The following is a 57671-nucleotide window of genomic DNA, read 5'->3' as shown; positions in this document are numbered from 1 at the left end:
TTAGAAGAAGTAGGTACTGTACTACAAGTTGGTGATGGTATTGCTCGTGTATATGGTTTATCAAATGCGCAGTACGGTGAGTTAGTACAATTCGATAACGGATTAGAAGCTATCGTATTGAACTTAGAAGAAGACAACGTTGGTGTGGTTTTATTAGGACCATCTACAGGAATCAAAGAAGGTTCTAACGTTAAAAGAACGAACAGAATTGCGTCTTTGAAAGTTGGTGAACAAATGGTTGGCCGTGTGGTGGATACATTAGGTAACCCAATTGATGGTAAAGGACCAATCGGTGGCGAATTATTCGAAATGCCTTTAGAGCGTAAAGCACCTGGAGTTATTTTCCGTCAACCGGTAACGGAACCATTACAAACAGGTATCAAAGCTATCGATGCCATGATTCCAGTTGGACGTGGACAACGTGAATTAGTGATTGGTGACCGTCAAACTGGTAAATCTTCAGTTTGTTTAGATACCATCTTAAATCAAAAAGAATTTTACGATGCTGGTCAACCAGTATTCTGTATATATGTTGCAATCGGACAAAAAGCGTCTACTGTTGCATCAATCGCAAAAACATTAGAAGAAAAAGGTGCAATGGCTTATACAGTTATTGTTGCCGCAAATGCTTCTGACCCAGCGCCAATGCAAGTATATGCTCCTATGGCAGGTGCTGCAATTGGTGAGTACTTCCGTGATTCAGGTCGTCCTGCTTTAATTATCTATGATGATTTATCTAAGCAAGCCGTTGCTTACCGTGAAGTATCTTTATTATTAAGAAGACCTCCAGGACGTGAAGCGTATCCAGGAGACGTTTTCTACTTACACTCTCGTTTATTAGAAAGAGCGTGTAAAGTAATTAACGATGACGAAATTGCTAAAAATATGAATGATTTACCAGATTCTTTAAAAGGAATTGTAAAAGGTGGTGGTTCATTAACAGCGTTACCAATTATCGAAACACAAGCGGGTGACGTTTCTGCATATATTCCAACAAACGTAATTTCGATTACGGATGGACAAATTTTCTTAGATGGAGATTTATTCAACTCTGGGGTTCGTCCTGCAATTAACGTAGGTATTTCTGTATCTCGTGTTGGAGGTAATGCGCAAATTAAATCAATGAAAAAAGTATCTGGTACTTTAAAATTAGACCAAGCACAATTCCGTGAATTAGAAGCTTTCGCGAAATTTGGATCTGACTTAGATGCAGTTACTTTAAATGTAATTGAAAAAGGAAAACGTAACGTAGAAATCTTAAAACAAGGTTTAAATGATCCGTTTGCTGTTGAAAATCAAGTAGCAATTATTTATGCGGGAACAAAAAACTTATTAAGAAATGTTCCTGTAAATAAAGTAAAAGAATTTGAAAAAGATTATTTACAATTCTTAAGCTTAAAACATAAAGACGTTTTAGATGCATTAAAAGCTGGTAAATTTGATGATAACATCACAAATGTATTAGAAGCTGCTGCAAAAGAAATTTCTGCAAAATACTAATTAATTAGGTATAAGGAAAAAGGTCTTGGGTATTCAGTAAAAAGGATACCCAACACCATAAACCCAAAACCCAATACCCAATAAAAATGGCAAATTTAAAAGAAATACGTAATAGAATTGTATCTGTATCGTCAACGATGCAAATCACTTCTGCTATGAAAATGGTTTCGGCTGCTAAATTAAAAAAAGCACAAGATGCTATTACAGCAATGCGACCTTATTCTGAAAAATTAACCGAGTTAATTCAAAGTTTAAGTGCTTCTTTAGAAGGTGATGTTGCGGCTAATTATACTTCTCAAAGAGAAGTGAAAAAAGTATTAGTTGTAGCCATTACTTCTAATAGAGGATTATGTGGCGCATTAAATTCAAATGTATTAAAACAAGTTAAAGTGTTAACTGAAAAATACGGTCACGACAATGTTGGTGTTTTTGCTATTGGAAAAAAAGCTAATGATGGTTTACATAAATCAAATTATGTAGTAGCTAACAGAAGTGATCTTTTTGATGATTTAACTTTTGATAATACTGCAGAAATCGCACAATCATTAACGCATTTGTTTTTAGATGGTGAATATGATAAAGTAGAATTGGTTTACAATCAATTCGTTAATGCAGCTACACAAAATGTTGTGAACGAACAATTTTTACCATTAGCACCAATAAAAGGCGCCGCTGCTATTTCATCTGATTACATTTTTGAACCATCAAAAGAAGAAATTGTATTAGAATTAATACCAAAATCGTTAAAAACTCAATTATACAAAGCGGTTAGAGATTCATTTGCTGCAGAGCACGGTGCGCGTATGACTGCTATGCATAAAGCAACAGATAACGCAACTGATTTAAGAAATCAATTGAAATTAACATATAACAAAGCACGTCAGGCTGCAATTACTGGAGAAATCTTAGAAATTGTTGGTGGTGCGGAAGCATTAAATAATTAATTTTATTTACTGTTATATAACTTCTTAAAGTCCCAATTTATTGGGACTTTTTTTATTTGTAACAATTGCTAAATTATGTTGGCATAAATTTTAAATCCTTTTAATCAATTTAATCCGTGGCAAAAAAAATTATATATTTGTATAAACCGATTTGATATGAAAAACATTTTTACAGCGCTTCTTATAATTTTCAGTTCTCTTTTAGTAGCTCAAAATCTTCAATTAGAAGAGATAATGAAAGGGAACGAATTTATTGGTCATCAACCTTCAAATCAACGCTGGTCTGTAGACGGAAAAACCATTTATTTTGAGTGGAATCCGAATAATGACTTAGGCGATACAACTTATTATTGGCAATCTGGTTTCACAGAACCAAAGTTACTTTCAAATGAAGGCTTCCGTTTTTCGGAAATTCAATATCAAGGGCAAGAAAATTTTGATGTAGTATATTATACAAATCAGGGCGCCTTATTTTCGTATCATAAAAAAACGAAAGAAAATAAGATACTTTTTCAAACGACTTCAAATATCAATTCTGTTCAAAGAAGTACAAATCAAAACATCATTTATTTTCAACAGAATAAAAACATATTTCAAATGAATGTAACGAATTTTCAATTGTTACAACTTACCAATTTTAAATCTGGAACAACTTCTTCAGAAACCAATAAAACTTCTTTTCTGAATGGCCAACAAAAAGAATTGTTTCAGTTTGTAAACCAAGAAAGTGCAAAATCAGAATGGAATAAAAAACGCGTAGCAGAAAATAAACTTAAATTTCCTTCGGAGATTTTATATGGTACTAATGCATTAGAATCAGTAAAAATTAACCCAAATGGAAAATTCGTTACGTATACAATATCGGAATATCCAACTACAAAAGATACAAAAGTTGAAAATTTCATTACGAATGATGGGTACACAAAAAACAAATCGGCACGAGAAAAAGTGTCTGTAAACAATAATAGCAAACATAAAATGTATGTTTATAGTATCGAGAAAGATAGCGTGATGCCAATTTCTTTTTCGAATTTAACAGGGATAAAAATCTTTCCAAACTATTATCAAGAATACGATAATTTAAAATCTTTAGAACCTGTTGAAAAAGCAATTACGATGCAAGCGCCAATATATAATGCATTGGGGAATTTAGCTGTTTTTGAAGCCAGAAGCTTGGATAACAAAGACCGTTGGATTTTACAACTAAACTTAAATGACGCAACGGTTTCCGAATTAGATTACCAACACGATGAAGCTTGGATAGGTGGACCTGGAATTCCAGGCTATAATTTTAGTAATGGAACGTTAGGGTTTTTAGCCGACAACAAAACCATTTATTTTCAATCTGAAGCAACGGGTTTTTCTCATTTGTATACGTACAATTTGGAAACAAAAAAGAAGACACAACTAACTCAAGGTAAATGGGAAGTTCGTGAAGTGGTGCTCTCAAAATGGAGCAATTCATTTTATATTACCACAACTGAAACCCATCCTGGAAATCGTTCGTTTTATAAATTAGATATTTCTTCAAGAAAAAAAACACCTATTCTTATTGGTGATGGCGCTTATGAAGTGGAATTATCACCAGATGAAACCCAATTGGCAATACGATATTCATTTAGCAACAAACCTTGGGAAATATATTTTGCGAATAATAAACCCAATCCAACTTTAAAACAAATTACGTTTTCAACTTCGGATGCTTTCAAAAAATATAATTGGAAAAAGCCGGAAGTTATTTCTTTTAAAGCAACTGATGGAACTGAAGTTTTTGCCAGAGTGTACCAACCAAAAACAGAAAATAAAAATAAAGCGGCTGTCATATTTGTTCACGGAGCTGGCTATTTGCAAAATGCACACAAGTATTGGAGTACGTATCATAGAGAATATATGTTTCATAATCTTTTATCTGATTTAGGCTATACCGTTTTAGATATAGATTACCGTGCAAGTGATGGTTACGGACGCGATTTTAGAACAGGAATTTACCGTCATATGGGTGGTTTAGATTTATCGGATCAATTAGATGGGAAAAAATATTTAGTTGAAAAATTAGGCATTGATGTTAATAAAGTTGGAATTTACGGAGGTTCGTATGGAGGATTTATAACTTTAATGGGTTTATTAACGAAACCTGGCGAATTTAAAGCAGGTGCAGCATTGCGTTCGGTTACGGATTGGGCACATTACAACCAAGGCTACACCGCTAATATTTTAAATTTTCCTGAAACAGATCCAGAAGCTTACAAAAAAAGTTCGCCAATTTATTTTGCTGATAATTTACAAGACAAGTTATTAATGCTTCACGGAATGGTTGATGATAACGTACAATTTCAAGATATTGTTAGAATAACACAGCGTTTTATTGAACTTGGTAAAAAAGATTGGGATTTAGCCGTTTTTCCAGTAGAAGCGCACGGATTTCAGAAAACCTATTCTTGGGTAGATGAATACCGAAGAATTTTGGACTTATTTAATGAAAACTTAGTAGATAAAAAGTAATGGAAATTCGTATTTTAACTCAAAAAGCCGAAATGTTAGCCCATTTGGATATCGTAAAACAATTATATCCTGATTTTACCGTTGAAAAGTATGGCACGCTTTTAGATGAAATGCTTAAAGCCAACTACCAACAAGTTATTGTTACTAAAAACAATAAAACAATTGCGTTAACCGGTATTTGGATTGGAACAAAATTATGGTCTGGGAAATACATAGAAATTGATAGTTTTGTGGTTGATGAAGATTTTAGAGGGCAAAAAATTGGTGATATTTTAATTAAAGAAGTACATAAAATCGCAGAAAAAGAAGGTGCAAATCAGATTGTTTTAGACGCCTTTACAACCAATTTTACCGCTGGAAAATTTTATATCAATCACGGTTTTCAGCCAAAAGGTTTCCATTTTGTTAAAATATTAAATCAATAAATATGAAAATAATTGGACTATTCGCAATAGCGTTTTTGAATTTAGTTTCTTGTTCTTCAAATAAAGCGCATCAAGAAACCAAACACTATTTTGAAAAAATTACGTATCAAAATTGGGTTGGTGGCGTAAAAGGTGCAGGAGGCGGAACTATTTTAACTATTACATTACAAAAACCAGTACCAAAAAACACAGAAATTATAAAAATTCAATTTCAAGAACGTGAAGTAAGAGTTACAAAATTAAATGATTTATCCTATCAAGCGTCAATTAAAACATTTGATAATGAGTCTGAAACGATTCCAACACCTACAATAAAAACAAATTTAAAACCCAATCAAGCAAAGGTTTTCTTAAAAATTAATAGTAAGGAAAGCACCATTATCATTGACGATGTAAAAGAATTACCAATGTTAGCCTATCCTTCTGCAAAACCAATAAATAATTAACTATTTTTGTTATTTAAAATAAAATAAATTGAGCTCAAAAAGAAGCCTTTTAAAACAAACCCTAATTTATGGCATTGCAACGGTTTTACCCCGTGTGATGAGTTTTTTATTGGTAGGTTTGCATACAGATTTAATGCCGAAAATCGCATATGGTGAAATAACAATTTTGTTAGCCTATATGATTTTTTTCAATGTTATTTTATCTTACGGAATGGAAACGGCTTTTTTTAGATTTTATCATAAAGAAGACACAAGCACCAGCGAAATTTCACAACAACATAAAAAAGAAGTCGTTAGTACAGCTACAGTTTCTATTTTTTGGAGCACCATTTTGTTTTTGTGTATTGCCCTTTTATTTCAGAAAACACTTGCTGGTTTTTTAAATATTGATAAAGAATATATAAACTACGCCATTTGGATTTTAGCTTTCGATGCGCTTGTAATCATTCCGTTTTCTAAGCTTCGCGCAGATCAAAGACCTATTAGATATTCTGTACTAAAAATTTCTAATGTTGTAATCTATCTGCTATTAAACGTATTTCTGTTGGCAATTTTGCCTAAGTTAGCACAAGCCAATCCGCAAGGTTTTTGGAGTTCTTTTTATGTGGAAGACTATCAAATTGGGTATGTTTTCTTGTCAAATTTAATGGCGAGCTTGTTTACTTTTGTATTGTTTATGCCGCATTATTTTAAACCCAATTGGTTTTTCAATACCGATTTATGGAAAAAAATGCTTCACTACGGTTGGCCAATACTATTTGCAGGTTTGGCTTTTGGAATCAACGAACATTTAGATAAAATTTTATTGTCAGAATGGTTAGATCCTACAATTGCAAAAGCTGCAGTTGGAGCGTATTCGGCTTGTTATAAAATTGGTTTATTTATGGTTTTGTTTCGTACCGCATATACTTTGGGTATTGAACCGTTTTTCTTCAGTCAAGCTGGAAATGCCAATGCACCTCAAACGTACGCAACCATTACAAAGTATTTTGTCATCTTAGGGTCGTTAATTTTATTAGTTGTAGTTGTTTTTGCAGATGTAATAAAATTCTTTTTAGTACGACAAGAAGAATATTGGGAGGCAATGACAATAGTGCCTTTAATCATAATTGCGAATTTCTTTTTAGGGATTTATACGAGTTTATCTGTTTGGTATAAATTAATTGATAAAACAATAATTGGAGCCTACATTTCAGCAATTGGTGCTCTAATTACGTTAAGTATGAATTATATTTTAATTGTAAAATTCGATATGAGTTACATAGGTTCAGCGATTGCAACAATTTGTGCTTACGGCAGTATGATGGTGATTTCGTATTATTTAGGAAAAGAAAAATACCCAATTCCTTTCGAAATGAAAAAGATCTTAACCTATCTTTTTGCGTCCATAACTTTAGCTTGTATTTCATTCTATGTTCAAGAATTAAGAGAAACGTTTGTTTTTGGAATACTTGCAATCATTGGCTTTAGTTATTATATTTACAAAAATGAAAAAGAAGTAATTTTAAAAATTATAAAACGAAAATAAACAGACTTTAAAGTCTTAAAATAAATAAAACATTGCAATCTTTGCGAAATAACTTTGCGACTTTGCGGTAAAAAAAATAACAATGCAAATAAAAATTATAAATAAATCGCAACATCCATTACCTAACTACGAAACGAATGCTTCAGCTGGAATGGATTTACGAGCGAATTTAACGGAATCAATAACTTTAAAACCCTTAGAAAGAACTTTAGTTAAAACAGGTCTTTTTATAGAATTACCAATTGGTTATGAAGCACAAGTGCGACCAAGAAGTGGTTTGGCTTTAAAAAAAGGAATTACCGTTTTAAATTCACCTGGAACAGTGGATGCTGATTATCGTGGTGAAATTGGCGTGATTTTAGTCAATTTATCCAATGAGTATTTTGTTATTGAAAACGGAGAACGCATCGCACAACTAATCATCGCCAAACACGAACGCGCCGAATGGCAAGAAACCATAGAATTAACCGAAACGTCTCGCGGAGAAGGCGGATTTGGTAGTACGGGTGTGAAGTAAAACTTCAACATTCAAAATTCCAAGTTGAATATTCCAAGTTAAAAAATGTTGAATATTCAATTTTGATTAACGAATTTTGAAAAAGTAAATAGTAACAGAAATAATTATATAAGCCATGAAAAAATTTGATTTACACGAGAGACTAATTGATTTTGCAGTTCAAATCATTAACATTACAGATAATGTAAAAACATCAAAAGCTGGTAATCATTTGTCAGGTCAAATTGTTAGATCAGGAACAGCTCCATCTTTGAACTATAGTGAAGCACAAAGCGCAGAATCAAGAAATGATTTTATTCATAAAATGTCGGTTGTTTTGAAAGAACTAAGAGAAACCCAATCTAATTTAAAGATAATATGTAGAGCAAAATTGTATATAGGACAAGAAATTGAAATAGCTTCAGCAATTAAAGAAAGCGATGAATTAATATCAATTTTTGTAAAAAGTATTGAAACATCAAGAAATAAAAACAAGTAACAATTAATTCAATATTCAAAATTCCAAGTTGAATATTCTATGTTTAAAAATGTTGAATATTCAATTTTGAATAACGAATTTTGAAGTTTTAAAATATATAATATGAAAATAATAGTACCAATGGCTGGTCGTGGTTCACGTCTTCGCCCACACACATTAACCATTCCTAAACCATTAATTCCAATTGCTGGAAAACCAATTGTACACCGTTTAGTAGAAGATATTGCTAAAGTAATTAATCAACCAATTGATGAAGTAGCGTTTATCATTCACGAAAGTTTCGGTGCAACTGTAGAAAAAGATTTACTGGCGATTGCTACAAAAATTGGAGCAAAAGGAACCATTTATTATCAAAATGAAGCTTTAGGAACGGGTCACGCTATTATGTGTGCGAAGGATTCTTTATCTGGACCTGCAGTTATAGCGTACGCAGATACATTAATTCGTGCCGATTTTGAATTAGACGCAACTGCCGATAGCGTAATTTGGGTAAAACAAGTTGATCAACCAGAAGCATTTGGTGTAATTAACTTAAATGAAGCTAATGAAATTATTGAATTAGTAGAAAAACCTAAAGAATTTGTATCTGATTTAGCCGTTATCGGAATTTATTATTTCAAAGATATTGCCGTTCTTAAAAACGAATTACAAGCCGTTTTAGATAACAACATTATTCACGGTGGCGAATACCAAATTAATGATGGCATCAAACAAATGATGGCTAAAGGTTTGAAATTCGTGCCTGGAAAAGTAGACGAATGGATGGATTGCGGAAATAAAGACGTTACCGTGGATACCAACAACAGAATGTTAGGATTTTTACATCAAGACGGCGAAGATTTAGTAGCTAATGATGTGCGTTTAGATAATTCACAAATCATTCCACCTTGTTTTATTGGCGAAGGCGTGCAACTTATTGATTCCATAATTGGACCAAATGTTTCTATCGGAAAAGGGTCACATATTCAAAATAGTAAGATTCAAAATAGTTTAATTCAAACGCATTCACATATTAAAAACGCAAAATTAGATAATGCTATGATTGGAAATCACGTAAATTATAATGGCGAGTTTACGAGCGTAAGTTTAGGCGACTATTCAACAATGGAATAATTTTTGTAATACTTTTTTCTAACAACAAAATATGTATAAAATAATAGCATTCCTTTTCCTTTTTCAAATTTCTTTCGGACAGATAAATCCAGAAGAAGTAGAAACTGCGGAAAATGAATTTGAAACTAATTTTTTTGATGCTTTAAAAGAAAAAGCTATAGAAAATTACGACAAAGCTATTATATCTTTACAAAAATGTTTGCAAAAAGAACCTTTAAACCCAGAAATTCACTACCAATTGGGCGTAAATTATTTAGCGCAAAAAAATTATATAGAAGCAGAAAATGCGTTTCAAAAAGCGGTCGATTTAGAGCCCAAACAACGTTGGTATTGGAATGGTTTGTACGATGTACATTATCAAACCAAAGCGTATGAAAAAGCAATTATCATAGTTGAAAAATTAGTCACTTTCGATGCAAATATGAAAGAAGATTTAGTGTCGTTATATATGAATACCCAGCAATTTGATAAGGCAAAAACAGCAATTGACGACATTGAAAGTAAAGGTACATTATCTAAAACAATTGAAATGTACCAATTGCAACTTCAAAATATGTCGAAAGGCAACAAGCCAAAAATAATCGATTTGGAAGCGGCTATAAAAAGCAACCCTAAATCAGAACAAAATTATATCGATTTAATTTATGCGTATTCTGTAAACAATCAAGAAGACAAAGCATTTCAAACGGCTTTGTTGTTAGAAAAAGAGCTACCAAATTCTGATTTAGCACACGTTAGTTTGGTTAAATTTCATATTCAAGCGAATGACATTTCAAAAGCTACAGATTCTTACAAAAGAGTTGTAAAAAGCAGTAAAATTGATTTTAAAATTAAGCAACGCGTTTTAAACGAGTATTTAATATTTGCCATTAAAAACCCGCAATTACTTGTAGAAATTGACAATAGCATTTCATATTTCGACAATAATGTGGGTATGGATGTAAATAAAGAATTAGGAAAGTTTTTCTATAACAAAAATAATTTCGAATTGGCACAGAAGTACATCGAAAAATCCAATTCAAACGACATTGAAGCGATTGATTTACTTTTGAATATTTATGATTTCAATAAGCAATTTGAAAAAATGGCAAAAAAATCAGAGGAATACATCGATTTATTTCCAACCAAAGCCAATTTGTATTATTACGCTGCAAAAGGAAATAACAACTTGAAAAATTTTAAAAAAGCAAAAGATTTTTTAGAAATGGGAATTGATTACGTTATTGATGATCCAAATTTAGAAGTTGGATTTTGCAAGCAATTTATAATTTGCGCCGATGGATTATCGGATTTAAAAATGAAACAAACCTATCAAAAAAGATTAGATGCAATTTCTAAAAAATAATATGAATAAACTTTTCACATTTCTAATATTAGTAGTCGTTTTAGCTTCGTGCAAAACGAAAAAAACAGTCGTAGAACAAACCGTTTCTAAAGAAGCCGAAGTAGATAATATGGCTAAAGAAATTATTGAAAAACATTATGAAAATAAAGTAGATTTTCAAACAGTTTCCATTCGTTCTGCTGCGGATTATGAAGATCAAAAACAGTCTATTTCCATTGGTGCCGATATCAGAATTAAAAAAGATGAAGTGATTTGGATTAACTTAAAATTCTTCGGAATTCCAATGGCAAAAGCACTTATAACACCAACAAGAGTAAGTTATTACGAAAAGGCTAACGGAACATTTTTTGATGGTGACTATTCTATTTTAGCTAAAATGTTAGGCACCGATTTAGATTTTCAAAAAGTCCAAAATTTGTTGTTAGGTCGTCCTATTGATGATTTAACCAAAGAAGTTTTTATAGCAGAAATTGTAACTAATTTGTATCAATTAAAATCTAAAAAGCAATTAGATATCGAAAAATTATTTCGTTTTGAAACCGCTAATTATTTGTTGAAAGAACAATTTATCAATCAAATTTCAAAAAATAGAAACGTTTTAGTTACTTATCCTTCTTTTACGAATCAAGACAATATATTTATGCCAACTGGCGTTTCTATACTTGCCAACCAACAAAATCAAGTAAAAATAAATGTAGAATATAAAAAAATTACGTTTAATGAATCATTATCGTATCCATATTCTATCCCAGATGGTTATTCTCAAATAAAAATAGATTAATTTTGTAAAAAATATCAAGAATGAACAAATTTCTTTTATCCCTATTCGTACTCTTTTTTTCCTTTTCAGCAATGGCACAAATTGATGAGAAAGAAAAATTAGAACAAAGAAAAGAACAACTTTTAAGAGAATCAGCCGAGTTAAAGATTAAACTTCAGAACGAAAAGAAAAAGGAAAAATCCGTTTTGAAAGAAATTGCCGGACAAGATGCTCAAATTAGAATTTCCGAAAAAATCATTTCTACAATAGCCAAACAAGCACGAATTTTAGACGACAATATTTATTTAACGCAATTAGAAATTAACAAGTTAAATAAAGATTTAAAAATAATGAAGGAAGATTATGCAAAAATGATTGTGAAATCATACAAAAGTCGCTCTGAACAAAGCCGATTTATGTTTGTATTGTCTTCTACAAGTTTTTTGCAAGCCTACAAGCGCGTACAATATATGAAACAATATGCAGGGTACAGAAAACGTCAAGCTGAAGAAATTAAAGTAAAACAAGCCCGATTAGGTGTCGCTGTTGGCGAATTACAAACCAACAAAAAAGAAAAAGAAGTGGTTATTGTTGAAAAAACAAAAATCAAAGCCGAACACGAAAAATTAAAACAAGAAAAAGTAGAAACGGCAAAACTTATACAAAAAGACAAGAAAAAAATTACTGCAGATATCGCTAAAATGGATAAAGAAAGAAAATCCATCGATAAAAAAATCAAGAAAATGATTAACGATGCGATTGCTGCAGAAAACAAAAAGAATGCTGCTAAGAAAAAAGCTGCAGCAACTGCTTCCGGAAATACTACACCTGTGAAAACTGCACCGGTTTCTTCTACAAAAATTGAATTAACACCTGAAGGAAAACTATCTTCAGATAGTTTTAAGGCCAACAAAGGGCAATTGCCTTGGCCTACAGAAAAAGGATATATTTCCACTGGATATGGCGATCAACCACATCCAGATTATAGCAATATTGTCATTCATAACAGTGGAATCGACATCACTACGGATTCTGGTTCATCAGCACGTGCCGTTTTTGCTGGTGAAGTATCAGGTGTGCAAGTATCTCAAACTACAAATACCTATACCGTATTGGTGCGTCACGGAGATTTCTTTACCGCATATAGTAATTTAAGTAGCGTTTCGGTTTCTGTAGGAAATAAAGTTACGGCAAAACAAACGTTGGGTAAAATAAAAACAAATGCCAAAGGAAATTCGGTATTAAAATTTGTTATCAATCAGAATACAACGGTTCTAAATCCAAAAAGTTGGTTAAAACCTAAATAATTTTTAGGAGCAAAACCCTTATTTCCAGAAGACTTTCGGTCCCGCTATCCGCTATATTTTTTCTTTTGTTGCCTGAGGTACTCGAAGGCAACAAAAGAAAAAGATGCCGCTCCTATCGGGGCTAAAACACAACAATTGTTTTCAAAAAACTTTCAGCAAAAATCCGTTCAATCCGTGTACCCATTTAGGTTCCTTTGTTTTTTACCACGGATTACACAGATTTTTAACGCAATCTATTGTGAACTATTTTGAGCGAAGCGTCTTATCGCATTTCAAAGAATCTATGTGCCTATGTGTTTTTTTTACCACGGATTACACAGATTCACACAGATTTTTTAATCCAGTCTATTGTGAGTTATTTTGAGTGTAGCGTCTAATCGATTTCCAAAAATCAATGTGCCTTTGTGTTTAAAATAAACTTTTGTACTACCTTTGCACTATGCCAAAAATAGGAAACATAATTTTGCCCGATTATCCCTTGCTTCTTGCCCCTATGGAAGATGTAAGCGATCCGCCATTTCGCCGTTTGTGCAAAATGCACGGAGCAGATTTAATGTATTCTGAATTTATTTCGTCTGAAGGTTTAATTCGAAATGCTATGAAAAGCAGAATGAAATTAGATATTTTCGATTACGAACGCCCAGTTGGTATTCAAATATTTGGTGGCGACGAAGAAGCAATGGCACTTTCTGCAAAAATTGTAGAAACGGTTCAACCAGATTTGGTAGATATTAATTTTGGATGCCCGGTTAAAAAAGTAGTATGTAAAGGTGCTGGTGCAGGAGTCTTAAAAGACATCGACTTAATGGTACGATTAACCAAAGCCGTTATTAAATCTACACATTTACCTGTTACTGTAAAAACCCGTTTGGGTTGGGATGAAAGTTCAATAAATATTGATGAAGTAGCCGAACGTTTGCAAGATATTGGTGTTCAAGCTTTAACTGTTCACGCCAGAACACGTGCTCAAATGTATAAAGGGCATTCCGATTGGACACATATTGAACGCATCAAAAATAATCCACGAATTTCTATGCCTATTTTCGGAAATGGCGATATCGATTCTCCAGAAAAAGCGTTAGAATATAAAAATAAATTTGGGTTAGATGGTATGATGATTGGTCGAGCGGCCATTGGTTACCCTTGGATTTTTAACGAAATCAAACATTTTTTCAAAACAGGTGAAAAATTAGCCCCGCCAACTGTTGCAGACAGAGTAGAAGCCGCTCAAAATCACTTAATCTGGTCTATGGAATGGAAAGGCGAACGCGTGGGAATCGTAGAAATGCGTCGTCATTATACCAATTACTTCAAAGGCATTCAAGATTTCAAACAATACAAACAGCGCTTAGTTACCACCGACGGGCACAACGAATTATTTGATATTTTTAATCAAATAAAAGAAGTTTATGCAAATTACGACAATGCTTTAATTGTACAATAAACTAATTTCTTAATCTTTTTGATTCAAATTAGTAACGGCTGTATTCCTAAAATCATCGTTTAGTTTGTCACCCTGAAAGGGTCTCAAGAATTATTTTCATTTTGTACATTAATGAAATCTGTGTCAATCTGTGTTTGAGTTTACGTGTTTCTTATTGAAAAAATTGCGAATCTCTACGAAATAATCTAACTTTCCGTTTTCAAAATGAATTCTATGCAAACAATTTCTACAATTAAAATTCTTCATCTTGACACCAATCATCCGTTGCTTTGGGAGCAATTAGAAAAGGCTGGTTTCATTAATGAAGCAGATTATACTTCCACCAAAGAAGAAGTAGAAAGTAAAATAGAAAACTATCACGGCATTGTCATTAGAAGCCGATTTAAAATTGATAAAACCTTTATTGATAAAGCAAAAAACTTACAATTCATTGCACGAGTGGGTGCCGGTTTAGAAAGTATCGATTGCGAATATGCCGAAAGTAAAAACATAAAACTAATTGCAGCTCCAGAAGGAAACGCTTCAGCTGTTGGGGAACACGCTTTAGGAATGCTTTTGTCATTGTTTAATAATTTAAATAATGCCGATAAAGAAGTGAAATCTGGACAATGGAATCGTGAAAGTAATCGCGGAACAGAATTGGACGGCAAAACAGTTGGGATTATTGGTTATGGAAATATGGGAAAATCATTCGCAAAAAAATTGAGAGGTTTTGAAGTTGATGTTTTGTGCTATGATATTTTATCAAATGTTGCCGATTCAAATGCGAAACAAGTTCCCTTACAAGAAATACAACAAAAAGCAGATGTCTTAAGTTTACACATTCCGTGGACACCAGAAACAGATAAAATGGTAAACACATCTTTTATTAATCAATTCTCAAAACCATTTTGGTTTATAAATACCGCAAGAGGGAAAAGTGTAGTTACTTCCGATTTAGTTTCTGCTTTACAATCTGGTAAAATTTTAGGAGCAGGTTTAGACGTTTTAGAATACGAAAAACTATCATTTGAAACCTTATTTGAAGGTAAAAAACCTGAAGCGTTTGAATACTTGTTAAACGCTAATAATGTACTTTTATCACCACATATAGCAGGTTGGACAATTGAAAGTAAAGAAAAACTTGCCCAAGTTATTGTAGATAAAATTTTACGAGTGTATGTAACAAAATAAAAAAACAGGCATCTAATCAAAAACAAAAACTATAAAATTATGAATGAAGTTACAAAACAAGAGGAGTGGAATAACTCTAAGCCAAATATCCCAGTATTTAAAGTAGATCCAGTAATGGTATTAATTTTTGGAATTTTAACTTGCGGATTGTACCTAATATATTGGAATATTAAAGCAGCTGAAGTAATGAATGCAGCAGTAGGTAGAGAAGTCATTTCTTCGCCAGTTGCAATTTTAGCTGGATGTTGTTTTCCGATTAATTTATATTACTATTGGATTGCGGGTAAAGAAGCATTGCCAAAAATATATGAAATAACAGGTCAACCACAAAAAGACGAGTCAGCACTTTTATTAGTTTTGGGTTTTTTCTTCCCAATTGTTTCAGCTATGATTATACAGGGCGATATAAATAAATTATACAATTAAGCCGTTTATAAAAAATAGAATATTAGGGATAATTGGTGTGTTAGTTACACTAATTGTTCCTTTTTTTATACAACAAAATAATTCTGGAAATTTAGATAACGAACAATCTCTTTGTCCGTTTAAAATGTTAACTGGTTTTCCTTGTCCAGGATGTGGTATTACAAAATCTATTGTATATTTCTATGAAGGTGATATTTATAGAAGTTTATTTCATCATTTATTTGGACCCCTATTTGTGTTTTTTTGTCTCTTGGTTTTGCTTAAACTTGTTGCAGAATTATTTTATCAAAAACCATTTTTCGACAAATTATTTTACAGTATGAAGCTTGCTTATTTTATGGGAGCATTGTTAGGAATCTATCACTTAATTAGATTGTTTTTTTACATCAAAGACAATAATTTAGATTCAGTTTTGAAACAATCTATTTGGCGTTAAGCTAAAAAAACAATTTATACTATTTTTATTTGAATTTTAGCCTTTATGTTTTCTTTCTAATTCCGCTTGAAATTCTTCCATAACGGGTTTTACTGTACTTTCTGGAATATCTGAAATTTTTATATACATCAACCCGTCAATTGCATTGTTAAACATTGGGTCAACGTTAAACGCTACAACTTTTGCGTTTTGTTTAATGTATTTTTTAATTAAAACAGGCAATCGTAACGATCCTGGTTCAATTTCATCAATAATTTTATCAAATTTATTTAAGTCGGCTTCAGTTTCATTAAATACGAAATCTTTATCTGCGTCTTTTAATTTTACTTTAAACTCTTTTTTCGGTTTAATATATTGCGCCACATATGGATCGTAATAATTGGATTTCATAAATTCAATCATTAACGATTTCGAAAATTCTGAAAACTGATTACTAATACTCACACCACCAATTAAAAATTTATGTTCAGGATAATGTAAAGTCGTATGCACAATTCCTTTCCAAAGTAAAAACAAGGGCATCGGTTTTTGTTGGTATTGCGAAATAATAAAAGCCCTTCCCATTTCAATAGAATGGCTCATCATATCATTTAATTCGGGTTCAAATTTAAAAAGTTCGTTTAAATAGAAACCTTCTAAACCATATTTAGGAAATATTTTCGAGCCAAATCCCATTCTATATGCTCCGGCAATCATTTGAGCATCGTCATCCCATAAAAACATATGATGATAATACTGGTCATATTTGTCTAAATCAATGGCTTCATTCGTGCCTTCGCCTACTTCTCTAAAAGTAATTTCTCGTAAACGACCAATTTCGTGTAAAATATTTGGAATTTTTTCGGCAGTTACTAAAAATACTTTATAGTTTTTACTTTGCAATAATTGATAATCGCCTTCTTTTAAGTAGTTAATTTCCTCAATAATTTGTTCGTGATTGGCAGGTTTTACAATTTGTTTCGCTGCTTTCGGACTCGTAAATTTAGGAAACGTCAACTTAAAGTTTTCTTCTTCAAATGAATTAGAAAGCATATAGGTTTTCTTTCTTAAAAACTTTCCTAACTCTGGAATACTTTCGTGTTCATTTAGTTCATTAACCGAAATGGGTTTTCCTATTCGAACTTTTATTATACGATGTTTTTGAGTTAATAATTCGCTTGGTAATTTTGCCGTACGTAACGTATCATTTAATTTGGATAAACTATAAAATAACTTGCTGTTTTGTGCGTGAAAATAAATAGGAACAACTGGTACTTTTGCTTTTTTGATAATTTTTAAAGCGCCTTCTTCCCAAGGTTTATCTACTATTAATTTGCCGTCTTTGTAAGTGGAAACTTCTCCCGCAGGAAAAATCCCTAGAGGTTTACCATCGCTCAAATGACGTAAGGTTTCTTTTATTCCAATTACACTCGATTTAGCATCTTTATGATTTTCAAACGGATTAACCGGCATAATATACGGTTTCATCGGTTCAATTCTGTGTAATAAAAAATTGGCAATTATTTTGAAATTAGGTTCGCGTTCAAGCATTAATTTCAGTAATAAAATACCGTCAATTCCACCTAAAGGATGATTAGAAATGGTAATATAAGCGCCGTCTTTTGGTAAACGTTTTAAATCTTCTTCCGGAATTTCAAATTTAATTTGAAACTCATCTAAAATAGCATTCAAAAACTCTAAATCACTTAAATGCTTATTTCGATTATAAATTTTATTAAGTGTAGAAATTTTGAGAACTTTCATGAGCAACCACCCAGAAAAAGTCCCAACAAAACCATACTTATCCGTTTTTATCGCTTTCGCTACTTCTTTTGCAGTAACTAATCCCATTTATTTTTATTTAGAGCAAGTAACAAAGATAGCAATTCTATTCAAATTATTTATATCTTGTTTAAACAATTGCCAACAATTTAATAATTGGCGTTTTTTGATAATTTTTTTACAAATTCCTCATTTAATCCTACATTTTATTGAAAACTTTTTCTACTTTTGAGAATTGGATTTTAAATATATAACAGAAATAAATGCTTTTGTTATATATTTATAAGTTTTATAACATATAACGATTAAATTAGTTAATGAAGATTATCTCATATAATGTAAACGGAATTAGAGCAGCCATAACCAAAGGGTTTATAGAATGGTTACAAAGTGCTAACCCAGATGTAATTTGTTTACAAGAAATCAAAGCTACGGAAGATCAAATTCCAACAGATGAAATAACAGCTGCGGGTTATCCGTATCAATATTATTTTTCAGCCCAAAAAAAAGGGTATAGTGGTGTCGCCATTTTATGTAAAACGGAACCTAAAAATATTGTTTTTGGGACTGGCATTGAAAGTATGGATTTTGAAGGAAGAAATGTCCGTGTAGATTTTGAAAATCTTTCAGTAATGAGCATGTATTTACCATCTGGAACCAATAATGACAGACTTGGATATAAGTTTCAATATATGGATGAAATTCAGGATTATATCGTAAACTTGCGACAAGAAATTCCGCATTTAGTAGTTTGTGGCGATTATAATATTTGTCACGAAGCTATTGATATTCATAATCCAAAAGGAAACGAAAAAACATCTGGTTTTTTACCCGAAGAACGTGCTTGGTTAGACGGTTTTATGAAGACAGGAATGATTGATACGTTTCGTCATCTAAATAAAGAACCGCATAATTATAGTTGGTGGAGTTACAGAGCCAATGCCCGAAATAATAATAAAGGTTGGCGAATTGACTATTGTTTAGCTGCCGAACCTTTAAAAGATAAAATAAAAAGAGCACTAATTTTACCAGAAGCCAAGCATTCAGATCATTGTCCGGTTATGGTAGAAATAGGTTAGATAAATACTATACAACTAAATAAGAAAAAGAAACGTCTAAAGTAAATAATAATAACCGATTCGAACAGAATCAAATATATATAAAAAGATGATAAGAAAAATCACATTAGGACTTGCGATATTAAGTTTGAGTACATCTTGTGTTTCAAAAAAAATCTATCAAGATTTAGAAAACAAGTTTGCCGATTTAAAAAAAGAACGCAACGCGTTAGCAGATGAAAATGAAGGTTTAAAAACCAACAATTCCACTTTGCAAACCGACTTAAACAAATATAAATCGGAAGCAGAAAAATTAAAAGCGGAACGCGATAAATTGGCAGCTGATTACGCCGCTACTAAGAAAAGTTTAGACAATTTAAAATCGTCTTACGATGCTTTAGAAAAAGACAGTAACGAAGCGTTAGATGCGAATATCAAAAAAAATCGTGAATTGTTAGCCGAATTAGAAGCCAAACAAAAAGCAATGGCTGCTGAACAAGATAAATTAAATAAATTGAAAGCCGATTTATTAAAATCATCTACGCGTTTAGCAGAATTAGAAAAAATTATGGCCGACAAAGAAGCGGCTATGAAAAAACTGAAAGAAACCTTATCTAAATCGCTTAAAGCGTTTGAAGGAAAAGGTTTAACCGTTACTGAAAGAGATGGAAAAGTGTATGTTTCTATGGAAAATAAATTACTTTTCGAATCAGGAAGTTGGACTGTTGGATCAGAAGGTAAAAAAGCAGTGGATTTAGTTGGAAAAGTTTTAGGAGATAATCCTGATATTTCGGTACTTATTGAAGGACACACAGATAATGATAAAATTGTTGGTTCTATAGGTGGTGGTGTAGAAAATAACTGGGATTTATCTACCAAACGTGCAACAGCAATTGTAACCATTTTATCGGCTAATGCTAAAGTTAAAAAAGAAAATTTAACAGCAGCTGGTCGTGGTGAATTCGCGCCTTTATTGTCAAACGAAACAGTAGAAGGAAAAGCAAAAAATCGTAGAATCGAATTTATTTTAACACCAAAATTAGACGAATTGTCTAAGTTGTTAAACGAGTTGTAAGATTCAATTTAATACTAAAAGTTGCCTAAGAGGAAATTATTTTTTTAGGCAACTTTCTTATTTCATAAAATATGAACTCACTTCTTCCATTACTTCAGCAATTAGAAAATCATATTTCTAATTTTGAAAAAACAAATATGAAGGTTTCAAATAGTACTGTTGGCTGGCAAATAGACCATTGTTTGTTGGTTATAAATGGCATTATTGGGCAGATAGAAATTTCAGATCCATTGAAATATCAACCCAAATGGACCTTTCCTAAATTTATGGTTTTTACAACAGGTAAAATTCCAAGAGGTAAAGCTAAAGCGCCAAAAGTTGTTATTCCAACTCAGGTAGCTACTCAAGAGGAACTAATCTCGAAATTAGCAGCAGCTAAAAATAATGTTTTAAAACTGGATTCTTTTTCTGAAAATCAGTTTTTTAATCATCCTTATTTTAAGGATTTAAATGTAAAACAAACCAAAAAATTTTTAACGATTCACACCAAACATCATTTAAAAATAATACAGGATATATTGAAATAAATAAAATCTATATCACATTCAGTTTTCTGTTTTTAAAACTTTGTAACTTCGTCATTCAATAAATTTTTATAATGAAATTCACTACGCTACCAAATACCGAATTAAAAGTCAGCAAAGCTTGTTTAGGCACAATGACATTCGGAAATCAGAACACCGAAGCGGAATCCCATTTCCAATTAGATTATGCTGTAGAACGTGGTATTAATTTTATTGATACTGCGGAAATGTATCCCATTGGCGGAAACGAACATATTTTTGGAAGTACTGAACGTTTTATTGGAACTTGGTTAGCCAAAAACAAGCATAAAAGAGACGATTTAGTGATTGCCACTAAAATTGCAGGACCAAATAGAGGTATGGATTACATTCGTAAACCGCTCGATTTTTCTAAGAAAAGCATTACGGAAGCGGTAGAATTAAGCTTAAAAAATTTACAAACGGATTATATTGATTTGTATCAAACGCATTGGCCAGAGCGTATTATGAATATGTTTCAAAAAAGAGGTGTAGAAAAATTAGATACCCATTGGCAAGAAAATATTTTTGAAGTTTTAACTGTTTTTGATGGTTTAATTAAAGAAGGAAAAATAAAACATATTGGTATTTCAAATGAAAACCCTTGGGGCGTGATGAAGTTTTTAATGGAAAGCGAAAAGCACAGTTTACCTCGAATTGCCACCATTCAAAATCCATTTTCGTTATTAAATAGATTATACGAAGTAGGGTTGTCAGAAATTGGTATGCGAGAAAAAGTTGGTTTATTGGCGTATTCACCATTAGGTTTTGGATTTTTATCTGGTAAATATTTAAATGGAATTCCAGAAAATTCACGAATGAAATTGTTTCCAAATTTTGTACGTTATACAAACGAAAATTGTTTTAAAGCCACAAAATTATATCAAGATTTAGCACACAGTTTGGGCTTGACGATAACCGAAATGGCGATTGCCTTCGTCAACCACCAAGAATTTGTAACTTCAACCATAATTGGTGCTACCACAATTGACCAATTAGAAGAGAATATCAATGCTTTTGATGTGATGCTTACTGATTCCGTTTTTGAAGAAATCAATAAAATTCAGGAATTAATTCCAAATCCAGCGCCTTAAATTAAAAAACCCTTCGATAGTTTTACAGTTCCGAAGGGTTTTTTATAATTTCAATATTAGCTACCCAAACAATTGTTCTACTAAATCTTCAATTTTACTAACCAATCGCACATCAATTTTAAAATCTTTTGGATTTATTTTATTGTGTTTGGATACGAAAATGGTCGAAAAACCTAATTTTTCAGCTTCTTGTATGCGTTGTTCTACTTTATTTACGGGACGAATTTCGCCTGTTAAACCTACTTCGCCAGCAAAACAAAAATCTTTATCTATAGTAATGTCTTCATTGGAAGATAATATAGCCGCCACTACAGCCAAATCAATTGCCGGATCGTCCACATTGATACCTCCCGTAATGTTCAAAAACACGTCTTTAGCCCCTAAACGGAATCCTGCACGTTTTTCTAAAACAGCTAAAATCATATTTAATCTTTTCAGATTATAACCGGTTGTGCTACGTTGAGGTGTGCCATAAACGGCAGTAGAAACTAATGCTTGAATTTCTATCATTAACGGGCGCATACCTTCAATTGTAGTTGCAATTGCCGTACCTGATAGATAATTGTCTTTATTAGAAATTAATATTTCCGATGGATTACTAACTTCGCGTAAGCCGTTTCCTAACATTTCGTAAATTCCTAATTCGGCAGTAGAACCAAAACGGTTTTTCAAAGCTCGTAAAATTCTGTACACGTGATTTCGATCCCCTTCAAATTGCAAAACGGTGTCAACCATATGTTCTAAAATTTTCGGACCAGCAATAGTTCCGTCTTTGGTAATATGACCAATTAAAATGACAGGAACGTTGGTTTCTTTAGCGAATTTTATCAATTCGGCGGTACATTCTCTAATCTGAGAAATGCTTCCTGCAGAAGATTCAATATATTCGGTATGTAAAGTTTGAATTGAATCAATAATTACTACTTGAGGTTCAATTTCCTCAATTTGACGAAATATATTTTGTGTTTTGGTTTCGGTTAAAATAAAACAATTATCAGTTTGTCCCGTAATTCTTTCGGCACGCATTTTTATTTGTTTCTGACTTTCTTCTCCAGAAACATAAAGTGTTTTATAAGGTAGTTTTAACGAAATTTGAAGTAAAAGTGTGCTTTTTCCTATTCCTGGTTCGCCACCTAAAAGTGTAAGAGAGCCAGGAACCAATCCGCCACCTAAAACGCGGTTTAATTCGCCATCAGTGGTGTTCATTCGTACTTCTTCTGAAGTTGAAATTTCGTTAATTTTTAAAGATTTCGCTACTTTTTTTGCTTCAGAAGTAGTACTTCGCCAGGCTTGTTTTTCTTCTTTCTGAATAATTTCTTCTACAATTGTATTCCACTCCTTGCAAGACGTACATTGTCCAAGCCATTTAGAATAATTGGTGCCGCAACTTTGGCAAAAGAAGGAAGTTTTTAATTTAGCCATTTGTATTTTATTTTTCGAAATTATTCGTCTTTTTTAGGAGCTTCTGCAGGTGTTTCTGTTGGAGTTTCCACTGGTGCTGTTTCTTTAATTTCTTGTTTTGGTTCTTCTTTTCTTGATTTTAAGTCCTCTGCACGATTTAAGATGTAATTTTTAGTTAAATCACCAATTTCGGATTTTGAATAAGCACTTTGATATTCTTTAGCAGCTCGTTTATAGTCTCCAATTTTTTCAAAATACAATCCTCTATGGTAGGTTCCTAACATTGTTTTTGGGTATTGTTTGTCAGCATACGCCCCTAAATTTTCGAGTTCTGAGTAGGCCTTGTTTTTAATAATTGCGGCTTCAATAGCTTTAAAATCTGAATATCTAGGCTGAACTTTTAATCCGATTTTCTTCTCAATAGCATCATATTTATCAATTAAGTATTGGGTATATCCACTTTCTAATTTTAATATTTTTTCGTTGAATTCTAATTTTGAAATTGGTTGATAGCCATTGAAAATAAAGTAAAATGCACTTGGAATAGCTTCGGCAACTAAAGAATAATGAGAAGTGTTTTGAAAAACATCATATCGGTAGTTTACATTTGGGTTTTTAATTTCTTTTGCAACATCATCTAGTTTTTTTGTGTTTTCTTGAATTTCCTCTAAGTCGGCTTTTGACGTAGCTTGATAATAAAATACTGGTTTTTGTGTTTTTGCTAATCGTTCTGCAATTCGAACTTCCATTTCTGGCGCCATTTCTGGAGAAATAGATATGTAAGCATTAAATATCGGGTCGTCTTTATATAAATAAAAATTTAAAAATCCAGCGGTGGTATCGTGACCTGCAATAATTCTAAAAGGTAGGGTTCTGTATTTTTGTTGAATATAAGGTAATAATTCAAATCCTATAAATTCAAAAAATTTAGCGCCTGATTCTGCAGGTAATCCTTCTTCGCTATAATTACTATCATTAAAACGGGTTTCACCATAATTCTGATTTACCGCAACAATAATAATTTCAGGTAAATCGTCCCAATAGTTTCCATATTTTAAAATTCCTGAAAACGGATCAGCTAAATATTCGCCATCTAATAAAACTAAAATAGGATATTTTTTTTCGGGACTGTTTTCATATGAAGCCGGTAAAATAACTGAGAAGTTTCTTTCTTCGTTAAGCTTTTTAGATTGTATTTTGTCTTGCACTTTTTGTGAAAACAAGGCAACAGAAACCATTAAAAATAGTAGAGTGAATTTAATTTTCATAACTAATTGGTTTAATAAAGGTAGCAATATACTACTTATTTTTTATTATAAAGTGGTAAAAATGCGTAAGATAGCAAACCTAGAATAATGGTTAGTATGGTTTGTGAAGTCCAAGCCAGCCAACCAAATGCCGTTCCAATTTCATTTGATATACCGTATAACGAAAAAATCATGGCAATAGCTAACGGATAAGCACCCAGTCCGCCATTTGTGAATCCAACGGCAAGACTGCCAAAAATGAATCCCATAATTACGATGTCAAAACCAATATTTTCCGTTTCTGGTAAAGCGTAAATTGGAATATAAAACATGAGTAAATAGGAAAACCAAATTAAAAAAGAAAAGAAAATATATTTCCATTTATCTTTCATCATTACAATGCTTAGCATGCCTTCAATTAATCCTGAAAATTTATTTTTTATTTTTTTTATAATTTTCCATTCGGCATAAATCCAAATCAAAAGAAAAACGATTCCTAAGAATAGACCAATAATTCCGAATAAAATTATTTTTTCAAACGCAATTTTTTCTTTGATGAAGTTGTAAAGTTTTTCAAATTGAAGTACAAATGCTAAACCTACAAATAATAAAAATAGTATTAAATCTACAATTCTTTCTGCTACAATGGTTCCAAATCCTTTATCGAAAGGGACGTTTTCATATTTTTTTAATAAGGCAGCTCTGGTAATTTCGCCCGATCTAGGAATGGTTAAATTCATAAAATAAGAAACACAAACCGACATAAAGTCGTTTTTGAAATTTGTTTGGTATCCTAAATGTTGTAAGGAATATTTCCAACGATAGGCTCTTGCCCAATAACCAAAAAGTGAGATTATTAATGAAAGGAAAATATAAAAATAATTGGCTTTTTGAAAGCAAAATTTTATTTTATTTAATTCTTCAACGGACAATGTGGTATATTGGTAATATATAAGTCCGAAACCCAATAACAAGGGAATAAAAACAGAGGCAATTTTGCTAACTTTTGTTCTCAAAACTAGGTTAAAGAATTATCTTTTTCATTAGGAAAAACTAAGCAAGGTTTGAATGTTTTTGCTTCTTCAAAGTCAATAATTCCATATGCAATAATGATAATTATATCACCACGATGTACTTTTCGTGCAGCAGGTCCGTTTAAAGTGATTTCACCTGTATTTCTTGGTCCTTTAATGGCATACGTTTCTAAACGTTCCCCATTATTTACATTTACAATGGCCACTTTTTCACCTTCCACAATATTGGCTGCTTCAAGTAAAGCTTCGTCAATTGTAATACTTCCAATATAATTTAAATCGGCTCCAGTAACAGAAACTCTGTGTATCTTAGATTTTACTACTTGTATTTGCATGCGGCAAAGTTAATTAATTCAAGTAAATTTTATAATTTATTTTAACGAAATATTATCAATTAATCGAATATCTTCAATAAAAACCGCAATAAACCCTCTGTATTTTTTGTTTTTTGTTTTTCTTTTGCAAGATAAAAGTGTTTCTTCTTCGGCAATTTCAAAATATTCTAAAGTAAAATTTTTGTGTTTTTTAAATTCGCGTACTACAAATTCAGTAACTTCTTTGGCCGATTTTAGCATAAATTTATCTTTTGCTTCTAAAAGAATTTGGTAAATTAATTTAGATTCGTTCCGAGCATTATCTGAAAGTCTTTCGTTCCGGCTACTCATTGCTAAACCACTGGGTTCCCGGTAAATTTCACAAGGAATTACATTTACTGGAATTTTATGTTTTACAACTAATTTTTTCACGATTTGTAATTGCTGAAAATCTTTTTCGCCAAAATAAGCGTGAGTTGGTTCTACAATTTCAAATAATTTCTTCACAATCGTTCCTACTCCGTCAAAATGCCCTGGGCGATGTTTGCCTTCCATTTGATGTTCTAATCCGTCATAATCAAATGATCTGGAAATGGTATTGCCTTCATAAATATCTGTTACAGTTGGAGCATAAATAAGGATATTTTTGTTTAATTCTTGAACCAGTGCTATATCTTTTTCTAATGTTCTTGGATATTTTTTTAAATCTTCAGCGTTATTAAACTGTGTAGGGTTTACAAAAATACTTAACACGGTAATTTCATTTTCAGATATAGATTGTTCCAATAATGAAAGGTGACCTCTATGTAAAGCGCCCATTGTAGGCACAAAACCAATTTTTTTTGATTGATTTTGTGCTTTTTTTAATTCAATTTGAAGCGCATTTTGTGTTTGAAAAACAAGCATATTATAATATTATAAAGTGCAAACTTACTATTTTAGTAGTTAAGTCCATAAATTTTTATAATTTTGCATATTAAACAAAAACATAACATTTATTATATGAATGACAAGAGGATATTATATGTATCATCTGAAGTAGTGCCTTATTTAGCTGAAAACGAAGTATCACTACATTCTTATGAGTTGCCGAAAATGATAAATGAAGTAGGAGGGCAGATAAGAATTTTTATGCCAAGATACGGAAATATCAATGAACGCAGACATCAATTACATGAAGTAATTCGTCTTTCTGGGATGAATTTGGTAGTGAATGATATGGATATGCCTTTAATTATTAAAGTTGCTTCGATACCAAAAGAAAGAATTCAAGTTTATTTTATTGACAACGATGAATATTTTAAAAGAAAAGCTACTTTTTCAGATGAAGAAGGTGTATTGTATTCAGATAATGATGAAAGAGCTATTTTCTTTGCAAAAGGTGTTGTCGAAACCGTAAAAAAATTAAATTGGGTACCCGATATTATTCATGTTCACGGTTGGATGGCTTCTTTATTGCCTGTGTATTTAAAACATTATTATAAAGACGAAGGTATTTTTGGAGATACAAAAATTATTACCTCTGTATATGCATCAGATTTTGAAGGAACGCTTGATGCAGAATTGATCACTAAATTAGCATACGATAATTTACCTGAAGAGGCCATTTCTAAGTACAAAGAGCCTATTTTTACTAATTTAATGAAAGCTACAATTGATCATTCTGATGCAATTATTATGGCTTCAGAAAACTTGCCTGCAGATTTAACAAAATATATAGAAACTTCAAAAAAACCTTTTTTACCTTTCACCCCGAAAGAAACGTTTAAAGAAACGTATTTAGATTTTTTAAAAAATAAAGTTCAATAATTATAATGAAAAAGCATATAACCGTTTTATTTTTAGTTTTTTCAATGGTATTTATTTCTTGTGACCAAGATTTTAATACTATTGGATCAGATTTAGTGGGTGATGAACATTTTGATTTCAGTTCGCACGAAGCACAATTAAAAGCATACTCTGTAAAAACCAACGAAGTGCAAACCAATAATTTGCCAATAAATCCGTTAGGCATTTATAACAATCCATATTTTGGAGTTACTAAAGCAAATTTTGTTTCACAAGTATCATTAGCAACACAGCAGCCTAAATTTGGGACCAGTGTACAAATAGAAAATGTTACTTTATATGTGCCTTATTTTAGTAACGTAGAAACAACAAATGCAGATGGTTCAAAAGTATATTCTTTGCAGTCTATTTATGGAACAAACAAAGAAAGTAAAATGAAATTGAGCGTTTACGAAAATGGATATTATTTAAATGCATACAATCCAAGCGATAATTTTCAAACGCAACAACGTTATTTTTCTGACGGCTCTGCAAACGGAACTGTAATTAATTTTGAAAATCTAAAAAGAGGAAATGACGGCAGTGGTAATTCCGTACAAAACGGAACGCGCTTAAATGATAGTCCTAATGCAGCAGAAAACGACCAATTCTTTTTTAACAAAGCAGAAATTATAGTTTATAAAACAAAATTCAATACCACAACAGGTATTTTGGAATATGTAGATGCAAATGATGTAGTATTAGCCAATCAAAATGATGCTTCATTACGAGTAGTTAAGGAACGTTTAGCGCCGGGTATATATCTAACTTTAAATAAAGCTTTTTTTAAGAAAAGAATATTAGAAGCTGGAAGCGCAAACCTAATTAACAACAATGAATTCAAACAATATTTTAAAGGATTGTATTTTAAAATAGAACAACTTCCTGGAGAACAAGGCGCAATGGCCATGTTTAATTTTTCAAATGCTAAATTAAATGTAAATTATAGTTCTGTAGATGAAGGAGCAGTAGTAGGTTCAGCAGCCACATCAAAAAGTTTAGTGTTAAATTTTGGCGCAGGTTCCGGCTCAAATTCAGTTTCATTACAAGATTATTCGTATTCTGGAGCATACGATGCGGGATTGTCTGCTACAAATCAAGTAACAGGGCAGAACTCCAAATTATATTTAAAAGGAGGTAAAGGTTCCGTAGTATACATAGATGTTTTTGGAGATGCCGATGTATTAAAACCAGTTAATGGGCAATTAGTAGCTGGAGCGAATCAAATTCCTGATGAATTGGATCAATTGCGATTAAAAGGATGGTTAATCAATGAAGCGTATTTAGAGTTTTATATTGATAAAACAGCTATGGCAGGCGCAAATCAATTAGAGGCGGAAAGGTTATATTTATTTGATGCTACAAATCAAAAACCTATAGTGGATTATACCTTTGATGCTACAACAAATTCAAACATAAAATACAACAAACTAATTTTTGGTGGAATTATTGAACGCGATAATACCGCAGATAAAAAAGGAATTAAATACAAAATTAGAATCACAGATCACATTGATAATTTATTAAACAGTACGGATACTAATTTGAATAAAAACGTAAGATTAGGTCTTACTGTCACAGAAAATATTAATTTCATTAATAATTATTATTACAAATCGCCATTTGATGTAAACAATACACCAACTGTATCTACAGATGATATCGAATATTTTCCAGTAGCTTCAATTATGGAGCAACAAGGAGTGGTGCTTCATGGTACAAATCCAAGTGCTGCAGACGCATCAAAAAAATTGAAATTAGTTATACATTATACAAAACCAAATTAAACCCTTATATTTATGTGTGGAATCGTAGGTTATATTGGTCATAGAGACGCATATCCAATAATTATTAAAGGATTAAAAAGATTAGAATATCGTGGTTACGATAGTGCTGGTTTAGTTTTATATGACGGAAAAAATTTAAAACTTTGTAAAACTAAAGGGAAAGTTTCCGATTTAGAAGAAAAAGTTGCAAAAGAAATTACTACTGACGGACATATAGGTTTTGGACATACACGTTGGGCGACTCACGGAGTTCCGAATGATGTAAATTCACACCCTCATTTTTCAAATTCTGGGAAATTAGCTATTGTGCACAACGGAATCATTGAAAATTATGAATCGTTAAAAAAAGAATTAATTAAAAGAGGCTATGTTTTTCATTCTGATACGGATACAGAGGTATTAATTAATTTAATTGAAGACGTTCAGAAAACAGATAATTTAAAATTAGGTAAAGCTGTACAAGTAGCATTAAATCAAGTAGTCGGTGCCTATGCAATCGTAGTATTTGATGTAAATAAGCCAGACGAATTGGTTTGTGCTCGTTTAGGTTCTCCATTAGCAATTGGTATTGGTGAAGATGAATATTTTGTAGCTTCAGATGCTTCGCCTTTTATTGAATTTACTTCAAATGCTATTTATTTAGAAGACGAAGAAATGGCAATTATTCGTTTGAAGAAACCTATGAAAGTTCGTAAAATTAAAGACGATTCATTAGTAGATCCTTACGTTCAAGAATTGCAAATAAATTTAGAACAAATTGAAAAAGGCGGCTACGAACATTTCATGTTAAAAGAAATATACGAACAACCAAATGTAATTAAAGATACATACAGAGGAAGATTATTAGCAAACAAAGGCATCATTCAAATGTCGGGAGTGGAAGATAATTTAGAAAAATTTACCAATGCCAAGCGTATTTTAATTATTGCATGCGGAACCTCATGGCATGCCGGTTTGGTTGCCGAATATATAATTGAAGAATTTGCAAGAATACCAGTTGAGGTGGAATATGCTTCAGAATTTAGATATAGAAATCCGATTATAAATAAAGATGATGTGGTAATTGCTATTTCTCAATCAGGAGAAACGGCCGATACTTTAGCAGCAATTAAATTAGCCAAAGAAAACGGGGCTTTTGTTTTTGGAGTTTGTAACGTTGTAGGTTCTTCTATTTCAAGAGAAACTCACGCAGGAGCTTATACACATGCGGGTCCAGAAATTGGAGTAGCTTCTACAAAAGCATTTACTACTCAAATTACAATTCTTACCCTTTTAGCGCTGCGTTTAGCAAAAGCAAAAGGAACTATGAATCATTCGGATTACCAACGTTATTTGTTAGAATTAGAAATGATTCCTGAAAAAGTAAAAGAAGCATTGCAAACAAATGATGTGGCTTTTGAAATTGCTAAAATTTATAAAGATGTACCAAACGCTTTATATTTAGGTAGAGGATTTAATTTCCCTGTGGCTTTAGAAGGCGCTTTAAAATTAAAAGAAATATCATACATTCACGCAGAAGGCTATCCAGCTGCCGAAATGAAACACGGACCAATTGCTTTAATTGACGAACAAATGCCAGTGATAGTTATTGCTCCAAATAAAGGGCATTACGACAAAGTGGTAAGTAATATCCAAGAAATAAAATCAAGAAGTGGAAAAATTATTGCAGTTGTAACTAAAGGGGATACGCAAGTAAGGGCTTTAGCAGATCACGTGATTGAAATCCCAGAAACTTCGGAAGCATTAACACCGTTATTAACTACAATACCGTTGCAATTATTATCCTATTATATTGCAGTATTAAGAGGTTGTAATGTGGATCAGCCAAGAAATTTAGCAAAATCAGTTACAGTAGAATAAATAAAAAAGCGAAATAGTAATTATTTCGCTTTTTTATTAAAGTTTTTTGTTTCAATCTCAGAAACATCAGAATAAAATTTTATTAAAATACAATTATACTAACTGCTTATTTCTTTTTATTAATAATGGTTAAACCTCTATTTCATTGATATTGAGATTGCTTTGTATTAAAAAACTTGTTTTTTTGTTTGTAAGTCATTAAAAATCAATTACATTTGAAAACTATAAATCAAACAATCATGAAAAAACAATTACATTTAAGTTTTTTTGCATTATTTTTCGGAACACTTTTAACTTTTGCACAAACATCACCAGTTTGTGGAGGAACGTTTACTGATCCTGAAGGTGCAACTACAAATTATGCAGATAATAGTGATTATACAGTAACTATTTATCCAAATAATCCAGGAGATTTAGTTACAGTAAGTTTTACTTCTTTCGAAACAGAAGCCAATTACGACGGTCTTTATATTTATGATGGAAACTCTATCAATGCTCCACAAATTTCAAGCGCAAATCCAGCAGGAAATATTCCTGGAGGATTACCAGGTGCTTTCTGGGGAACTAATAGTCCTGGAACTATAACTTCTTCAAGTTCTGATGGTTCATTAACTTTCAGATTTAGAAGCGATAGCACTTATAATCTACCTGGTTGGATTGCTAATGTAGCTTGTGGTCCTGCGACGACTTGTTTACCGCCAACATCGATAATTACATCTACAGTAACTTCAAATACAGTTACATTAGCATGGACTGCAAATAGTTCTGCAACTCAATGGGAAGTAATTGTTCAGCCATCATCTATGGCTTCGCCAACTTCAACTTCGACAGGTGTTTTAACAACTACAAATCCTTTCACATCTTCAGGATTATTACCTGCAACATCCTATAAAGCATATGTAAGAACAATTTGCTCAGCTACAGGTTCTACTAATTGGACTTCATCCTCAATTTTTACCACACCAACATGTTCAGTTCCGACTTTAATTACTATAAATAGTTCTAGTTCAACAAGTGTAGAAGTGTCTTGGACTGCAAATAACGCAGCAACTCAATGGGAAGTAATTGTTCAACCATCATCTATGAATGCGCCAACAGCAACTTCAACAGGTGTTTTGACAAATACAAATTCCTATATAGCTTCAGGGTTAATATCTGGAACATCTTATAAAGCATTTGTAAGAAGAATTTGTTCTACAACAAGTTCAAGTAATTGGGCATTATCATCAATTTTTACAACATCTACATGTTCAGTTCCAACTTCAATTTCCACAAATGGCATAAGCCCAACTAGTGCAATACTAACATGGGCTGTTGGTTCAGCAACCCAATGGGAAGCACTTGTTTTATTGGCTAATGAAGCGGCACCAACAAGTACATCTGTAGGAATAATAGTAAATCAAAACACATATACCGCATCTGGATTAATAATAGGAATTGATTATAAATTTTATATAAGAAGAATTTGCGGTGTTGATTCTAAGAGCAACTGGTCAACAGGTTATGCTTTCACTCCCTATATATCTTTACCCCCATTAGTTACTAATACAACAACATATACAAACCAGCAATTAGTAACAAATGTTTTAGTAAATAATCCTTGTATCACAATTTCAAATGTAACTTCTAGCACGGGTACTAATTTTGGTTCAACTAACGGTATTGGATATTTTACAAACACTAACCCAACTTTTCCATTATCATCTGGAATTGTTCTTTCTACTGGTAATGTAAATAATGTACCTGGACCAAACACATCCATTTTAAGTGATGGTATAACTACTTGGACGGGTGATACACAGCTTGAAAATATAATTTTAGCGGCTACAGGAGCAGCTATGAATTCAAAAAATGCAACAAAACTTGAATTTGATTTTACAAGTTTGAATGCGTTTATGAGTTTTAATTTCTTATTTGCTTCTGATGAATATGGTACATATCAATGTGCTTATGCTGATGCCTTTGCTTTTTTACTAACTGATTTAGTGTCAGGGGTTACCACAAATTTAGCAATTGTACCAGGAACAACTGCGCCAATTTCAGTAGTTACTATAAGAGACGCATTGTATAATAGTAGTTGTACTTCCGTAAATCCTGACTTTTTTGACACTTATTTTTCTGGAGCTACTAATTATTCTTCAGCAACAAATTTTAATGGGCAAACTGCTGAAATGACCGCTTCATCTGCTATTATCCCTAATCATCCTTACCATATTAAATTAGTTGTGGCTGATAGAAGTGATACTGCTTTTGATTCTGCTGTATTTATTAAAGCAGGAAGTTTTACAACTGGTCCGCCTGAATGTACAGACAAAATAAATCTTATTGCTTTTGTTGATGCAAATAACAATGGAATTAAAGATAGTGGTGAAGTTAATTTTACTTATGGTTCATTTGTTTCACAACAGAATAATACAGGACCAATAAGTAATTTCTCTTCTCCTTTTGGAAAACATACTGTTTACTATTCAAATCCAATTAATACTTATGATTTTAGTTATTCATTAAACTCAGAATATGCACCTTATTATTCTTCTGGTACAACGAATTATAATGATGTAAGCATTGCATTAGGTAGTGGAACACAGACCTTATATTTTCCAATAACTCTTGTGTCTGTTTATAATGATCTGGCTGTTTCAATTGTTTCAGTGTCTCCACCAAGACCAGGGTTTAACTACACCAATAAAATTATTTATAGAAATTTAGGTGTAGCAACCACAAGTGGACAAGTTTCATTTACTAAAGACGCTAATGTTGCAATAACTTCTGTATCACAACCAGGAATTGTTAGTAACCCTACAGGATTTACCTATGATTTTGCAAATTTAACGCCATATGAAACTCGTTCTGTAAATGTTACTATGAGTGTTCCAGCAATACCTATTGTGAATATAAATAATATTTTGGCAAATAACGCTACAGTTTCTGCTCCATCTGGAGATATTAATTTAGCTAATAATTCTTTTTCAAATTCTCAAATTGTTGTTGCTTCATATGATCCAAATGATAAAATGGAATCGCATGGAAATGAAATTCAATTTAATCAATTCGCTGCTAGTGACTACCTTTACTACACTATTCGTTTCCAAAACGAAGGAACTGCAAATGCTATAAGTGTAAAGATTGAAGATTTACTAGATTCAAAATTAGATGAAACTAGCATACAAATGATTAGTGCAAGTCATGGTTACGTAATGGAAAGAATTAACAACCAAATCATTTGGAAGTTTGATTACATTAATTTACCTCCAGCGCTTTCAAATGAGGAAATGAGTAAGGGTTATGTGTTCTTTAAAATAAAATTAAAACCTGGTTTTGCAATTGGAGATATAATACCAAACACCGCAAATATTTATTTTGACACAAATCCTGCTATCGTTACCAATACGTTTAATACCCAGTTTGTTTCACTTTTAGGGAATTTAGTGTTTGAAACAAGTAATTTCTTATTGGTTCCAAATCCTGCTTCAAATTTTGTACATGTTTATTTACAAAATAATTCTGAAAGCATTAAAACAATTGTAATTTATGATATTTTAGGAAAAAAAGTTAAAGAAGTAAATGAAGTAAATTCAAAAGAAGTTCAAATAAATACTAGTGATTTATCGAAAGGGCTTTATTTGGTTGAAATCACCTCCGATAGCTTTATAAAACAAATTAAAAAATTAGTAATTAATTAATTTCAAACCCGATTCAAAAAACGAATCGGGTTTTTTTAAAAATTTATTTTGAGCAGAATCAATTTCAATTAAAGTCCTAATTAAAAATATAAAATCAAATACAGGAATAATACAAAAAAGCGAAATAATCAGTATTTCGCTTTTTTTTGAAAAAAAGTCAAAAAATATATTGCATAATTGCATCTAAAAAAACTATCTTTGCACTCTGAAAAAAGCATGTTTTTTTCAATAATAAATAGCTATTAAATAAATACATAAGCAATGTCTAAAGTTACAGGAAAAGTTGCACAAATTATTGGACCAGTTGTAGACGTAGTGTTTGACACTACTAACGGAGAACTTCCAAAAATTTATGATTCGTTAGAAATTACTAAAAAAGACGGTACTAAATTGGTTTTAGAGGTACAATCTCACATTGGAGAAAATACGGTACGTACTATTTCAATGGACTCTTCTGATGGTTTATCAAGAGGTACTGAAGTGGTTGGAACAGGAAATCCAATCAAAATGCCAATTGGACCAGATGTTTATGGTCGTTTATTCAACGTTATTGGTGATGCTATCGATGGTTTAGGTGAATTACCTAAAGACGGAGATAACGGAATGTCTATTCACCGTGCTGCACCAAGATTTGAAGATTTAGCTACTTCTTCTGAAGTTTTATTTACAGGTATTAAAGTAATCGACTTAATTGAGCCTTACGCAAAAGGAGGTAAAATTGGTTTATTCGGTGGTGCTGGAGTTGGTAAAACAGTATTAATTCAGGAGTTAATTAATAATATTGCAAAAGGTCACGGTGGACTTTCAGTATTCGCAGGAGTAGGTGAAAGAACGCGTGAAGGAAATGACTTACTTCGTGAGATGTTAGAGTCAGGAATTATAAAATATGGAGATGAATTTATGCACTCTATGGAAAATGGAGGATGGGATTTATCTAAAGTAGATATGCCAGGAATGAGAGAGTCAAAAGCTACTTTCGTTTTCGGACAAATGAATGAGCCACCTGGTGCTCGTGCTCGTGTAGCATTATCAGGATTATCTATTGCGGAATATTTTCGTGATGGAGCTGGAACTGGACAAGGTAAAGACGTACTTTTCTTCGTAGATAACATTTTCCGTTTTACTCAAGCTGGTTCTGAAGTATCTGCACTTTTAGGACGTATGCCTTCTGCGGTAGGTTACCAACCAACTTTAGCAACAGAGATGGGAGTAATGCAAGAGCGTATTACATCTACAAAAACAGGATCTATTACATCGGTACAAGCGGTTTACGTTCCTGCGGATGACTTAACTGACCCTGCGCCAGCAACAACGTTTGCTCACTTAGATGCTACAACTGTATTGTCTCGTAAAATTGCTGAGTTAGGTATTTATCCAGCGGTAGATCCATTAGATTCTACTTCTCGTATCTTAACTCCAGATGTATTAGGTGATGAGCACTATGATTGCGCACAAAGAGTAAAAGAAATTTTACAACGTTACAAACAATTACAAGATATTATTGCTATTTTAGGTATGGAAGAATTATCTGAAGAAGATAAATTAGTCGTATCTCGTGCTCGTAAAGTACAACGTTTCTTATCTCAACCTTTCCACGTAGCAGAACAGTTTACAGGGATTCCAGGTGTTTTAGTAGATATTAAAGATACTATCAAAGGATTTAATATGATTATGGACGGTGAATTAGATCGTTTACCAGAATCAGCATTTAACCTTAAAGGAAGTATCCAAGAAGCTATCGAAGCTGGAGAAAAAATGTTAGCAGAAGCCTAAATCAAGCGGAGCTTGATAAACTTCAAAAAATAAAATCACAAATCCCAATTTTGGAATTTGGAATTTTAAAATTTGGAATTTTAAACTTAAATTATGATTTTAGAAATAGTATCACCAGAAGCCACTTTATTTTCAGGAGAAGTAACATCCGTTTCTGTTCCAGGAATTAATGGCGAATTTCAAATGTTAAACAATCACGCGGCGGTAGTTTCCATTTTACAAAAAGGAAATGTAAAAATTAGTGCAGCAAGTTTTAATATTGATAAAAATAACGAAGCAAAATTTACAAAAGTAAATGAGCAAACATATTGGTTAGCGATTCAATCTGGTACTATAGAGATGAATAACAATAAAGTAATTGTTTTAGCAGACTAAAACGTTATTTATTAAAATAACAATCCCGATAAGTGTTTTCTTATCGGGATTTTTTTATTTTTACACTATGAAAATCCCAAACGCACTTCAGCAAAAATTAAACCTTCGTAAAGAAACAAATGCTTTACGAAAATTGCCTATGCCTATAAATGGAATCGATTTTTCATCCAACGATTATTTAGGTTTTGCCAAAAACGAAGAAATATTTGATACCACTCATAAATATTTAGTTGATAATAATATAAAAATTAACGGTGCAACAGGTTCCCGATTAATTTCTGGGAATCATAATTTGTATGACATTACTGAAAAATACATTGCAGCTTTTCATCAATCTGAAGCGGCTTTAATTTTTAATTCTGGTTACGATGCTAATGTTGGTTTTTTTAGCGCTGTGCCGCAAAGAAATGATGTTATTTTATATGACGAGTTATGTCACGCTTCCATTCGTGATGGTATTCAAATGAGTAACGCTAAATCTTATAAATTCCAACACAACGATTACGAAGATTTAGAATCGAAAATTGCCAAACTCCAAACTCCAAATTCCGAACTTCATACTATTTACATCGTTACAGAATCCGTTTTTTCTATGGATGGCGATTCGCCTAATATAGAAACATTAGTGCAACTTTCAGAAAAATTTAAGGCACTTTTAGTGGTTGATGAAGCGCACGCGTTGGGAGTATTTGGAGAAAAAGGCGAAGGCGTAATTCAATCGCAACAATTTCAAAATAAAGTATTTGCCAGAATTATGACGTTTGGAAAAGGTTTGGGTTGTCACGGTGCTGCTATTTTAGGAAATGCTGACTTAATTGAATATTTAGTCAATTTTGCCAGAAGTTTTATATACACAACTGGACTTTCGCCTCATTCTGTAGCTACAATTTTAGTAGCGTATCAAAATTTAAATCAGTCGGTTGAACTTCAAAAATTAAAAGAGAATATTACTTTTTTCAATCAGCAAAAGCAGCTTTTAGGGATAAAACCCTTGTTTGTTTATAGTAAATCAGCCATTCATTCAGCTATACTACCTGGAAATGATAAAGTAAAAAATATCGCAACTCAATTACAAGAAAAAGGATTTGAAGTAAAAGCGATTTTGTCGCCAACCGTTCCAGAAGGTCAAGAAAGACTTCGATTTTGTTTACATTCATATACTACAGAATTAGAAATGAAAAATGTCTTGACAGAATTGAATACTTTGGTCTTTAATTTATAAATTACTTATGGAAAATGCTAAGTTTTGTCAAATTGCTAATTATCAATATTCCTCTGAAGCGTATTTGTTCAAAGGAAAATTAGAATCCGAAGGGATTGAGGTTTTTCTGCAAAATGAAAACACAATTAATACAGATCCTTTGTTGAGCAATGCTTTAGGCGGTGTTAAATTATTTGTACAATCAGAAAATGCCATAAAAGCTAAAGAAATTTTAAATTCCATTCCAGAATATTCTCTTGATGATAAAGGCGAATTATTATATTGCCCGAGTTGTGGTTCTCAAAAAATCATAATGGTCACGACAATTAAAGATTTTAAATCTTTTTTTGCTTTCATTTATGCCTTACTTACTTTATCAATGCCGTTATTTTCGAAACAAAAATATAAGTGCGAAAGCTGTAACTTTGAATTTTAGTTTTTAGATACACAGATTTGACGGATTAAACGGATTTTTATGAATAAATTACTACATAAAAGTATAACAGAAAAAGTTTTAAAAGCTTATTATAATGTGTATAATTCATTAGGATATGGTTTTTTAGAACGTGTATATCAAAATGCAATGTATTTTGAATTGCTTGAACTCGGATTAAATGTAGAAGCTCAAAAACAAATTAAAGTTTTTTATAAGAATAGATTAGTTGGTGAATATTTTGCAGATTTAATAGTTGAAGAAAAAGTAATTGTTGAATTAAAATCAGCTCAATTATTAATGTCGGCTCATTCAAGTCAGCTTTATAATTATTTAAAATCTACAGAAATAGAAGTAGGTTTGCTTTTAAATTTTGGTGAAGAAGTAGAATTTGAAAGAATTATTTTAACTAACGATAAAAAACAAAATTTGAAATCCGTTTAATCTGTCAAATCTGTGTATCAAATTTTTAAATATAAAACACAAATCAAAAATATGAAATTATTTATAACTGGAATCGGAACCGATGTAGGCAAAACAATTGCTTCATCAATTATTGTAGAAGCTTTAGAAGCCGATTATTGGAAACCCATACAAGCGGGCGATTTAGATAATTCGGATACAAGTAAAGTAGAAAAATATGTATCAAATACAACTACAACTTTTCATAAAAACGCGTATGCTTTACAGACACCTGCAAGTCCGCATTATGCTGCTGAAATAGATGGAATTACAATTGATTTAAAACAAATTAAGGAGCCATCCTTCAACAAAGCTCAGAATTCAAAACATTTGGTAGTTGAAGGCGCAGGTGGAATTTTAGTCCCATTAAATAGCTCAGATTGTGTTATTGATTTAATTCAACCTGATTACAAAGTAATTGTGGTTTCTCGTCATTATTTAGGAAGTATCAATCACACCCTAATGACCATTGAAATTCTAAAATCTAGAAAGTTAAATGTAGCTGGAATTATTTTTTCTGGTGATGAAAATAAAGCTACAGAAAGCATTATTTTAGAAAAAACAAATGTCCCTATGATAGGAAGAATTGACAACGAACCGTATTTCGATCAAAATGTAATTAAATATTACGCGGATTTGTTTCGAGAAAATCTTCAAAAAATAGAATAGATTATAGAAATAGCCTTTATCTTTGCACTATAATTTTAGAATTTACGAGATTATATATTCTCTATTTTCTATTTTCTCTAAAACAATGACGCTTTCAGAAAAAGATAGTTTATATAACTGGCATCCGTATACACAACATAAAATAAATTCGCATTTTCCTGCCATAGTAAAAGGGAAAGACGAATTTTTATGGGATGAAAACGGGAAGCAATATATCGATGCTATTGCGTCTTGGTGGGTCAATCCGTTTGGGCATAGTAACACGTTTATTGCGGATGCTATTTACAAACAACTTACTACATTAGAACACGTTTTGTTTGGTGGTTTTACGCATAACGTTGTGGTAGAATTAGCTGAGAAATTAGTTGAAATTTTACCTTCTAATCAAAGAAAGTTCTTTTATTCTGATAATGGTTCTACAGCTGTGGAAGTGGCTATAAAAGCTGCATTTCAATATCATTATAATAAAGGAATAAAAAAAAATACCATCATTGCTTTTGAAGATGCTTTTCACGGAGATACTTTCGGAGCTATGGCAGTAAGTGGCATTGGCTTGTTTACAGAAGCGTTTCAAGAGGCATTAATTAATGTAGTTCGAATTCCAGTTCCTACAAAAGGCAATGAAGAAATTTCAAAATTAGCATTAGAAAAGGCAATTTCTGAAAATGAAGTCGCTGCTTTTATTTTCGAACCTTTGGTTTTAGGTGCTGCTGGAATGGTTATGTACGAAGCTGCTGAATTAGACAAGTTGATTTCAGTTTGTAAGAATAATGATGTTTTCACCATTGCAGATGAAGTAATGACAGGTTTTGGAAAAACAGGTAAATTATTTGCCTGTGATTATTTGAAAAATCAACCTGATATGATGTGTTTGAGTAAAGCGCTTACGGGTGGTACAATTCCAATGGCGATTACTACTTTTACACAAGACATTTTTAATGGTTTTATGACCGATAACGTGAATCAAGCATTATTACACGGACATACATTTACGGCAAATCCAACAGGTTGTGCAGCTGCATTAGCGAGTATTTCTTTATTAGAAAAGCCAGAAACATTTGAAAATATCAATAGGATTAACGCTTCGCATCTTGAGTTTGAAAAATATATTTCTAAGCATACTAAAGTAAAATCGACTCGTGTTTTAGGGGTTATTTTTGGTTTAGAAATTCAGGTTTCTGAAAAACAATCGTATTATAGTACTTTACGCAATGAATTTTATAATCATTTTATTGAGAAAGGTATTATTTTGCGACCAGTTGGTAATGTGATTTATATTTTACCATCTTACATTATTTCAGAAGAAAGTTTACATCAAATTTATACCACTATCGAACAAGCTTTAAACGAAATTCAATGCTAAAACAACCCGTTTATATACATTCAATTGCTTCTATATCTGCATTAGGAATTACATCTGCCGAAATTTGGGATAATTATTTGCATAAAAATTCGTTGTTTCAAAAGCTGACAGCCAATAAAAAAGAATATTGGGTTTCTAAATTTTCAGATAAAGAAATTATTTTTTTAAATACTATTATAAATTCAGATTCGAAATACAAACATTTAGATAAATCGGTAATAATGGCGATTTTGGTTGCCAGAAAATGCTTTGAAAACAGTAATTTTTCGAATAAAAATATTGGAATTAATTTTGGGTCTTCTCGTGGCGCTACCACATTATTTGAAAAGTATCATACCGATTTTATAACTAATGGCGTAGTTTCTACTTTTACATCACCAGCTACAACTTTAGGAAATATTTCTAGTTGGGTGTCGCACGATTTACAAACAGATGGTCCGGAAATATCGCATTCAATAACTTGCTCTACAGGTTTACACGCATTGTTAAACGGAATTGCTTGGTTGCAATCAGGAATGTGTAATCAGTTTTTAGTGGGGGCAAGTGAAGCACCTTTAACACCATTTACGTTAAGTCAAATGACGGCCTTAAAAGTGTATTCTAATGAAGATAATGCTTTAGCCAATAGATGTTTGGATTTTGAAAAAACTTCAAACACTATGGTTTTGGGTGAAGCGGCAGCTTGTTTATCGTTATCACTTAATTCAGAAAAAGCAATTGCAAAAATTACAGGAATTGGCTTTGCCACAGAAATTTTATCAAGTAGCACTTCTATTTCAACTGAAGCAGAATGTTTTCAAAAATCGATGAAAATGGCTATTGGAAGCTATGCTTTTGATGATATTGATGCTATCGTTATGCACGCACCAGGAACTATGCAAGGTGATAAAACGGAGTTTGAAGCCATAAAAAAAGTGTTTGGCAAAAAATTACCGTTATTAACTTCAAATAAATGGAAAGTAGGGCATACGTTTGCTACGTCAGGCTTATTGAGTATTGAATTGGCCATATTAATGCTTCAAAACCAACATTTTATTGAAACGCCTTTTTATAAAAATCAAAACACGACTAAGAAATTAAATAGAATATTGGTAAATGCCGTTGGATTTGGCGGAAATGCTGTTTCTGTTTTAATGGAGTTGTAACAAAATAAGTCCAAATGTAAATTTGGACTCTCTTATTTCTTATATTAAATTCAGTATCGAATCTGGGAAAATTCCTATCAGAATTAATAATACTGTAGCTACTATTCCAACTATATAATATTCTGAATGATTGGCGTATTCTTTACCATATGTAGGTTCTTTTGTATACATAGCAATTACTATTTTAAAATAGTAGTACACAGCTATCATTGAATTAATAATAGCAACAATTGCCAATCCAATAAAGCCACTTGAGATTATTTGATTTAGTAAGAAAAACTTAGCAAAAAACCCTGCTAAAATTGGAATTCCAGCCATTGATAATAAAGCAATGGTAATAATAAAAGCCATTAATGGATGTTTTTTACCTAAGCCATTAAAGTTGTCTATGAAATCATTATCTTCATTTTTAGTAACAAATAAAATTACTGAAAATGCTGCTAATCCAGCTATTGCATACGATGCTGCGTAAAATAATAAATTGTTTTCTGCGGCATTTATGTTTAATAAAGTTAAAAGCATAAATCCAGTATGTGAAATACCTGAATAAGCAATAACTCTTTTTATTTTTTTCTGACGAAGTGCCATTACGTTACCAAATAACATAGTTGCAATTACAACCACAACTATCACTTGTGTATAACTGTAAAGCATTTGGCTGTTTAATATTGTAATTAACTTAAAGAAGGAAGCCATAGCGGCAACTTTAGCTAACGTACTCATTATTGCCGTTACTTGAGTTGGAGCACCTTCATAAACATCTGGAGCCCAGAAATGCATTGGTGTAGCGGCTACTTTAAATAACATTCCAATTGTAATTAAAATCACCCCAATGTAAAACCAAAATTCTGTACTTGCAGAAATTGATGCTTCGTATAACGTTCCGATATCAAAAGTACCAGTTGCACCGTATAACATCGTAATTCCAAATAATAAAATACCTGAAGCAAAAGAACCCATTAAAAAGTATTTCATACCGGCTTCATTACTTTTTATGTTTAATCTATCACTTCCTGCTAATACATATAATCCAATAGATAATACTTCGATTCCTAAGAAAAACATAGCTAAATTGCTAAAACTTACCATTGCTACTGCGCCAGAAAGCATAAATATTTTTATCGAAATAAAATCTGATAATTTTGAACTGTTTTTGTAGCTCGGCGCACTCATTAAAATAAGCAAAGCCGTTAATAAAATAAATAAACTTGAAAATGCTTTTGCAAATTTATCTGAAATTATCATAGATTCGTAACCTGATATTTCAGGTAATTCTTCAATTAAGTTTACACCAAATAATGCCATTAAGGCGATTATTGATACAGGAATAATAATCTTTTTTAGATTCATTATTTCTGCTAATAAACAAAATATTCCGATTCCTATTATAGCAATTAATGTAGTCATTTTATGATGATTATTATTTAATTTGAGTTAAAATTGATTGTAAACTTGGCGTAATTAAATCGATAATTGGTTGTGGAAATAATCCGAAGAAAATTGTTAAACCTACAATTATTACTAATACAATGCTTTCTTGTTTTGTTATTCTTTGAAATGATTTTGTTTCTGATCCTAACATTACTTTTTGAAACATTCGTAACATATAAAATGCGCCTAAAATAATTGTTGTACCTGCAACTACAGCGTACCATATATTTACTTTAAATAAACTGTAAAGTAAATTAAATTCGCCAATAAAATTAAAAGTAGTTGGTAACGCAACAGAGGCTAACATTATAATCATAAACAACGATGCAAAATAGGTATCTTGAATTCTGATTCCGCCCATTTCTTTAATTTCGTATGTGTTGTATCGGTTATAAATTAATTCTACAACATAAAATAATCCAACAATTACAATTCCGTGAGAAAGCATTTGTAAAACTGCACCTTGAAATCCTTCAAAAGTTAAAGAATATAAACCAGCAGCAATTAAACCAACGTGTGATAAAGAGGAATACGCTAAAAATTTCTTAATGTCTTTTTGCTTTAATGTTACAATCGCACCATAAATAATTCCGGCAATTGATAATGCTACTATATATGGCACATGAGCCTTAGCTACTTCATCCGTTAATGGCAATTGCCATCTTAGTACACTATATAATCCCATTTTTAACATAATCCCAGACAATAACATCGTACCAACAGCAGGCGCTTTGCTATACGTATTTGCCTGCCAAGTATGAAAAGGAATCAATGGAATTTTAATAGCATATGCTAAAAAGAAAGCAACGAAAATATATGTTTTTTCTAAAGTTGTTAGTTGTAATGCATATAATTTATTGATATCAAAACTACCACCTTTTGTGTACAAATAAATGAATGCTAAAAGCATAAATAAGGATCCTGCAAACGTATAAATAAAGAATTTTAAAATGGCTTTTTTACGTTCTTCCAAATCGCCATTACCCCAATTTAAGGCGATAAAATAAATTGGAATTAATGCAATTTCCCAAAAGATGTAATATAAAATTCCATCAGATGCTAAAAATGTTCCTGCCATAGCAAATCCCATAAATAGCATTAATGCATAAATAGATCTTGAATTTTCAAATTTTGTAATAAATCCAGATAAGATAATTAAGGGTAATAATCCAGTGGTTAACAATAACATAACTAAAGATAAACCATCAACGTGTAAGGCGAAGTTTATGTTTAGTTGAGCAATCCAAGGTACATTTACATCTAAATTTTCACCTGCCTGATAAGTATTTAAACTTAATAGCGTTACTCCGAAAGCAGCAATACTTGAAACTAAAGCTATTTTAGGGGCGAACTTGTTTCCTGATAAATAGGTGACAATTGCGCCAACTAATAATACAATTAAAACGATACTACTATCCATTATTTTACATCTCGAATTATAAATACATAAACTAAAAACCCAACCATTCCGAAAATGAATGCAAATAAATACACCCCAATATTACCATTTTGAATTTTCTTCCCTTTAATAGATAATGCATATGTAGCACCACCTAAACCAATAACTGCTTTTGAAATAAATTTCTCCACATATTTTTTAGCAAAATTGGAAATCATATAGATTGGTTTCACAATTGTTGCCATATAAATTTCATCTAAATAATATTTGTTCGATAAAACTTTGTGTAATCCTTGAACTTCAGAATCTGCAACTGGAATTTCTTTTTTCTTAAGATATTTAGAATAAGCTATTGCAATTCCTAATAAGGCTCCAATAGTAGCCACTGCCATTAACGTATATTCTGTAGTTCCTAAAGTATGTGCTTCGTGTGATTTATGTGCGAATAACGGCGCTAAATAATGATTTAACCAACTATGTCCTGGTAAGCTAATGGCTCCACCGATTGCAGCCAATGTTGCCAAAATTACTAATGGAATAGTAATTAATGCAGGACTTTCGTGTAAATGATGTTTTTGTTCCTCAGTTCCTCTAAATTCGTTGAAGAAAGATAAATACATCAAACGGAACATATAAAAAGCAGTCATAATAGAAGCAATCGAACCAACAACCCATAATGGAATGTTACTGTGAAAAGCCGTCATTAAAATTTCGTCTTTAGACCAAAATCCAGAGAAGGGAAAAATACCTGAAATAGCTAAAGTTGATATCATCATTGTCCAAAAAGTAATTGGCATTACTTTTCTTAAACCACCCATATTTCTCATATCTTGTTCTCCGTGTAACGCGTGAATTACAGAACCTGAACCTAAGAATAAACAAGCTTTAAAGAAAGCGTGAGTAATTACGTGGAATACGGCTACTTCATAAGCGCCTAATCCTAATGCTAAAAACATTAAACCCAATTGGGATACTGTTGAATACGCTAAAACTTTTTTAATATCGTTTTGTACCAAACCAATTGATGCTGCTACTATAGCTGTAATAGCTCCAACGATTGCAATTACGTTTTGAATTTCTGGTGTTAAATCGAATAAGAAATTCATTCTGGTTATCATAAAAATACCAGCTGTTACCATCGTTGCTGCGTGAATTAATGCAGAAACAGGTGTTGGTCCAGCCATCGCATCTGGTAACCAAGTCGCTAAAGGTAATTGTGCTGATTTCCCACAAGCTCCAATAAATAAACATAAAGCTGCTATTGATAAAAGGCTAGGAGTGATTACATCTTTTCCTAATAAGGCTTTTATTTCTAAAAATTCTAAAGTTTGAAAATGGAATCCTAAGATAAATATTCCAATTAAGAAACCTAAATCTCCAATACGGTTCATAATAAATGCTTTTTTCGCAGCATCATTATAATCTTGGTTTTTATACCAAAATCCGATTAGTAAGTACGAACATAAACCAACGCCTTCCCAACCAATAAACATAATTAATAAGTTACTTCCAGCCACTAAAGCAATCATAAAGAATACAAACAAATTTAAATAGGAGAAAAATTTATGCATATTTTCATCTTCATGCATGTAGCTGATAGAATACAAATGAATTAATGCTCCAATTCCTGTTACGAACAATAACCATAAAACAGATAATTGATCGAATAAGAAAGAAAAATTTATTTTAATGTTTCCAATTGAAAACCAATCTGCCAAATGAAAAGTAAATGATTTCCCATTAGCATTAATTTGAGAGAATAAACAAATCGCACATAAAAAAGACACAACAATTGCTGTTGTTCCTAGTACACCAGAAATTGTTTTTCCTAATGATTTACCGAAGCATGTGTTGATTAAAAAACCAACTAACGGTGCAAATAATAAGAGTAATATTGTAGTATTCATTTAGAATTATCCTTTTAGATTTTTTAAATTATCGATGTCAATATTTCCAATATTTCTGAATACAGAAACTAATATGGCTAATCCTACAGCAACTTCAGCAGCGGCAACGGCCATAGTGAAAAATACAAAAACTTGCCCAGATGGATCTTCATGATACGAAGAAAAAGCAACTAAAAGTAAGTTGACAGCATTTAACATAATTTCAATAGACATAAACATGATTATGGCATTTCTTCTGTATAGAAGTCCAAACGCACCAATACAAAACAGCAATGCTGAAAGTGTAATGTAGTTTCCAATACCAACGTGTTCTAATATGTTCATAATTAAATTTTTTCTTCTTTTTTAGAAATTAAAACGGCACCAATCATAGATACAAGTAATAAAACAGATGCAAATTCGAATGGAACTTGATATTCGTTTAATAATACATTACCTAAAACTTTAATAGATTGGTAATCTATACCTGAATTTACATATTCTATATTTTCTGGTTGTGCTTTACGAAGCGCTGCAATTAAAACCAATCCTAAAATTCCAGCTGAAAAAACGGCTGCAAGTTTTGCATATAGTGGCTTTGAAGACTCGTCTTCTTTATCTAAATTCATGAGCATTAAGGTAAATAACAGTAATACCATAATAGCACCTGCATATACAATAATATGAACGATAGCTAAAAATTGCGCATTAAAAAGTAAGTAATGTCCTGCTAATGAAAAAAAGCATATTACTAAATAAATAGCACTATGAATCGCATTTTTGCTGAAAACAGTTAAAAATGCAGTTCCTAATGTTACTGCTGATAATATATAAAAAACGATTTCTAACATAATTAATTTACGGTATTAGTTTGCGTGTTTTTGATTGCCATTTCTAAAGGCATCACCAGTTTGTCTTTTCCGTAGATGAAATCTTCTCTTTCGTAACCAGAATTGACAATTTTTTTAGATTTTGTTAAGTAAATGGCTTCTTTAGGGCACGCTTCTTCACATAAACCACAGAAAATACAACGCAACATATTTATTTCATATATTTCGGCATATTTTTCTTCTCTATACAAATGCTTTTCTTCTACTTTTCTTTCTGCAGCTTTCATTGTGATGGCTTCTGCAGGACAAGATAAGGCACATAATCCGCAAGCGGTACATCTTTCTCTACCTTGGTCGTCGCGCATTAGCATATGTTGCAAACGAGCAATTGGACTCATTTCGCGCACTTCTTCTGGATATTTTATGGTCACTTTTCTTCTAAACAAATGTTTAAGAGTGGTCCATAAACCTTTCAGAATCGTCCAAACGTAAATACGTTCTAAGAATGTCATTTCCTTATTGGAAACTTCCATTTTTCTTCCTGATAATGATATTTGTTGTATTGACATTTTCTTATTAATTAAATAAAACCATTACTATTCCTGTAATAACAATATTTATCACAGCCAACGGTATTAATATTTTCCAACCTAAATGCATTAATTGATCGTATCGGAAACGTGGAATCGTCCATCTTACCCACATGTAGAAAAAGATGAAGAAACATATTTTTGCGAATAAAGTTAAAAATCCTAATAAGGCACCAATATTTATTCCCCAGTTTTCATTTACCCAAGCCATTCCTGGAAAATGGTAACCTCCTAAAAACACCACAGCTAAAATAGTTGATGAAATAAACATATTTGCATATTCAGCAAATAAATAGAATCCCATTTTCATAGAAGAATATTCGGTATGATAACCACCAATTAATTCTGATTCACATTCTGCTAAATCGAAGGGTGTTCTGTTGGTTTCTGCAAATGAACAAATTAAGAAAATTAAGAAAGCTAAAGGCTGATAGAAAATATTCCATCCGTCGTTGGCTTGCATTACAGTAATGTCTTTTAAAGATAAAGAACCCGACATCATTAAAATGGAAATCATTGCTAATCCCATCGCCACTTCATAAGAAATCATTTGAGAGGAAGCACGAACCGCAGACATTAACGAATATTTGTTGTTGGATGCCCAAGCACCAATCATAATTCCATAAACACCAATTGACAGCACACCAAAAACATACAAAATGGAGACATCAATATCCGTAGCTTGAAGGATAACATCTCTACCAAAAACATGAATTTTATCTCCCCAAGGAATAACTGCACTTGTAATTAATGCCGTACTCATTGCTATTGCAGGTCCTAAAATAAATAGAAATCTATTTGGTGTGTTTGGAAAAAATTCTTCTTTGGTAAATAATTTGGCACCATCGGCAAGCGGTTGTAATAATCCACCCCAACCTGCACGGTTTGGACCCACACGGTCTTGTAAAAAAGCAGCTACTTTACGTTCTGCCCAAGTGGAATACATAGCCATTAGCATTGTTAATGCAAAAACAACAACTATGATGACACTTTTTTCTATGATAAATGCACTATCCATTAGTTATTTGTATTTTTTAATGGAACACCTGACATACTAATTTTAGTACGATCTTCATCGCGGCCTAATAATATGTTTTTTTCTGTATCTATATTTACTTTTTCCAAAGTACGAGTATAATTGTTTTGGTTGATAACAGAATCTTTTGCAAATTTTTTCGGACCTTCAATTGTCCAATCTGACACTTCTTTTTTATCGAAACGACAGGTATTACATATAAATTCTGCTACTTCGCCATATTGGTCTTTTCTTCCAGTTACTCTTTGAATTTCGTTTCCGAACATCCAAACTGTAGTTTTTCCGCAACAAGTAGTACATTCTCTGTGCGCATTGAAAGGCTTGTTAAACCAAACTCTACTTTTGAAACGGAATGTTTTGTCTGTTAAAGCGCCAACAGGACAAACATCAATCATGTTACCAGAAAATTCATTATCAATCGCAGCAGAAACACAAGTTGAAATTTGTGCATGGTCTCCACGATTTAAAACACCGTGAACTCTTTTATCTGTTAATTGATCCGCTAAAGTCGTACAACGTTGACATAGAATACAACGGTTCATGTGTAATTGAATTTTATCGCCTATGTTTTCTGGTTCAAAAGTTCTTTTTTCTTCAATGAAACGTGTTTCTGATTTTCCGTGTTCGAAACTTAAATCTTGTAAATTACATTCTCCGGCTTGGTCACAGACTGGACAATCTAAAGGGTGGTTGATTAATAAAAATTCGGTTACAGATTTTCTTGCTTCTGTTACTCTATCTGAATTTTTACTATTCACTTCCATACCATCCATACATCCTGTAACACAAGATGCCATTAATTTTGGCATAGGTCTTGGATCAGCTTCGCTACCTTTTGCCACTTCTACTAAACAGCAACGACATTTTCCACCGCTTCCTTTTAATTTAGAATAATAACACATGGCTGGTGGCACTAAATCGCCTCCAATCATACGTGCAGCTTGCAGGATAGTTGTTCCTGGTTCTACTTCAACGCTTTGTCCGTCTATGGTTACTTTCATGTTATAATTGTTTGATTCTTAATAGAATCATATTTGAGTTTTTTATTAAACAGTTTGTTTTCCAATTAAATGACGAACTTTTTCAAAAGGTTCGTTCACGAAATGGTTTCTATCTTTAATTTTTTCTGGGAATCTTACGTGATATTCAAATTCTTCTCTGAAATGACGAATAGCTGCTGCTACTGGCCAAGAAGCTGCATCGCCTAATGGGCAAATGGTGTTTCCTTCAATTTTTGATTGAATGTTCCATAGTAAGTCGATGTCTTCTTCACGACCTTGACCATTTTCAATTCTCCATAATATTTTTTCTAACCAACCCGTTCCTTCACGACAAGGTGTACATTGTCCGCAACTTTCATGGTGATAGAATCGTGAAAAATTCCATGTATTTCTAACAATACAAGTAGTGTCATTATATACGATAAAACCTCCAGAACCTAACATTGAACCTGTTGCGAAACCTCCATCTGATAAGGATTCGTAGGTCATTAATCGGTCTGTTCCTGCGGCAGTTTTATATATTAAATGTGCGGGTAAAATCGGCACCGAAGAACCTCCAGGAACTAAAGCCTTTAAAGGTCTGTCATCAATCATACCACCACAGTATTCGTCTGAATTCATAAATTCTTCTACTGTAATTCCCATTTCAATTTCATATACACCTGGATTTTTAATATGTCCAGAAGCAGAAATTAATTTGGTCCCAGTAGATCGTTCTAAACCAATTTTTGCATATTCAGCACCAGAATTCATTACAATCCAAGGCACAGCAGCGATTGATTCTACATTATTTACCACAGTTGGGTTCGCCCATAATCCTGAAATTGCAGGAAATGGTGGTTTGATACGAGGATTACCTCTTTTGCCTTCTAAAGATTCGATTAAAGCTGTTTCTTCTCCACAAATATATGCTCCCGCACCAACGTGAACATATAAATCTAAATCGAAACCAGAACCTTTAATATTTTTACCTAACCAACCTGCAGCATAAGCTTCTTTGATAGCTTTTTCTAAAATTTTGTATACCCACATATATTCTCCTCTAATGTATATGTAAGAAAGATTCGCGCCAAGTGCAAAACTTGAAGTAATCATTCCTTCTATTAAAAGGTGAGGAATATATTCCATTAAGAAACGGTCTTTGAAAGTACCTGGTTCCGATTCGTCTGCATTGCAAACTAAATGACGTGGTTTTCCTGATTTTTTATCGATAAAACTCCATTTCATCCCTACTGGGAAACCAGCACCACCTCGACCACGAAGTCCTGAAGCTTTTACTTCTTCAGTAATATCGTCTGGTTGCATGGTTAACGCTTTTTCTACTGATTTATAACCGCCATTTTCACGGTAAACCTCATAGGTTTTAATTCCTGGAATATTTATTTTGTCTAATAATATTTTCTTTCCCATGATATTATTTATCGTGTAAAGTTATTTTTTCAGCTTTGCAATCTTCAATTAACGTATTAAAAGTATCTTTTGTAAGTTTTTCGTGATAAAAATCGCCTAATTGCAACATTGGAGCATATCCACAAGCGCCTAAACATTCTACACCAACTACTTGAAATAAACCGTCTGAAGTAATTTCTCCTTCTTTCACGCCAAGTTTTGAACAAGCGTAATCCATTAAATCTTCTACACCACGAGTAGCGCAACAAGATGTTCTGCAAAATTCGAACATATATTTAGCCACAGGTTTTGTGTTAAACATCGTATAGAAAGTTACTACTTCATACACTTCAATTGGAAGAATTTCTAAAATTTCAGCTACTTTTTGTTGTAATTCTACACTTAACCAATTGTCATGAGCATCTTGTACTTCATGTAAAACGGGTAGTAATGCCGATTTCTTTTTATCTGCAGGATAATGACTGATTAGTTCGTTAATACGAGTCATTAACGCTTCAGTTATGTGTATCTCTTGTTTGATATTTGATATTTCCATTTTTCTTTTTTGTATATTGTATAATGTAAATTGTATTTTGTTTACACTATACTTTTTTCATTATACATTTTTTTCAATATACATTATACAATATTAAGCGTCTAATTCGCCAGCAATTACATTTAAACTTGATAAGATTACAATAGCATCAGACAACATTGCTCCTTTAATCATTTCAGGGTAAGCTTGATAATATATAAAACTTGGTCTTCTGAAATGTAATCTGTATGGTGTTCTACTTCCGTCTGTAATTAAATAAAAACCTAACTCACCATTACCACCTTCAACAGGCTGGTATACTTCTGCAACTGGAACAGGTACTTCACCCATTACAATTTTAAAGTGATAAATTAAGGCTTCCATATTATGGTATACGTCTTCTTTTGGAGGAAGGTAATAATCTGGAACATCCGCGTGGAATACATTTCCTTCGGGCATTTTTTCTAAAGCCTGACGGATAATGCTTAAACTCTCCCAAACTTCGGCGTTTCTTACGCAAAATCTGTCGTACGTATCACCTGATTTTCCAACAGGAACTTTAAATTCAAAATCTTCATATGAAGAATACGGTTGCGCGACACGAACATCGTAATCAACGCCAGCGGCTCTTAAATTCGGACCTGTAAATCCGTAATCCATTGCCATTTCTGGAGTTATTGCTCCAACGTTTACCGTTCTGTCAATAAAGATTCTATTTCTTGTAAATAAATCTTCAAATTCTTTCCAAGCTACTGGGAAATCTTTTAAAAAGGTTTCTAATAATTCAAAAGCTCTTGGCGACCAATCTCTTTCAAAACCACCAATTCTTCCCATATTTGTAGTTAAACGTGCGCCACAAATTTCTTCGTAAATTTCATATACTTTTTCACGGAATTGAAATACATAAAGGAATCCGGTATATGCACCTGTATCTACACCTAAAATGGAGTTGCAAATTAAATGGTCTGTAATACGCGCTAATTCCATTACAATGACACGTAAATATTGTGCACGTTTTGGAACTTCGATATTTAATAATTTTTCTAAAGTCATCCACCAAGCCATATTGTTAATTGGCGATGAACAATAATTCATTCGGTCTGTAAGTGGTGTAATTTGATAAAACGGACGATTTTCAGCAATTTTTTCAAATGCTCTATGGATATAACCAATTGTTGGTTCTGCGTCTAAAATTCGTTCACCATCCATTAATAGGATGTTTTGAAAAATTCCGTGAGTGGCAGGGTGAGTAGGTCCTAAGTTTAAGATAGCTAATTCGCTTCCGTCTTCATTATGACGCTCCTCAATGTATTTATAATATCTATGATCTGCAGGTAATGCTACTGTTCCCATCTTAAATTGATAAATTATTAATGGTTCTACCAAAGAAACGGTCGTCTTTGTCTGTTCTTCCTGAATCTTCCATTGGAAATTCTTTTCTCATTGGGAAAGAAGTCATTTCATCCATATTCAAAATTCGAACTAAATTTGGATGACCTTCAAAAATAATTCCATAGAAATCAAATGTTTCGCGTTCCATCCAATTGGCACAATTAAATAATGAAACAACCGATTTAACTTCAGGTTTTGATCCGTTTAAAAATGTTTTTACTCGTATTCTTTTGTTTTCGTACCAATTATGTAAATGATATACCACACAAAATTGCTCGTTTACATCGCTATCTGGATAATGCACACCACAAAGATCGGTTAGAAAATTAAAGTTTAAAGAAGGTTCTTCTTTTAAGAATTTTATTACGTTGTATACAACATCTACATCGGCTTCCAAAACAAACATATCGTATTCTGTTCTAAAATACTTTACGTGGTCTCCAAAAGTTTCTTGAAGTTTACTTTGTATATCTACTGATTCTAAAGCCATTATTATTCTATATTATAGGAAGCTAACAATTCTTTATATTCTGCAGAATGTCTTCTTCTTTGAGATTCACTTTTTACTAATTCTTGTAGTTGCATTACGCCATCTACTATTTGTTCTGGACGTGGAGGACAACCCGGTACATAAACGTCTACAGGAATTACTTTATCAATACCTTGTAAAACAGAATAGGTGTCAAAAATACCACCTGATGATGCACAAGCTCCAACAGCAATAACCCAACGAGGTTCTGACATTTGTTCGTAAACTTGACGTAAAATTGGCGCCATTTTTTTAGAAATAGTTCCCATTACAAGAAGCATATCTGCCTGACGAGGAGAAAAACTCACACGTTCCGATCCAAAACGAGCCAAATCATAATGAGATGCCATTGTTGCCATAAATTCGATACCACAGCATGAAGTAGCAAATGGTAATGGCCATAATGAATTGGCACGAGCCAAACCAACAACTTGGTCTAATTTCGTTGCGAAGAAACCTTCACCTGCATGTCCTTCTGGAGCATCAACCATATTTACTTTATTCTTTTCCATACATTTTAATTTGTTATTCCCAAACTAATGCTTTCTTCTTAATTACATAGAAGAAACCGATTAGTAATAAAGTCATAAAAACAATCATCTTAATTAGTCCCTCAGTGCCTAATTCTTTAAAATTTACAGCCCAAGGGTACATGAAAATTACTTCCACGTCAAACAAAACGAATAAAATAGCGACTAAGAAATATTTTACAGAAAATGGAATACGTGCGTTTCCAACAGATTCAATTCCACATTCGAAACTTTTATCTTTGTTTGCAGATGATCTTTTTGGGCCTAATAAACTTGAGCCAAAAATTGTTAAAGCAACAAACCCTACAGCAAGAAGTACTTGCATTAGAATAGGTATAAAATCTATTTGAGAATTTTGCATTTTAATGTTTTTTTTAAAATAGCCACAAAATTAATTTGTATTGCGGTATTATCAAAATTTAAACCACATTAAGAATGCCAATTTTATTAAAATGATTACATTTATAATCATTCTAAATAAGAAAATAAAGCATAAAAAAACGCTCCGTTATCGGGAGCGTTTTTAGAGGGTAATAAATTAATCGTTTAATATTACAACGTTTGTTGCTACAATTCCTTTTCTTCCTTCTTCTTCTTCATAACTAACACGGTCTCCTTCGTTTAAGTTTTCAACCTTGATTCCTGTAGCGTGAACAAAAATGTCCTTACCTGTATCTTCGTTAGTGATGAAACCAAAACCTTTAGTTTCATTGAAGAATTTTACTGTTCCTGTTTGCATTATATGCGTATTTAATTATTAATAATGAGCAAATATATACATTTATTTTACACAAGCAAGAAAATTGTGTTTTTATTTTGCAATATTTAATTTTATGTGTAATTCTTCCAATTGTTTTTCGTCAATTAATGAAGGTGCGTCAATCATCACATCTCTTCCAGAATTATTTTTCGGGAAGGCAATAAAATCTCTAATAGTTTCTTGACCGCCAAGTATAGCTACTAATCTGTCTAATCCAAAGGCCAATCCGCCGTGTGGTGGTGCACCAAATTGAAAGGCATTCATTAGAAATCCAAATTGATTTTCCGCTTCTTCTTTAGTAAATCCTAATAATTCAAACATTCGTTCTTGTAAATTTCTATCGTGTATACGAATAGAACCTCCACCAATTTCGTTTCCGTTTAAAACCATATCATACGCATTGGCTCTAATTTTACCAGGTTCGGTTGTAATTAAATGCATATCTTCTGGTTTTGGAGAAGTAAATGGGTGGTGCATCGCGTGGTATCTTTCGCTGTCTTCATCCCATTCTAATAATGGGAAATCTAATACCCAAAGTGGTGCAAATTCATCTGGATTTCTTAATCCTAAACGAGTCGCTAATTCCATACGTAAAGCAGAAAGTTGGGTTCTTGTTTTGTCGGTATTTCCACATAAAACAAAAATCATATCTCCTGGTTTCGCTCCAGTAATGTCTGCCCATTTTTTTAAATCATCTTGATCAAAAAACTTATCTACAGATGATTTTAAACTTCCGTCTAATTCATATTTACAATAAATCATTCCGGTTGCACCAATTTGAGGACGTTTTACCCAGTCAATTAACGCGTCGATTTCTTTTCTGGTGTAAGCTGCACAACCTGGTGCTGCGATACCCACTACAAATTCTGCGGCATTAAATACAGGAAAATCTTTATGTTTGGTTACTTCGTTTAACTCGCCAAATTCCATTCCAAAACGAATATCTGGTTTGTCATTTCCATACGTTTTCATAGCATAATCGTAGGTAATACGAGGGAATTTATCTATTTCAACGCCTTTTACTTCTTTAAGTAAATGGCGTGTTAATCCTTCAAATTGATTTAAAATATCTTCTTGTTCTACGAAGGCCATTTCGCAGTCAATTTGTGTAAATTCAGGTTGTCTATCTGCTCGTAAATCTTCATCACGAAAGCATTTTACAATTTGAAAATACTTATCCATTCCACCTACCATTAACAATTGTTTGAAAGTTTGTGGCGATTGTGGAAGTGCATAAAATTGTCCTTCATTCATTCTACTTGGCACTACGAAATCACGAGCACCTTCTGGAGTAGATTTTATTAAATAGGGTGTTTCAACTTCGCAAAAGCCTTCATTCGATAAATAATTTCGTACTTCTTGCGCTACTTTATGACGGAATAATAAACTGTTTTTTACAGGATTTCTACGAATATCTAAATAACGGTATTTCATTCGGATATCTTCACCGCCGTCCGTTTCATCTTCAATTGTAAATGGTGGTGTTAACGATTCATTCAAGATTGTCATTTCAGAAACTAAAATTTCAATGTCACCTGTTGGAATATTTTTATTTTTAGATTCTCTTTCAATTACAGTTCCTTTTACTTGAACCACAAATTCACGACCTAAAGATTTTGCAGCTTCAAAAATGGCTTTATTCGTTCTGGTTTCGTCTAAAATTAATTGCGTAATTCCATATCGATCACGCAAATCAATCCAAATCATAAAACCTTTATCACGTGTTTTTTGAACCCAACCCGCTAAGGTAACTTCTTGATTAATATGTGTAGCATTAAGTTCACCACAATTATGACTTCTATACATTGTTATTTGTTTTTTGCAAAAGTATAATAATTTTAAATTTTATTTTAGTTTAACAATTAATAATCTTAACAAATTTTTGTATTTTATTTTTTTTATTCTGTTATATTTA

The 57671-nt window shown here is 32.2% G+C and carries 54 protein-coding genes (1 of these 54 running past the window's edge); 32 read left to right on the top strand and 22 right to left on the bottom strand.

What is annotated here, in order from left to right; genetic code table 11:
- The 16 genes from atpA to ACIQ16_RS01600 form a co-directional block, all read left to right on the top strand.
- Window positions 1-1500: the 3' portion of a F0F1 ATP synthase subunit alpha gene (gene atpA, locus ACIQ16_RS01675; protein ID WP_353077923.1), read on the top strand. Its footprint begins 75 nt before the window's first position; only the last 1500 of its 1575 coding nucleotides appear in the window; its start codon lies off the left edge, out of view; the stop codon is at window positions 1498-1500.
- Between the two features lie 86 nt (window positions 1501-1586).
- Window positions 1587-2444, top strand: coding sequence for an ATP synthase F1 subunit gamma (gene atpG / locus ACIQ16_RS01670; RefSeq protein ID WP_396148264.1), 858 nt, complete (start codon window positions 1587-1589; stop codon window positions 2442-2444).
- Window positions 2445-2600: 156 nt separating this feature from the next.
- A complete protein-coding gene (locus ACIQ16_RS01665; RefSeq protein WP_396148263.1) occupies window positions 2601-4946 on the top strand; it encodes a prolyl oligopeptidase family serine peptidase in 2346 nt (781 codons plus the stop codon).
- Window positions 4946-5371: a GNAT family N-acetyltransferase gene (locus ACIQ16_RS01660; RefSeq protein WP_396148262.1), complete on the top strand. Its 426-nt coding sequence runs from the start codon at window positions 4946-4948 to the stop codon at window positions 5369-5371. Before ACIQ16_RS01665 ends, ACIQ16_RS01660 begins: the two co-directional genes overlap by 1 nt.
- Window positions 5372-5373: 2 nt before the next feature.
- Complete coding sequence (locus ACIQ16_RS01655; RefSeq protein WP_396148261.1) at window positions 5374-5817, top strand: hypothetical protein; 444 nt, start codon at window positions 5374-5376, stop codon at window positions 5815-5817.
- A 28-nt stretch (window positions 5818-5845) separates the two neighbouring features.
- Window positions 5846-7345 carry a lipopolysaccharide biosynthesis protein gene (locus ACIQ16_RS01650; protein WP_396148260.1) on the top strand — a complete coding sequence of 500 codons (1500 nt, stop codon included), beginning with the start codon at window positions 5846-5848 and terminating at the stop codon, window positions 7343-7345.
- An 82-nt stretch (window positions 7346-7427) separates the two neighbouring features.
- Window positions 7428-7862 carry a dUTP diphosphatase gene (gene dut / locus ACIQ16_RS01645; RefSeq protein WP_396148259.1) on the top strand — a complete coding sequence of 145 codons (435 nt, stop codon included), beginning with the start codon at window positions 7428-7430 and terminating at the stop codon, window positions 7860-7862.
- 115 nt (window positions 7863-7977) lie between these two features.
- Window positions 7978-8340 (top strand): four helix bundle protein, encoded by a 363-nt coding sequence (locus tag ACIQ16_RS01640; RefSeq protein ID WP_396148258.1) that lies wholly within the window; start codon window positions 7978-7980, stop codon window positions 8338-8340.
- 102 nt (window positions 8341-8442) lie between these two features.
- Window positions 8443-9453: a sugar phosphate nucleotidyltransferase gene (locus ACIQ16_RS01635; RefSeq protein ID WP_396148257.1), complete on the top strand. Its 1011-nt coding sequence runs from the start codon at window positions 8443-8445 to the stop codon at window positions 9451-9453.
- Window positions 9454-9484: 31 nt separating this feature from the next.
- Window positions 9485-10798 (top strand): tetratricopeptide repeat protein, encoded by a 1314-nt coding sequence (locus ACIQ16_RS01630; RefSeq protein ID WP_396148256.1) that lies wholly within the window; start codon window positions 9485-9487, stop codon window positions 10796-10798.
- Window position 10799: 1 nt separating this feature from the next.
- A complete protein-coding gene (locus ACIQ16_RS01625) occupies window positions 10800-11579 on the top strand; it encodes a DUF4292 domain-containing protein (RefSeq protein WP_396148255.1) in 780 nt (259 codons plus the stop codon).
- Between the two features lie 20 nt (window positions 11580-11599).
- The gene (locus tag ACIQ16_RS01620) at window positions 11600-12865 is read left to right on the top strand and encodes a murein hydrolase activator EnvC family protein (RefSeq protein WP_396148254.1); all 1266 of its coding nucleotides are present in this window, start codon (window positions 11600-11602) and stop codon (window positions 12863-12865) included.
- Window positions 12866-13304: 439 nt separating this feature from the next.
- Window positions 13305-14309 carry a tRNA dihydrouridine synthase DusB gene (gene dusB, locus ACIQ16_RS01615; RefSeq protein WP_396148253.1) on the top strand — a complete coding sequence of 335 codons (1005 nt, stop codon included), beginning with the start codon at window positions 13305-13307 and terminating at the stop codon, window positions 14307-14309.
- Window positions 14310-14522: 213 nt separating this feature from the next.
- Complete coding sequence (locus ACIQ16_RS01610; RefSeq protein ID WP_396148252.1) at window positions 14523-15482, top strand: 2-hydroxyacid dehydrogenase; 960 nt, start codon at window positions 14523-14525, stop codon at window positions 15480-15482.
- A gap of 39 nt (window positions 15483-15521) precedes the next feature.
- Window positions 15522-15908, top strand: a complete 387-nt coding sequence (locus ACIQ16_RS01605; protein ID WP_396148251.1) for a DUF4234 domain-containing protein — start codon at window positions 15522-15524, stop codon at window positions 15906-15908.
- A gap of 37 nt (window positions 15909-15945) precedes the next feature.
- Entirely contained in the window at window positions 15946-16344 is a 399-nt protein-coding gene (locus ACIQ16_RS01600) for a DUF2752 domain-containing protein (protein WP_396148250.1), read from the top strand.
- A gap of 36 nt (window positions 16345-16380) precedes the next feature.
- Here ACIQ16_RS01600 and ACIQ16_RS01595 read toward each other — a convergent pair whose 3' ends face one another.
- The gene (locus tag ACIQ16_RS01595) at window positions 16381-18174 is read right to left on the bottom strand and encodes a GNAT family N-acyltransferase (RefSeq protein ID WP_396148249.1); all 1794 of its coding nucleotides are present in this window, start codon (window positions 18172-18174) and stop codon (window positions 16381-16383) included.
- Window positions 18175-18422: 248 nt separating this feature from the next.
- On the opposite strand from ACIQ16_RS01595, the gene ACIQ16_RS01590 reads away from it, so the two are divergent.
- From ACIQ16_RS01590 to ACIQ16_RS01575, 4 genes are all read left to right on the top strand, one after another.
- Window positions 18423-19184, top strand: a complete 762-nt coding sequence (locus ACIQ16_RS01590; protein WP_396148248.1) for an exodeoxyribonuclease III — start codon at window positions 18423-18425, stop codon at window positions 19182-19184.
- An 88-nt stretch (window positions 19185-19272) separates the two neighbouring features.
- Window positions 19273-20238, top strand: a complete 966-nt coding sequence (locus ACIQ16_RS01585) for an OmpA family protein (protein ID WP_396148247.1) — start codon at window positions 19273-19275, stop codon at window positions 20236-20238.
- Between the two features lie 71 nt (window positions 20239-20309).
- Window positions 20310-20765: a DUF1569 domain-containing protein gene (locus tag ACIQ16_RS01580; RefSeq protein ID WP_396148246.1), complete on the top strand. Its 456-nt coding sequence runs from the start codon at window positions 20310-20312 to the stop codon at window positions 20763-20765.
- A gap of 71 nt (window positions 20766-20836) precedes the next feature.
- Window positions 20837-21874, top strand: coding sequence for an aldo/keto reductase (locus tag ACIQ16_RS01575; RefSeq protein WP_396148245.1), 1038 nt, complete (start codon window positions 20837-20839; stop codon window positions 21872-21874).
- A gap of 60 nt (window positions 21875-21934) precedes the next feature.
- On the opposite strand, the gene radA is transcribed toward ACIQ16_RS01575, so the two are convergent.
- From radA to panC, 5 genes are read right to left on the bottom strand one after another with little or no spacing between them, the layout of a single operon-like run.
- On the bottom strand, window positions 21935-23296 hold the full coding sequence (gene radA / locus ACIQ16_RS01570; RefSeq protein ID WP_396148244.1) for a DNA repair protein RadA: 1362 nt from the start codon (window positions 23294-23296) through the stop codon (window positions 21935-21937).
- A gap of 20 nt (window positions 23297-23316) precedes the next feature.
- Window positions 23317-24543, bottom strand: a complete 1227-nt coding sequence (locus ACIQ16_RS01565; protein WP_396148243.1) for an alpha/beta hydrolase — start codon at window positions 24541-24543, stop codon at window positions 23317-23319.
- A 35-nt stretch (window positions 24544-24578) separates the two neighbouring features.
- A complete protein-coding gene (locus tag ACIQ16_RS01560) occupies window positions 24579-25538 on the bottom strand; it encodes a YbhN family protein (RefSeq protein ID WP_396148242.1) in 960 nt (319 codons plus the stop codon).
- A gap of 2 nt (window positions 25539-25540) precedes the next feature.
- Entirely contained in the window at window positions 25541-25891 is a 351-nt protein-coding gene (gene panD, locus ACIQ16_RS01555) for an aspartate 1-decarboxylase (RefSeq protein ID WP_166075636.1), read from the bottom strand.
- 36 nt (window positions 25892-25927) lie between these two features.
- Complete coding sequence (gene panC / locus ACIQ16_RS01550; RefSeq protein ID WP_396148241.1) at window positions 25928-26776, bottom strand: pantoate--beta-alanine ligase; 849 nt, start codon at window positions 26774-26776, stop codon at window positions 25928-25930.
- Window positions 26777-26872: 96 nt separating this feature from the next.
- Between panC and ACIQ16_RS01545 the strand changes: the two genes are divergently transcribed.
- The 12 genes from ACIQ16_RS01545 to ACIQ16_RS01490 all read left to right on the top strand — a co-directional run bounded on the left by ACIQ16_RS01545 (window position 26873) and on the right by ACIQ16_RS01490 (window position 42448).
- The gene (locus ACIQ16_RS01545) at window positions 26873-27679 is read left to right on the top strand and encodes a glycogen/starch synthase (protein WP_396148240.1); all 807 of its coding nucleotides are present in this window, start codon (window positions 26873-26875) and stop codon (window positions 27677-27679) included.
- A gap of 5 nt (window positions 27680-27684) precedes the next feature.
- Window positions 27685-29484 (top strand): DUF4270 domain-containing protein, encoded by a 1800-nt coding sequence (locus tag ACIQ16_RS01540; RefSeq protein WP_396148239.1) that lies wholly within the window; start codon window positions 27685-27687, stop codon window positions 29482-29484.
- A 12-nt stretch (window positions 29485-29496) separates the two neighbouring features.
- Complete coding sequence (gene glmS / locus ACIQ16_RS01535; RefSeq protein ID WP_396148238.1) at window positions 29497-31344, top strand: glutamine--fructose-6-phosphate transaminase (isomerizing); 1848 nt, start codon at window positions 29497-29499, stop codon at window positions 31342-31344.
- 239 nt (window positions 31345-31583) lie between these two features.
- Window positions 31584-35027, top strand: a complete 3444-nt coding sequence (locus ACIQ16_RS01530; RefSeq protein WP_396148237.1) for a choice-of-anchor L domain-containing protein — start codon at window positions 31584-31586, stop codon at window positions 35025-35027.
- Window positions 35028-35288: 261 nt separating this feature from the next.
- The gene (atpD, locus tag ACIQ16_RS01525; RefSeq protein WP_091310452.1) at window positions 35289-36800 is read left to right on the top strand and encodes a F0F1 ATP synthase subunit beta; all 1512 of its coding nucleotides are present in this window, start codon (window positions 35289-35291) and stop codon (window positions 36798-36800) included.
- Between the two features lie 93 nt (window positions 36801-36893).
- Window positions 36894-37175, top strand: a complete 282-nt coding sequence (locus ACIQ16_RS01520; RefSeq protein ID WP_291241411.1) for a F0F1 ATP synthase subunit epsilon — start codon at window positions 36894-36896, stop codon at window positions 37173-37175.
- A 67-nt stretch (window positions 37176-37242) separates the two neighbouring features.
- Complete coding sequence (locus ACIQ16_RS01515) at window positions 37243-38397, top strand: aminotransferase class I/II-fold pyridoxal phosphate-dependent enzyme (RefSeq protein ID WP_396148236.1); 1155 nt, start codon at window positions 37243-37245, stop codon at window positions 38395-38397.
- 7 nt (window positions 38398-38404) lie between these two features.
- The gene (locus tag ACIQ16_RS01510) at window positions 38405-38812 is read left to right on the top strand and encodes a DUF2007 domain-containing protein (protein ID WP_396148235.1); all 408 of its coding nucleotides are present in this window, start codon (window positions 38405-38407) and stop codon (window positions 38810-38812) included.
- Between the two features lie 39 nt (window positions 38813-38851).
- Window positions 38852-39253, top strand: a complete 402-nt coding sequence (locus ACIQ16_RS01505) for a GxxExxY protein (protein ID WP_291241414.1) — start codon at window positions 38852-38854, stop codon at window positions 39251-39253.
- Window positions 39254-39304: 51 nt separating this feature from the next.
- Complete coding sequence (bioD, locus tag ACIQ16_RS01500; RefSeq protein WP_396148234.1) at window positions 39305-39940, top strand: dethiobiotin synthase; 636 nt, start codon at window positions 39305-39307, stop codon at window positions 39938-39940.
- Between the two features lie 85 nt (window positions 39941-40025).
- The gene (gene bioA, locus ACIQ16_RS01495) at window positions 40026-41303 is read left to right on the top strand and encodes an adenosylmethionine--8-amino-7-oxononanoate transaminase (protein WP_396148233.1); all 1278 of its coding nucleotides are present in this window, start codon (window positions 40026-40028) and stop codon (window positions 41301-41303) included.
- The gene (locus tag ACIQ16_RS01490; protein ID WP_396148232.1) at window positions 41297-42448 is read left to right on the top strand and encodes a beta-ketoacyl synthase N-terminal-like domain-containing protein; all 1152 of its coding nucleotides are present in this window, start codon (window positions 41297-41299) and stop codon (window positions 42446-42448) included. Before bioA ends, ACIQ16_RS01490 begins: the two co-directional genes overlap by 7 nt.
- Window positions 42449-42487: 39 nt before the next feature.
- On the opposite strand, the gene ACIQ16_RS01485 is transcribed toward ACIQ16_RS01490, so the two are convergent.
- From ACIQ16_RS01485 to aspS, 16 genes are all read right to left on the bottom strand, one after another.
- Window positions 42488-43855, bottom strand: a complete 1368-nt coding sequence (locus tag ACIQ16_RS01485; RefSeq protein ID WP_396148231.1) for an NADH-quinone oxidoreductase subunit N — start codon at window positions 43853-43855, stop codon at window positions 42488-42490.
- Between the two features lie 13 nt (window positions 43856-43868).
- Window positions 43869-45299: a NuoM family protein gene (locus ACIQ16_RS01480; RefSeq protein ID WP_396148230.1), complete on the bottom strand. Its 1431-nt coding sequence runs from the start codon at window positions 45297-45299 to the stop codon at window positions 43869-43871.
- Window positions 45299-47185, bottom strand: a complete 1887-nt coding sequence (nuoL, locus tag ACIQ16_RS01475) for an NADH-quinone oxidoreductase subunit L (RefSeq protein ID WP_396148229.1) — start codon at window positions 47183-47185, stop codon at window positions 45299-45301. Before nuoL ends, ACIQ16_RS01480 begins: the two co-directional genes overlap by 1 nt.
- A gap of 6 nt (window positions 47186-47191) precedes the next feature.
- Window positions 47192-47512, bottom strand: a complete 321-nt coding sequence (nuoK, locus tag ACIQ16_RS01470; protein WP_291241457.1) for an NADH-quinone oxidoreductase subunit NuoK — start codon at window positions 47510-47512, stop codon at window positions 47192-47194.
- On the bottom strand, window positions 47512-48015 hold the full coding sequence (locus ACIQ16_RS01465; RefSeq protein WP_396148228.1) for an NADH-quinone oxidoreductase subunit J: 504 nt from the start codon (window positions 48013-48015) through the stop codon (window positions 47512-47514). The genes nuoK and ACIQ16_RS01465 overlap by 1 nt, the downstream gene beginning before the upstream one ends.
- A gap of 2 nt (window positions 48016-48017) precedes the next feature.
- Window positions 48018-48563, bottom strand: a complete 546-nt coding sequence (locus ACIQ16_RS01460; protein ID WP_396148227.1) for a NuoI/complex I 23 kDa subunit family protein — start codon at window positions 48561-48563, stop codon at window positions 48018-48020.
- A 7-nt stretch (window positions 48564-48570) separates the two neighbouring features.
- A complete protein-coding gene (gene nuoH, locus ACIQ16_RS01455; RefSeq protein WP_396148226.1) occupies window positions 48571-49602 on the bottom strand; it encodes an NADH-quinone oxidoreductase subunit NuoH in 1032 nt (343 codons plus the stop codon).
- The gene (locus ACIQ16_RS01450) at window positions 49602-50621 is read right to left on the bottom strand and encodes a 2Fe-2S iron-sulfur cluster-binding protein (RefSeq protein WP_396148225.1); all 1020 of its coding nucleotides are present in this window, start codon (window positions 50619-50621) and stop codon (window positions 49602-49604) included. The genes nuoH and ACIQ16_RS01450 overlap by 1 nt, the downstream gene beginning before the upstream one ends.
- A gap of 45 nt (window positions 50622-50666) precedes the next feature.
- Window positions 50667-52031 carry an NADH-quinone oxidoreductase subunit NuoF gene (gene nuoF / locus ACIQ16_RS01445; protein WP_329805895.1) on the bottom strand — a complete coding sequence of 455 codons (1365 nt, stop codon included), beginning with the start codon at window positions 52029-52031 and terminating at the stop codon, window positions 50667-50669.
- 4 nt (window positions 52032-52035) lie between these two features.
- Window positions 52036-52566 (bottom strand): NADH-quinone oxidoreductase subunit NuoE, encoded by a 531-nt coding sequence (nuoE, locus tag ACIQ16_RS01440; protein ID WP_396148224.1) that lies wholly within the window; start codon window positions 52564-52566, stop codon window positions 52036-52038.
- Window positions 52567-52659: 93 nt separating this feature from the next.
- Entirely contained in the window at window positions 52660-53898 is a 1239-nt protein-coding gene (locus tag ACIQ16_RS01435) for an NADH-quinone oxidoreductase subunit D (protein ID WP_396148223.1), read from the bottom strand.
- A 1-nt stretch (window position 53899) separates the two neighbouring features.
- Complete coding sequence (locus tag ACIQ16_RS01430; protein WP_396148222.1) at window positions 53900-54427, bottom strand: NADH-quinone oxidoreductase subunit C; 528 nt, start codon at window positions 54425-54427, stop codon at window positions 53900-53902.
- 2 nt (window positions 54428-54429) lie between these two features.
- Window positions 54430-54978, bottom strand: coding sequence for an NADH-quinone oxidoreductase subunit B (locus ACIQ16_RS01425; protein WP_353077809.1), 549 nt, complete (start codon window positions 54976-54978; stop codon window positions 54430-54432).
- A gap of 13 nt (window positions 54979-54991) precedes the next feature.
- Window positions 54992-55357: an NADH-quinone oxidoreductase subunit A gene (locus ACIQ16_RS01420; RefSeq protein WP_353077811.1), complete on the bottom strand. Its 366-nt coding sequence runs from the start codon at window positions 55355-55357 to the stop codon at window positions 54992-54994.
- 177 nt (window positions 55358-55534) lie between these two features.
- On the bottom strand, window positions 55535-55735 hold the full coding sequence (locus ACIQ16_RS01415; RefSeq protein ID WP_091310371.1) for a cold-shock protein: 201 nt from the start codon (window positions 55733-55735) through the stop codon (window positions 55535-55537).
- A gap of 72 nt (window positions 55736-55807) precedes the next feature.
- A complete protein-coding gene (aspS, locus tag ACIQ16_RS01410; protein WP_396148221.1) occupies window positions 55808-57562 on the bottom strand; it encodes an aspartate--tRNA ligase in 1755 nt (584 codons plus the stop codon).
- Between the last annotated feature and the right edge of the window lie 109 nt (window positions 57563-57671).

Origin of the sequence: Flavobacterium sp., assembly GCF_044360715.1 — a bacterium.
GTDB lineage: Bacteria > Bacteroidota > Bacteroidia > Flavobacteriales > Flavobacteriaceae > Flavobacterium.
Note: the sequence above shows the minus strand (reverse complement) of the source record. Positions and strands in the feature narration are given on the sequence as shown.

What these genes read in the sequence shown, in the direction of transcription:
- atpG (WP_396148264.1), top strand. Translation starts at nt 1,587, where the DNA reads ATGGCAAATTTAAAAGAAATACGTAATAGAATTGTATCTGTATCGTCA.
- ACIQ16_RS01665 (WP_396148263.1), top strand. Translation starts at nt 2,601, where the DNA reads ATGAAAAACATTTTTACAGCGCTTCTTATAATTTTCAGTTCTCTTTTA.
- ACIQ16_RS01660 (WP_396148262.1), top strand. Translation starts at nt 4,946, where the DNA reads ATGGAAATTCGTATTTTAACTCAAAAAGCCGAAATGTTAGCCCATTTG.
- ACIQ16_RS01655 (WP_396148261.1), top strand. Translation starts at nt 5,374, where the DNA reads ATGAAAATAATTGGACTATTCGCAATAGCGTTTTTGAATTTAGTTTCT.
- dut (WP_396148259.1), top strand. Translation starts at nt 7,428, where the DNA reads ATGCAAATAAAAATTATAAATAAATCGCAACATCCATTACCTAACTAC.
- ACIQ16_RS01640 (WP_396148258.1), top strand. Translation starts at nt 7,978, where the DNA reads ATGAAAAAATTTGATTTACACGAGAGACTAATTGATTTTGCAGTTCAA.
- ACIQ16_RS01635 (WP_396148257.1), top strand. Translation starts at nt 8,443, where the DNA reads ATGAAAATAATAGTACCAATGGCTGGTCGTGGTTCACGTCTTCGCCCA.
- ACIQ16_RS01630 (WP_396148256.1), top strand. Translation starts at nt 9,485, where the DNA reads ATGTATAAAATAATAGCATTCCTTTTCCTTTTTCAAATTTCTTTCGGA.
- ACIQ16_RS01625 (WP_396148255.1), top strand. Translation starts at nt 10,800, where the DNA reads ATGAATAAACTTTTCACATTTCTAATATTAGTAGTCGTTTTAGCTTCG.
- ACIQ16_RS01620 (WP_396148254.1), top strand. Translation starts at nt 11,600, where the DNA reads ATGAACAAATTTCTTTTATCCCTATTCGTACTCTTTTTTTCCTTTTCA.
- dusB (WP_396148253.1), top strand. Translation starts at nt 13,305, where the DNA reads ATGCCAAAAATAGGAAACATAATTTTGCCCGATTATCCCTTGCTTCTT.
- ACIQ16_RS01610 (WP_396148252.1), top strand. Translation starts at nt 14,523, where the DNA reads ATGCAAACAATTTCTACAATTAAAATTCTTCATCTTGACACCAATCAT.
- ACIQ16_RS01605 (WP_396148251.1), top strand. Translation starts at nt 15,522, where the DNA reads ATGAATGAAGTTACAAAACAAGAGGAGTGGAATAACTCTAAGCCAAAT.
- ACIQ16_RS01595 (WP_396148249.1), bottom strand. Translation starts at nt 18,174, where the DNA reads ATGGGATTAGTTACTGCAAAAGAAGTAGCGAAAGCGATAAAAACGGAT.
- ACIQ16_RS01590 (WP_396148248.1), top strand. Translation starts at nt 18,423, where the DNA reads ATGAAGATTATCTCATATAATGTAAACGGAATTAGAGCAGCCATAACC.
- ACIQ16_RS01585 (WP_396148247.1), top strand. Translation starts at nt 19,273, where the DNA reads ATGATAAGAAAAATCACATTAGGACTTGCGATATTAAGTTTGAGTACA.
- ACIQ16_RS01580 (WP_396148246.1), top strand. Translation starts at nt 20,310, where the DNA reads ATGAACTCACTTCTTCCATTACTTCAGCAATTAGAAAATCATATTTCT.
- ACIQ16_RS01575 (WP_396148245.1), top strand. Translation starts at nt 20,837, where the DNA reads ATGAAATTCACTACGCTACCAAATACCGAATTAAAAGTCAGCAAAGCT.
- radA (WP_396148244.1), bottom strand. Translation starts at nt 23,296, where the DNA reads ATGGCTAAATTAAAAACTTCCTTCTTTTGCCAAAGTTGCGGCACCAAT.
- ACIQ16_RS01565 (WP_396148243.1), bottom strand. Translation starts at nt 24,543, where the DNA reads ATGAAAATTAAATTCACTCTACTATTTTTAATGGTTTCTGTTGCCTTG.
- panD (WP_166075636.1), bottom strand. Translation starts at nt 25,891, where the DNA reads ATGCAAATACAAGTAGTAAAATCTAAGATACACAGAGTTTCTGTTACT.
- panC (WP_396148241.1), bottom strand. Translation starts at nt 26,776, where the DNA reads ATGCTTGTTTTTCAAACACAAAATGCGCTTCAAATTGAATTAAAAAAA.
- ACIQ16_RS01545 (WP_396148240.1), top strand. Translation starts at nt 26,873, where the DNA reads ATGAATGACAAGAGGATATTATATGTATCATCTGAAGTAGTGCCTTAT.
- ACIQ16_RS01540 (WP_396148239.1), top strand. Translation starts at nt 27,685, where the DNA reads ATGAAAAAGCATATAACCGTTTTATTTTTAGTTTTTTCAATGGTATTT.
- glmS (WP_396148238.1), top strand. Translation starts at nt 29,497, where the DNA reads ATGTGTGGAATCGTAGGTTATATTGGTCATAGAGACGCATATCCAATA.
- ACIQ16_RS01530 (WP_396148237.1), top strand. Translation starts at nt 31,584, where the DNA reads ATGAAAAAACAATTACATTTAAGTTTTTTTGCATTATTTTTCGGAACA.
- atpD (WP_091310452.1), top strand. Translation starts at nt 35,289, where the DNA reads ATGTCTAAAGTTACAGGAAAAGTTGCACAAATTATTGGACCAGTTGTA.
- ACIQ16_RS01520 (WP_291241411.1), top strand. Translation starts at nt 36,894, where the DNA reads ATGATTTTAGAAATAGTATCACCAGAAGCCACTTTATTTTCAGGAGAA.
- ACIQ16_RS01515 (WP_396148236.1), top strand. Translation starts at nt 37,243, where the DNA reads ATGAAAATCCCAAACGCACTTCAGCAAAAATTAAACCTTCGTAAAGAA.
- ACIQ16_RS01510 (WP_396148235.1), top strand. Translation starts at nt 38,405, where the DNA reads ATGGAAAATGCTAAGTTTTGTCAAATTGCTAATTATCAATATTCCTCT.
- ACIQ16_RS01505 (WP_291241414.1), top strand. Translation starts at nt 38,852, where the DNA reads ATGAATAAATTACTACATAAAAGTATAACAGAAAAAGTTTTAAAAGCT.
- bioD (WP_396148234.1), top strand. Translation starts at nt 39,305, where the DNA reads ATGAAATTATTTATAACTGGAATCGGAACCGATGTAGGCAAAACAATT.
- bioA (WP_396148233.1), top strand. Translation starts at nt 40,026, where the DNA reads ATGACGCTTTCAGAAAAAGATAGTTTATATAACTGGCATCCGTATACA.
- ACIQ16_RS01490 (WP_396148232.1), top strand. Translation starts at nt 41,297, where the DNA reads ATGCTAAAACAACCCGTTTATATACATTCAATTGCTTCTATATCTGCA.
- ACIQ16_RS01485 (WP_396148231.1), bottom strand. Translation starts at nt 43,855, where the DNA reads ATGACTACATTAATTGCTATAATAGGAATCGGAATATTTTGTTTATTA.
- ACIQ16_RS01480 (WP_396148230.1), bottom strand. Translation starts at nt 45,299, where the DNA reads ATGGATAGTAGTATCGTTTTAATTGTATTATTAGTTGGCGCAATTGTC.
- nuoL (WP_396148229.1), bottom strand. Translation starts at nt 47,185, where the DNA reads ATGAATACTACAATATTACTCTTATTATTTGCACCGTTAGTTGGTTTT.
- ACIQ16_RS01465 (WP_396148228.1), bottom strand. Translation starts at nt 48,015, where the DNA reads ATGTTAGAAATCGTTTTTTATATATTATCAGCAGTAACATTAGGAACT.
- ACIQ16_RS01460 (WP_396148227.1), bottom strand. Translation starts at nt 48,563, where the DNA reads ATGTCAATACAACAAATATCATTATCAGGAAGAAAAATGGAAGTTTCC.
- nuoH (WP_396148226.1), bottom strand. Translation starts at nt 49,602, where the DNA reads ATGGATAGTGCATTTATCATAGAAAAAAGTGTCATCATAGTTGTTGTT.
- ACIQ16_RS01450 (WP_396148225.1), bottom strand. Translation starts at nt 50,621, where the DNA reads ATGAAAGTAACCATAGACGGACAAAGCGTTGAAGTAGAACCAGGAACA.
- nuoF (WP_329805895.1), bottom strand. Translation starts at nt 52,031, where the DNA reads ATGGGAAAGAAAATATTATTAGACAAAATAAATATTCCAGGAATTAAA.
- nuoE (WP_396148224.1), bottom strand. Translation starts at nt 52,566, where the DNA reads ATGGAAATATCAAATATCAAACAAGAGATACACATAACTGAAGCGTTA.
- ACIQ16_RS01435 (WP_396148223.1), bottom strand. Translation starts at nt 53,898, where the DNA reads ATGGGAACAGTAGCATTACCTGCAGATCATAGATATTATAAATACATT.
- ACIQ16_RS01430 (WP_396148222.1), bottom strand. Translation starts at nt 54,427, where the DNA reads ATGGCTTTAGAATCAGTAGATATACAAAGTAAACTTCAAGAAACTTTT.
- ACIQ16_RS01425 (WP_353077809.1), bottom strand. Translation starts at nt 54,978, where the DNA reads ATGGAAAAGAATAAAGTAAATATGGTTGATGCTCCAGAAGGACATGCA.
- ACIQ16_RS01420 (WP_353077811.1), bottom strand. Translation starts at nt 55,357, where the DNA reads ATGCAAAATTCTCAAATAGATTTTATACCTATTCTAATGCAAGTACTT.
- ACIQ16_RS01415 (WP_091310371.1), bottom strand. Translation starts at nt 55,735, where the DNA reads ATGCAAACAGGAACAGTAAAATTCTTCAATGAAACTAAAGGTTTTGGT.
- aspS (WP_396148221.1), bottom strand. Translation starts at nt 57,562, where the DNA reads ATGTATAGAAGTCATAATTGTGGTGAACTTAATGCTACACATATTAAT.